This window comes from Acidovorax sp. GW835-FHT14G06, from assembly GCF_058793595.1.
Window position 1 is genome coordinate 1 of the sequence record NZ_JBXAGA010000002.1, and the last position, 57,167, is coordinate 57,167.

Here is a 57,167-nt window from a genome sequence, read left to right on the forward strand (position 1 = left end):
GAGGCGCCGATCTTCAGCGTGGCCGACTACGGGCTGGAGGCGGATCTGTTTGCGGCTGTGCCTGAACTGGTCAAGGCCCTGTAAGAACGCCCCTGTGCACACAAAGGCATCGCTCGCGATGCCTTTTTTTTGACGAAATTTCCCTTGGAGACACCCATGAGCTACACCGCCCCCGTCAAGGACATGCTGTTCGCCATCGAGCACCTGGCCAACATTGAACAGATCGCCCAGATCCCCGGCTTTGAAGACGCCGGCCTCGACACGGCCGCTGCCGTGCTGGAAGAGTGCGCCAAGTTCAACGAGGGCGTGCTGGCCCCGCTCAACTGGGAAGGCGACAAGAACCCGTCGAGCTTCAACGCTGGCGTGGTGATCACGACGCCTGGCTTCAAGGAAGCCTTCCGCCAATACGCTGAAGGCGGCTGGCAGGGCCTGCAGCATCCCGCCGACTTTGGGGGCCAGGGCCTGCCCAAGACCATCGGCGCAGCCTGCATCGAGATGACCAACAGCGCCAACATGAGCTTTGCGCTGTGCCCGCTGCTGACCGATGGCGCCATCGAGGCGCTGCTGACCGCTGGCAGCGATGAGCTCAAGGCCAAGTACCTGGAAAAGCTGGTCACCGGCCAATGGACCGGCACCATGAACCTGACCGAGCCGCAGGCCGGCTCCGATTTGGCTCTGGTGCGCACGCGCGCAGAGCCGCAGCCTGATGGCACTTACAAGATTTTCGGCACCAAGATCTACATCACCTACGGTGAGCACGACATGGCCGAGAACATCATCCACCTGGTGCTGGCCCGCGTGCAGGGCGCGCCCGAGGGCGTCAAGGGCATCAGCCTGTTCGTGGTGCCCAAGTTCATGGTCAACGACGACGGCAGCCTGGGCGCGCGCAACGACGCCCACTGCGTGAGCATCGAGCACAAGCTGGGCATCAAGGCCAGCCCCACGGCTGTGCTGCAGTTTGGCGATCATGGCGGTGCCGTGGGCTATCTGGTAGGCCAGGAAAACCGGGGCCTTGAATACATGTTCATCATGATGAACGCCGCCCGCTACGCTGTGGGCATGCAAGGCATCGCGATCTCCGAGCGCGCCTACCAAAAGGCCGTGCAGTACGCCAAAGACCGTGTGCAGAGCCGCCCGGTGGACGGCAGCATCAACGCCAGCGCCGCCATCATTCACCACCCTGACGTCAAGCGCATGCTCATGACCATGCGCGCCACGGTAGAAGGCTGCCGCGCCATGGCGACCGTTGCGGCCGCCGCGTTTGACGCCGCGCACCATCACCCCGACGCCGACACGCGCAAGCAGAACCAGGCGTTCTATGAATTCATGGTGCCGCTGGTCAAGGGCTACAGCACCGAGACCAGCCTGGAAGTAACCAGCCTGGGCGTGCAGGTGCACGGTGGCATGGGCTTCATCGAAGAGACAGGTGCCGCCCAGTACTACCGCGACGCGAAGATCCTGACCATTTACGAAGGCACCACCGCCATCCAGGCCAACGACCTGGTGGGCCGCAAGACCGCACGCGATGGCGGCCAGGTGGCCAAGGGCATCGCCGCGCAGATCGAGAAGACCGAAGCCGACCTGCTGGCCAGCGGCACATCCGCAGCCCTGGCCGTGGCCAAGCGTCTCACGGCCGCGCGCAAGGCACTGCTCGACGTGATCGACTTTGTGGCTGGCAGCACCAAGGCCCAGCCCAACGCCGTGTTTGCGGGCAGCGTGCCTTACCTCATGCTGGCGGGCAACGTAGTGGCTGGCTGGCAGTTGGCGCGCAGCCTGCTGGTGGCACAAGGCCTGTTGCAAAAGGGACAGGACGAAGCCTTCATGCGCGCAAAAATCACCACGGCCCAGTTCTATGCCGACCACATCCTGGTGAAGGCGCCGGGCTTGCGCGATTCGATTGTGGAGGGCGCGGCCAGCGTGACCGAGTTGGCGCTGGAAGCCTTTTGAAGATTGAGCGTGTTGTGAGGGGACGGCTGCCTGCAGTATGGGTAGCCCATTGATATAAAAATGATAGCTGCTAGCGCTTGATGGAAAAGCGCTGGGGCTCTATTTCATCCTAAAATCTGTTCAGGAAGTTGTTGCCATGTCCAAACTGCCGCCCGTGTTGCAAAACCTCTCGTTGCCTATCATCGGCTCGCCGCTGTTCATCATCAGCAACCCCAAGCTCGTGATTGAGCAGTGCAAGGCCGGTGTGGTGGGCTCCATGCCTGCGCTCAATGCCCGCCCTGCCGAGCTGCTGGACGAATGGCTGGCCGAGATCACCGAGACCCTGGCCGCCTACAACAAGGCCAACCCCGACAGGCCTGCTGCTCCCTTTGCCATCAACCAGATCGTGCACAAGAGCAATGACCGGCTGGAGCACGACATGCAGGTGTGCGCCAAGTACAAGGTGCCGATCATCATCACCAGCCTGGGTGCGCGCGAGGACGTGAACCAGGCCGTACACGCCTGGGGCGGCGTGGTGCTGCACGACATCATCAACAACAAGTTCGCACACAAGGCGATTGAAAAGGGCGCTGACGGCCTGATCGCCGTGGCGGCTGGTGCTGGTGGCCATGCTGGCACCAAGAGCCCGTTTGCGCTGATCCAAGAGATCCGCCAGTGGTTCGACGGCCCGCTGGCGCTCAGCGGCTCTATCGCCAGTGGCGGCGCGGTGCTGGCTGCACAGGCCATGGGGGCGGACTTTGGCTACATCGGTTCGGCCTTCATCGCCACCCATGAGGCGCGCGCCAGTGAGGCCTACAAGCAAGCCATCGTGGATGGCAACTCGGACGACATTGTCTACAGCAACCTGTTCACCGGCGTGCATGGCAACTACCTGGCGCCCTCGATCCGTGCGGCAGGCATGGACCCGGACAACCTGCCCGAGTCCGACCCCAGCAAGATGAACTTCGGCGGTGACGCCAAGAAGGCCTGGAAAGACATCTGGGGCTGCGGCCAAGGCATCGGCTCCATCAACGCCGTGACCAGCACCGCCGAACTGGTCGCCAAACTGCGCAGTGAATACGAGGCAGCCCGCGCCCGCCTCAAGCTCTGACATCGCGCGCGGTGTGAGGAGCGGTGGCTTCGTGCTGCCGGGGCCGGTCGGCCATCCTTCTGCCTCACTCTGTCGTTTGTTTCGCCCGCAATGTGTGCCTACACATTGCGGGCGAAACTTTTGTGGGATGTGTTCAGGCGGTCTGTTTGCGGTGACGCATCCGAGGGGAAACCCGCGTGGGCAGGAGAAGACCCCTGCAGATAATGATGATGAAAAATAATCAATGAATGCCGACGCTGCGCGCGCTGGCCTTGTCACCATGTTGCGAGGGAAATGCCTGATGTTCCGTGCTTTTGTGTGCCTGCTGGCCTTGTGCGCCGCCACCCTGGTTCACGCCCGCAATGAAGGCGTGACCGCCGATGAAATCCGGCTGGGGGCATCGGTGGTGTTGTCGGGGCCGCTGGGGCCGCAGACGGCGCAGTATGGCGAGGGCTCGAGACTGCTGTTCGACGCGGTGAACGCGCAGGGCGGGGTGCATGGCCGCATGATCCGGTACACCACGCTTGATGATGCTTTCGACCCGCAAAAGGCCGTCGAAAACACGCGCCAGCTGCTGGAAAACGACAAGGTGTTCATGATCTTCCACAGCACTGGCACGGCCCAGACGGCGGCCATCCTGCCGTTGGTCAAGGAGCAGCGCACCCTGCTGTTCGGCCCCGTCACGGGCGCCTCGGTGTTTCGCGAGGCGTTCAATCCGTATGTGTTCCATGTGCGTGCGGGTTATGCGAACGAGGCCATCAAGATCGTGTCGCAGTTGCGCCAGCAAGGCATCACCCGTGTGGCGGTGTTCTTCCAGGATGACGGCCTGGGCAAGACACTGATGGCCGAGCTCAAGAAGGCATCGGACGAGGAGAAGCTGCCCTTCCTGGCCGAGATCAAGGTTGACCCTAAGCAGCCTGACTTTGCGGCAGCCGCGCAGGCGACCGAAAAAGCCCAGCCCCAGGCCGTGATCGTGGCCACTGCGGGCACCACCTTCACCAGCTACATCAAAGCCGTACAAGCCACGGCTGCGCGGCCAGCGTACTACGGGTTCTCTGTTGCCAGTATGGACGTGATCCAGCGTGAGCTTAAGGACAAGGCGAGGGGCATCATCCTTGCGCAGATCATGCCTTCACTGCGCAACACCACCATCCCGGTGGTGGCCGAATACCTGAGCCTGCTGCGCGCCAAGTCGCCCGGCGCCCAGCCATCGGCTTCGCAGTTCGAAGGCTTTGTCCATGCGCGTTTGCTGGTGGAGGGGCTACGCCGAACGGGGCGCAACCTGACCACCGAGTCGTTCACCAAAACGATGGAAGACGCGGGCGAAATTGCTTTCGGCCGTTTCAGCGTGAAATATTCGCCGCGCAATCACAATGGCTCCACCTACGTCGAATTGGCCATTGTGGATGCCGAGGGCAGCCTGCGCTATTGAGGGCCCTTGGGCCGAGCAAAGGGGCGGATTTGCGGTCTGCCGACCCGTGCTCTAAGGGGCGACCCAGGCGGGACAGCAAGGCAGTGCACAAAATCCTCTAACCAAGGACAATAGAGGGTTTTGTTGCTCCATCCTTTGTTCCGTTTGTCTCAGTGTTCCGTACTGGAGGCAATGCGTAGGGGATGGATCCGGATGTCTGGCGACGCTCCGTCCGCTGGAATTCACAAACACACCCTATGTCCTCGTTCACATCCCGCACGCCGCTGATCGACATGATCAAGGGCATGGCTTGCGCCACCATCGTATGGCACCACTTGGCCTTCTATGGCCCGATGTCCGACATCGCCCATCCCTTGGCTCCAGCACTTATAGCGTGGCTATATGACTATGGGCGCATGGCGGTGCAGGTGTTTCTGGTTTTGGGGGGATACCTGGCTGCTGCGAGCCTTGCGCCGCTGGGTGTGGCGCGTTTTGATCATGCTGGCTCCGCCATCGCCAAACGCTTTGTGCGGCTGGTGGTGCCCTACGCCGTGGCGTTGATGCTGGCGGTGCTGGTCGCCGCCCTCGTGCGGCCCTGGATGGAGCACCACTCTGTGCCCGATCAACCCACTCTGACCCAACTGTTGGCGAACGCTTTGCTACTGCAGGACATCGTGGGTGAAGGTGCTTTGTCGGCTGGCGTCTGGTACGTGGCCATTGATTTTCAACTCTTTGCGTTCACCGTGCTCATGCTGGCGGGTGTGCGTTCGCTGTCTGGACGCTTTGTGCAGCGCCACGCGGCGGCTCTGTCACAGGGCCTGGTACTGGTGGTGGCGGCTGCTTCGTTGTGGATATTCAACCGCATGGCCGGGTTGGACATGTGGGCGCTGTACTTTTTTGGTGCCTACGGCCTGGGCATGCTGGCCTACTGGGCGACGCGAGCGCCGCATGCCCAGGCATGGATGGCGGTCATGGTGCTGTTGGCGGGCGTGGCACTGGCAGTGGACTTCCGCGCACGCGTTGCCGTGGCTGCGGTCACGGCGCTGTGCCTGGTGGCGGCCATGCGCTCCGCTCGTGTGCGCAGCTTCACAGGTGCATCACCGCTCGTCGCGCTCGGCCAGATGTCGTATTCGGTCTTCCTGGTGCACTTTGCCGTGTGCTTGCTGGTGAACGCGGTGGTGAGCCACCTTTGGCCCACATCACCAGCGCTGAACGCCGTGGGCATGTTGCTGGCATTTGTTCTGTCACTGGCCGCTGGTCGGCTGTTGTATCTGCGAGTGGAGCGCCATGTACCATCGTGGTCCACGGCTGTGCGCTGGCAACTGGGGCTGGTGGGGGCAGGCATGCTGGTTGTTATCACTAGCAACTGGGCCTGACCCCTTCACTGCTTCACGGCGGCCATCTTTGGTCATGCAGTACGCCCTCACTGCGAGCACGGTTACCGCAGCAATTTGCGTTCCCGGCGTTTGCGCTGCTTGTCCAGAAACCAAGCCATGAAGGGCAGCAGCAGCATTGAGCCGGGGATCACCCAGATGAAGAGATAGGGGCTGACCGAAGACGCTGACCGCATCACATCCCGCAGATGCGCGCGCTCCTCCGCACTCCAGGTGCCCTGGCGGCGCTGCTGCACCAGCCAGACCACCGAGCCTTTCATGGTGGCCATCTCTCTTCGCAATCGGCTCTTTTCTCTGCTATTGCCCGCGAGAAAAGAGCAAAACCACTCCGGCGCTCGTTCCATTCGACGCTGGAATGCCAGGGTTGAATCGGGGTCAAATGCGTCGGCAGAGGAGGGATTATCTGAGTGCTGCGGTGTGGTCATTGCTGGCACCATTGTCTCCGCAGAAGCTGACAACACCAAACTTGCTTTGCGCTCGCACCCCGGCAATCTGAGGGATGAGCATAAGGCGGTGAAAATCGCCTGCGCCTTCTCTTTCCGACAAATACAGAATGTCGGGACGAGCACGATCATCACTTTGGTTAGAGCCCAGCCAACACCAGCTTATCGCGGACACGAACAAGCAGAGCAATGCGATGCCACTCGTGCGCAAAGCTCGGTAGACGATCAGCGCTATCGTGTGCGTCACGGGGAACGTGAGTCAGGCAGAACTCCTGGCCTGTCCCACAAAGCGAAAACCGACGTGCGAGTTCATTGTGACACCTGGGGTATTTTCCGGCGCCACGGCATCGGTGTTGTCAAAGTTTGCCCGCAGGACCGCTCTGCCTGCCAAAACGTGGGCCGACATCGCCGCAAAAAGGGCTTGGTTGTTGCGGTCAAGGTCCAAAGACGACGGGATGATCTGGATTTTTTGTTTCATTCAGTAACTTTTCGGAGCCCTGCAACGTGCGGGGGCGTAGACCATCGTGGATTTCGCACTGTGGAGTGCGGACACTAGTGGTACGTTTCAGTTTGGTGCCCGGCGGTCAATTCCAACGCACAAACGGCTTGCCCGCACCTACACCAAAGCAGGCCCACTCCGTAAGATATGCCCATGAAATATAGATCTTCATTCGGCATCGTTTGTGATCATTCATCCGCGCAAAAAGTGGGTCAATGTCGTTCCGAGAGCGGCTTCACCCTGGTGGAGGTCTTGGTTGCGATTGTGGTTTTGGCCTTCGGTATGTTGGGGACTGTAGGGATGCAGGCATTTGCGATTCAGGCTAATCGCGACGCGCGACTTCAAGCTCAAGCCGTGGTTTTCGCCCGCGAGCTTGCTGAAATGATGCGAGGGAACAAGGAAATCGCCGTTAAGACCACGGCTTCTGCCAATCCGTATTTGGTAACTTCTATGACGATGGCGTCGCCAAGCTACTGCATGAGAGTTGCCAATGCTTCGACCGGTTGCACATCCACGCTGGATGTTGCCAGCGCAGAAATGACGGATTGGCTGGCTCGTGTGGCGGCTGAACTGCCTGATGCCCGTGTCACGGTTTGCTTCGATGGAGCGCCTTATGACTCCAATGGCCTACCTCAGTGGACTTGCAGTGCAACGGGTGCTGATGAAATCGTATTCATCAAAATTGGCTGGACACGGACGGGGACTGACAAGAGCCAGACTGGTAGTGCTGCTCTGGAAAGAGCGAGTGATAGCGGCAGCCGCCCTTACGTCGTAGTTCCTGTGACTGGTGGGAACGCAACATGATGAAATACTTAACTTTCCGCTCTTCTGGTGCGGCACAACGCAAAGAGAATCACCAAAAAGGCGTAACGCTTGTTGAGTTGATGGTTGCAATGGCGCTAGGCCTTTTGGTTGCACTTGCCGCCGCTGCTTCTTTACTGATTTCTCGCCAAGGTTTTACTGCTGTGGATGCTGCCTCGCAGTTGCGCGATAACGGGCGTTATCTGCAAAGCCTCACCCAGCGCCTTGGCGTACAGGCGGGTTATAGAGATATTAAGTTTGCAACGGATACGATTGCCAAACCAAACCAAGCGTACGGCGCTAGTGCTCCTCCTCCCAATATCTTTGGTTTGAATAATGCATCTCGTACATCCACCGCTACGTGGGATGCGGGTACTACGCGTACTTCGGGACAGGTCGGCTACGGCAGCGATATCCTAGTGCTCCGCCATCAGACTAGCTCATCGACTCCAGATGCGGCGACCTCTGATGGCACCATGATTGACTGTGCGGGTGTGGCATCTACAGCTGTCCCCACTGGACTTGATGACAAGCTGGTTAGTATTCTCCACGTGGGCGTTGGATCAGACGGTGAACCCTCGCTTCTATGTTCTCGGTCAGACACTGGAGCGGCTCCTTATGATGTGCAGCCGATTATCTCTGGTGTCGAGAATTTTCAAGTCCTCTACGGGGTGGATGGTATTGGGCCAGGTAATACCACTGTCCCTATTCCTGCCACTTCAGCAGATTCTATTCCTGAGCGATATTTACGGGCGGATCAGTTGACGGTTGCTGGCAATGACGCTGCGACTTATGCCAACTGGCAGCGTGTCAGAAGCATCCGAATTGGTGTCGTGCTGCGCGGACCACGCGGGTCCGCTGTTGATAGTGCCAGTCAAACTTTTTATCCACTGGGGATTTCCAAGGGCTCGGGTGGCGGTACCGCAGGGTCTGGTTTTGCTAACAATTCAACAGATCCCGGCACAGAATATACCCCCACGGTGGATAGCCGCTTAAGACAAGTTGTCACCTTTACAGTGCATCTGCGAAATTTTCAGGGTGAGTACTGAAATGGCAAAAAAACATTTTCAACAAAAATATCAAGCGCCAATTAATCAGCGGGGTCTCTCGTTGATTGTTGTAATGCTGATTCTCATTGTGGTTTCGGTGCTCGGGGTGGGGGGGATACAAATTTCAATGATGGGTGAGCGGGGAACTCGAAATGACAGGGATATGCAAATCGCCTGGCAGAGCGCTGAAGCTGGATTGATAGATGCAGAGTTTGATATCGAGGGGCTTCCAGTTGCATCGTCAAACAAGAGAAATACGATATTTAAACGAGGTGACGTTGATCTGGCGAAGTTTATTGATAACTGCGGTGATTCGGGGCAAAGTATTGGATTGTGTGGTCTCAAAGAAACTGGAAAGCCCGCTTGGTTAACAGTTGATTTCACCGCAACAGGTACCGGCGCCAAGGCGGTGGAATTGGGCACCTATACCGGGCGGGATTTTCCATCGGGTGTTAAAGGCATTCAACCAGCCAAACCGCCCCGTTATGTGATTGAGCCGATTCTTGATAGGTTTGGGGTTAAATCGTATAGAACCACCGACCCTACCGCCGGCTCTGGTCCCTCTTATGTGTATCGGGTTACTTCTATGGGTTTTGGGCCTAATGGGGAAACACAGGGAGTGCTCCAGATGATTTATAGAAATTGAGCGGTGAAATCATGATGTTGAATTTTCCCAAAAATCTGAATGTTGCTGTTGTGGAAACGCTTCGAAAAATTCGAGGTGTTATTCCCCACTCGCGTACCGCATACTTTGCGTGGGGTTTGGCTCCACTCGTTATTGCTGTTTCTTTCGTCGCAATTGGGAGTGGAACTCCTCCATCCATCCCTGCCATTGCGCTAGCCAACGAGCCTCTGTACGCTGCAGTTGTGGTGGATAAGCCAGCGATGGCACTTGCCCTTTCGGTTGAGTTCCCCACTGTGGGTGCGCAATACACTCCAGGTGGAAGTACGGATAGCACCTACGACGTCGCTAAAGAGTATCTTGGATACTATGACGCCGAGAGTTGCTATGCATACAATGACGCCCCCACAGAAACACCGTCTGGCACGCAAACAATTGCAGATTTTAAAAGATTTGATCGTGTGGGTGCAGCTACCGGCCGCAAATGTACAAACGCATTCAGTGGCAACTTTCTAAATTGGTCATCGAGTTCAGCCATTGACATGCTCCGTCTGGCGTTGTCTGGTGGTGATCGTTATATAGATACTGCATCTTTGACTATTTTGCAGCGAGCGGTTATTCCCAACGGCGATCCAACTTGCATGTGGAATAGTTCAAACTTCCCGGCAAAACGGTTGTTGAAGGACGGTGGTGGTGCGGGTACCTATTGGGGGGCTGTGCCGACCGCCATGATCACTGCTGCAAACGGCAATGATATATATGTTGCCAATACACTGAATCGCATTTATTTTGGCACATCCCAAACGGGGGGGTGTGGTAACACTGGTGCTTATATTCTGGGTGCTAGCTCCGCTTCTACAGCAATTGGTCCGATTTCCGATCAGGCCGTCAACCGGCCAGGCAGTTCAACACTGTGTGCTGCTGAAAATGGAACGTGTAGTTTCACTGGGGTGAAAGAGGTTTGGTACGGCGCAAAATCCGGGGGAACCAACAAATGGAAAGTTGCACCAGCGTATAACGGGGTCTCTTGCACGAATGCTGTTTTTGGAGACCCGTGGTCTGGAGTGGGAAAGAGTTGCTATATTTCCGATTACACTGGATCTTGGACCCCTCCAACCTCTAGCGCGGCTTTGAATTCCGACGGCTTTTTCTATGCTCGGGTACAGGTCTGTAATGCCTCGTCTGGAACCTTGCAAGACTCTCGCAATTACAATTTTTGCAAGCAATATCCCAATGGAAACTTTAAGCCTACCGGTGTGATTCAGAAGTACAGCGACCAAATTCGTCTTGCCGCGTTCGGTTATCTTTTAGATCAAACGGCAAGTTATGACGCTGGTGGTCGGTATGGTGGTGTTTTGCGGGCTCCCATGAAGTATGTGGGTTCCAAAACCTATAGTGTTACTGGTCAGGATAATACGCCTGCTGGAGGAAATGCTAAGGCTGAGTGGAATGCGAATACCGGAGTTTTCTATGATAATCCAGATTCTAATGTCTCTCCCGCGATCAGTGGGGTCATAAATTATTTGAATAAATTCGGTCGAACCGGGCCCTCGCCTGGTGTTTACAAGAAATATGACCCAGTGGGCGAGTTGCATTATGAAGCGCTTCGTTATCTGCAAGGACTTCAACCTAGTGCAGATGCGATCAGTGGGACTATCACAGCAACTATGGCAGACGGTTTCCCATATTTTACAACTTGGACCGATCCATATGGAGATGGGCGTAGTAATACTAGTGATTACTCGTGTGTGAAGAGTAATATCGTTGTTGTGGGTGATATTAATACTCATGATGGAAATCGACTGCCGACCGCCAGCGCCTCTGGAAATGTTCCAGATATTAATTACTGGCGAGGAATTGTTCAAAAATTCGAAAAGAATACCGTCGGAACTTATCTGGATGGGCAGGGGAATACTCAGAGTATTGCAAATCCGAATACTGCAAATAATAGTGTGCCCTCTGCTACGAGTACAAGTCAAATCATGGGTTCTGCATATTGGGCCAGAACACACGACATCCGGGGAGCCGGTTGGACTGCTGATACAGCCAAACAACGGCCGGGACTCCGGGTGAAGACTTTTGTTTTCGATGTGAATGAGTATGGTGCACAGAATAATGACACCACACGCCGGACGGCTAATCAGTTTTTTATGGCGGCCAAGTATGGCGGTTTTGAGACTGATCCAACTAATCCAGGGCAAAAGCCATATAATGTAAAAGGAAATCCTTTTAAGGATCAAAATAATGTAAATAATAATAATGTCTGGCAAAAAACCGCAGAGCCTGGCGAGGCAAGCACTTACTATGTGTACAACACTGCTAAGACGTCGCCGGCGCGTGAGGTGCTCACTGCATTTGATGAGATTTTCAGCAGGGCATCTACCAGCGCACGAAGTGTTGCCGGTGGTGGTTTGAGTACTGGCAGCAAAGTGACCAGTAATTCGGTTTCCTATTCCGCTAAATTCGACACCAGCAATTGGAGTGGGGATGTGGTTGCCGAACCTATCACTCAAGACGCAAGTAATAACTTGGTTATTGGTACGCAGCTTTGGAGTGCTGCGCAGCGGTTGGACAACATGATTTCACCTGCTGCTAACCGCAAGATTTTTGTGGGGCGTGTGGGCGCTACATCGAGTACTACCGCCACTGCCTTCACATGGGGTGCGATTGATGCAACATTGAAAGCCCAGCTTGACAAGGCGAGCCCGACCGCGGCTTCAGATGGTTTGGCTGCAGACCGTCTTGCCTATCTTCGAGGGGACCGGACGAAGGAGGGTGCGCCGTTCCGGGTGAGGAGTTCTTTGTTAGGCGACATTGTCAACTCTAATATTTCGTACTCTGGGGCTCCTTCCAAGTCATTCACTGGTACGGGATATACCGCGTTTCGTGCTGCCTATGATTCACGCACCGCTGCCGTTTTTGCTGGGGCTAATGATGGTATGTTGCACGCATTCAACGCTACTACGGGCGATGAGTTGTTTGCTTATATTCCAAGTTGGCTTGGGCGTAATTTATCAGCATTGACAGATCCTACTTTCGCTAACAACCATCAAAATTATGTAGATGCTCCCTCCGTAGTCTCAGAAGCGCAGGTAGCCAACAGTGGCGCAAGCACTGATTGGAAGACGGTTCTCGTGTCCGGAACGGGTGGTGGCGGCTCTGGGGTGTTTGCGCTTGATGTATCTAACCCTGCTAACTTCAGTGCGTCCAATGTCATGTGGGAGTTCACTCGTGCCGATGATGAAGACATGGGGCAAGTTGTGGGTGAGCCCAAGATATTAAAAATTAAAACCAGTGGAACAAGTGCAACGGTTACCTATCGCTGGTTTGCTGTAGTCGGTAGTGGGGTAAATAATTATGTCCCTGATGCTGATAACAGGTTTAGCTCTACAGGTAAGCCAGCGCTTTTTCTGCTAGCCCTTGATAAGCCTTCTGGGGCCGCTTGGTCACTTGGCACCAATTACTACAAGATATCGGTACCTACTGATTCATCTTTGGCTTCGGCCAATGCCACTGGTTTGACCAACTTTAGTGCTTTGTATGGTACCCAGGGTGAGATGACAGACATCTATATGGGTGATCTTCATGGGGCTCTATGGAGACTCAAATTCGCCGGAAAGGAGCCCGCAGACTGGAATATGGACAAGCTGTCTTATTTTGATAAAGGTAGCGCGGGTAGCCCGATTCCTTACCCGTTGTATATCGCTCGAACAGGTGATGCGACGCCCAAAGTTCAACCGATTTTCGCAGCGCCAACGCCTTTCGCGGGGCCGATTGTTGGAGGGCTGGAGTCGTTTTATGTGGTGTTTGGAACTGGTAAATACCTTGAGTCCGGCGATAATATATCTACGACCACCCAATCGGTGTATGCGGTATATGATAATGGTGCTACGACAGCTGATAATTCCCCGGCCAGTGCTAGCGTGATCACAGGTCGTGGACGTCTGCAGGCCGGGACGGTAAATACAACCACCAAAGTGATTACGGTGAGCGCATTCAAATGGGGGCGGCCATCAACGAACACCGATATGACGAGCCGTGCAGGGTGGTATTTTGATTTACCTGTTGCAGGGGAAAGAATCGATCAAGCTGCACTTGATTTAGGTACTTTGTATGCTGCTATCAACTCCAAGATTCCTGGCTCTACCTCTGCTGGTGCTGGCTCATGCTCCAATACTCTTGGTAGTGGGAATCAATATTTCTTGAGCATCAACAGTGGCGCTGGATCGTACGTGCCATCTAGCCTTGGCTTGCTTGGCCCTCCGGTATTGTTATCTAGTGATTCGGAAACAGTCGTCACCCCATCGGACAGCACTGGAAGGCGTGTTCGCACAACTACACTGCGCCGCTTCACACAGGCGCAGAGCGGTATCGACACCAGCGCTCCTCCTGTCACAACGAAAGAAACGATTGGGCGTTTGAACTGGCGGCAAATTTTTAATTATCAAGATATGAAGAATGCGCCATGAATAGATCTAAAAAATATTCCGTAGGGTTCACGCTGATCGAGCTCATGATTGTTGTGGCAATTATTGGCATCTTGGCTGCTGTTGCTTATCCCGCTTACACTGACTCGGTTCTTAAGGGGCGTAGAGCGCAAGGCAGGACCGCCGTGGCTCAGTTGCTGCAGCAACAGGAGCGCTATATTACTCAGCAGAATTGCTACCTTGGTTTCACCACGAACACGTCGACAGGTGTCGCGACCGCCTCCTCCCCTGGTTCAGCGTGTGGCGGGGTCACGGCGGCGTCTGTGCCTTTCAAGACTTTTTCGGGAGACACTTTAGCCAATTCTCACTACATATTGAGTGCAGACGCTTGTCCAGCTGGCGCAGGCACCCTTTCAATTGGAGATTGCGTCAGAGTTGTGGCAACGCCCGTCAAGGCTGATCCTAAAGTTGGTGCTTTGCAGATGACCACTACCGGTACGAAGTCCTGCACGGGTACATCCGCATCAACAGACCCTAAACTTTGTTGGCCATGATGATGAAAATTCGTAGTTCTGGCTTTACGCTCATTGAACTGATTGTCACTATAGCTATTGCGGCTGTATTGGCTAGCCTTGCTGTGCCTAGCTTCATTCAATACCAGCGCAACTCAGAGCTTACTTCGCTGACTAACTCGCTTTTGGCTGCAGTGAATGCCGCGAAGGGTGAGGCAATGAAAACTGGCAAAAATGCTTTTGTTGTTCCTAAGGGGACGGGCTGGAATAGCGGTTGGTTAGTATATGTGGATATGAATCGTGATAATTCCTACACAGAAGGAACCGACGTTGCAGTTCAGGCCCAGAATGCCCCGAAGAGCTATTTTGATATCTCTGGCAATAGCATTGCTTCAGGCTCAAGTCCTTATATTAAGTTCGATAATTCTGGGTATTCAATAGACAACAGCGCATCGCCAGTAGCATTAAGTTTAACCATCGCCCGGACAGATACACCAAGTTCAAGTGCTTTAGAGGAAACCCGGCGTGTTGTGGTAGCTCGTACCGGCCGAGTAAGGACATGCAAGCCCAGCACAGATACAAGCTGCACAAGTTCTGCGACTCAGTGATTTAATTTGATTTCGTTGCGACTGGGTAGATTCAGCTGGTTATGTCATAAATGTATTCGGTTTGTTTGACGAAGTAGCACTGTAGTCGATTATTGGTAGCATTGGGTTGCTACAGTCTAAGGGTTCTCTTACTGATTCTCTGAGCGGTCTGATGGCACAGCGCTGAAACCAAGGTGATATCCAAATGAAGCAGTCAGCCTATGCTTGGGCGACACTGCTGAGCCTACGTCTGAGGACAAGTTCACCGACATTATTGAATCGGTGTTCCTGTACTGAAACGATCTGGCAAATAACGTTCAATGCCCTGTAGAGCGGGTGCTGAGGCCGGCCGCCGTTTGCGGTGGGCATTTTTCTGTGTACTTTATTCATGCCGTAGTTGCGCACGCCCAGTGCCTCGGCGCTGGAAGAAGCACTGCGCGACGTGCCAGCTTTTCGGGAGTTTGCCGGTATGATTCAATAGGATGATTAGATCGCCAGCAAGTCGAGAATGCTGCGCTAGGGCAAGTGTCTGAAGTGCCTCAAGCTGCCCAATCAGAACTCGAACACTTCAAATGTTCTGCTGCAGGCCAGGGAAGTGCAACTACAAGCGGGCGCGATGTCGGATGTCATGCCCATTGCAGTTCCCAGCTCGACCAATATCCAAATCAGCGTGCGAGATTGAGATGTCTTGATGCGGGAAGATCCGTCAGTGATACCTCGGTATCAAGGCGCATATTGCTGGGGATTCGGAACCGACGCGCATAGTGCGATGCACCGCTGGAAGAGTGCGCGACTTGGTGGAGGCAAATACACCGTTCCACGGGCAGGGGGCTGGTGTCTGTGAGGATGAGAATTGCTAAAGGCTGGGCACCCGACCCAATACAAACCAGCACTTACCATTGCAAGTACCCGTGGGTCGCGGTAAGTGCCAGGCGCTGGACAGGGCACGCAATGGGGATGCTTTGCTGGAGTAGTACGAGAAGACCTAAGCCATATCCGAGCTTAGTTTGAGCATCCCTTTAGATTGCCCAAGCAAGAGTTCGAGCACCTGAATCTGCGCCACAGGAGGTTCAAGAAGAACACAGTGCAGATCGTGACGCTGTTCCATCTAGGCAATCCCTGGATGGCGCGGCATCAGCAAATGGCCTGTCTGAGGTCGGTGCGCGTGAAAGGGGCGCGAAGCCCGACATAGCGGCAATGTCCCCTGCGCTGCGCACGATTGGATGCTGGGCGCGCGCTTCGGTCGCCAATACTGAGGCAGTATTAGTTCGTGCAGCGCTACGGAGTGATCACAACCAATCTGTGAAGAGAGTCGTTTGTGTGATCTCTGTCGGCAGTGATTCGCAGCCAATCGCTGACTTAGGTCAATCGCCTGTCACGGCACTGTCTTGAAATCAGGCACTCCCTGCCTCAAGTTCAGTGCAATTCGGAGGATATAGACCATGCGTCTCGACAAATTCACCACCAAGTTCCAGGAAGCCCTGAGCGATGCACAGAGCATTGCCTTGGGCAACGACCACGCCTACATCGAGCCCGTGCACATGCTGGTGGCCATGCTCAAGCAGGACGATGGCCCTAAGGCGCTGCTGCAGCGTGCAGGTGCCAATGTGCCGGGGCTTTTGGCGGCGGCCGAGGCGGCCGTCAAGCGCCTGCCCCAGGTGCAGGGCAACGACCAAGTCCAAGGTGGCCCCGAGCTGGGCCGCGTGCTGCAGGCCACTGAGAAAGAGGCCATCAAGCGCGGCGACCAGTTCATTGCCAGCGAGCTGTTCTTGCTGGCCGTGATCGATAGCAAGGGCGAGGCCGCCAAGATCGCCAAGGACAACGGCCTCACCCGCAAGAGCCTGGAGGCCGCCATTGAAGCCGTGCGCGGCGGCCAGAAGATGGACAGCGCCGAGGCCGAAGGCCAGCGCGGTGCCCTGGCCAAATACTGCATGGACCTGACCGAGCGCGCCCGGCTGGGCAAGCTTGACCCCGTGATCGGTCGCGACGATGAAATCCGCCGCGCCATCCAGGTGCTGCAGCGCCGCACCAAGAACAACCCCGTGCTCATTGGCGAACCCGGTGTGGGCAAGACTGCCATCGTCGAGGGCCTGGCCCAGCGCATCGTGGCCGGTGAGGTGCCCGAAAGCCTCAAGGGCAAGCGTGTGCTCAGCCTCGACATGGCGGCGTTACTGGCGGGCGCCAAGTTCCGGGGCGAGTTTGAAGAGCGCCTGAAAAGCGTGCTGAATGAGCTGGCCAAGGACGAAGGCCAGACCATTGTCTTCATCGACGAGCTGCACACCATGGTGGGCGCAGGCAAGGGCGAGGGTGCGATGGACGCGGGCAACATGCTCAAGCCCGCTTTGGCGCGCGGCGAGCTGCACTGCGTGGGCGCGACGACGCTCGACGAATACCGCAAGTACATTGAGAAGGATGCGGCGCTGGAGCGGCGCTTTCAGAAGATTCTGGTGGGCGAGCCCACTGTGGAGGCCACCATCGCCATCCTGCGTGGCCTGCAAGAAAAATACGAAGTGCACCATGGCGTGGACATCACCGACCCCGCCATCGTGGCCGCGGCCGAGCTGAGCCACCGCTACATCACCGATCGCTTTCTGCCCGACAAGGCGATTGACCTGATTGACGAGGCGGCGTCCAAGATCAAGATCGAAATGGACTCCAAGCCCGAGGTGATGGACAAGCTCGACCGCCGCCTGATCCAGCTGCAGATTGAGCGCGAAGCGGTGCGCCGCGAGAAGGACGAGTCTTCGGTCAAACGCTTCGGTTTGATCGAAGAAGAGATCACCAAGCTGCAAAAGGAAATCGCCGACTACGACGAGATCTGGCAGTCCGAGAAAGCCCAGGCGCAGGGCAGCGCGCATGTGCGCGAAGCCATCGACAAGCTCAAGTTCCAGATCGAAGAGTTCACCCGCAAGGGCGACTTCAACAAGGTGGCCGAGCTGCAATACGGCAAGCTGCCTGAGCTGGAAAAGCAACTCAAAGAGGCGCAGGCGCAAGAGGCCGGCAAAGACGGCGCTCCCGCCACACGCCGCCTGTTGCGCACGCAGGTGGGCGCCGAAGAAATCGCCGAGGTGGTGAGCCGCGCCACGGGCATCCCTGTGGCCAAGATGATGCAGGGCGAAAGGGACAAGCTCTTGCAGATGGAGACCAAGCTGCACGAGCGCGTGGTGGGCCAGCAAGAGGCGATTGCTGCGGTGGCCAACGCCATCCGCCGCTCGCGCTCGGGCCTGTCCGATCCCAACCGCCCCACGGGCTCGTTCCTGTTTTTGGGCCCCACGGGCGTGGGCAAGACCGAGTTGTGCAAGGCGCTGGCAGGCTTTTTGTTCGACAGCGAAGACCATCTGATCCGCATCGACATGAGCGAGTTCATGGAGAAGCACTCCGTGGCCCGCTTGATCGGCGCGCCGCCCGGCTATGTGGGCTATGAAGAGGGCGGCTACCTCACCGAAGCCGTGCGCCGCAAGCCCTACAGCGTGCTGCTGCTCGATGAGGTGGAAAAGGCCCACCCCGATGTGTTCAACGTCCTGCTGCAGGTGCTGGACGATGGTCGCCTAACGGATGGCCAGGGCCGCACCGTGGACTTCAAGAACACCGTGATCGTGATGACCAGCAACATCGGCTCGCATCTGATCCAGGCCATGGTGGGACAGGACTCGGACGACATCAAGGAAGCGGTGTGGGGTGAGCTCAAAAACCACTTCCGTCCCGAATTTCTGAATCGCATTGATGAGACCGTGGTGTTCCACGCGCTCGACGCGCAGCACATCGCATCGATCGCCAAGATCCAGCTGCAATTGCTGCAATCCCGGCTAGCCAAGATGGATTTGGAGTTGCAGGTGTCGGATGCGGCGTTGGCAGAATTGGCCAAGGTAGGGTTCGATCCGGTGTTTGGTGCGCGGCCGCTCAAGCGGGCGATCCAGCAACGCATTGAGAACCCGCTGTCCAAACTGTTGCTGGAAGGGCGTTTTCCGCCCAAGAGCGTGATTCCAGTCACCGTGAACCCCGTGCTCGAGCCAGGTGTGTTTCAGTTCGGTGTCGCCCCGCAAGAGTGAGGCGGTCTCGGGAAGGGATTGCGGCGCCATTCTGGGTTGCAATGCTCTTCCTAAGTTGTGAAGGAGAGGTGTTGTTTGAATGATTTTGTTGCAGGCGTTGTGAGCCTGCTGCTTCGGGTGTTGTTCATTGCCATGGGGCTGGTTCTGTTTGCCAGCTTTCTTGTTGCGGCCATGTTGCTTGCACTGGTGTGGGCGCTGCGTGCAGGCTGGGCGCGCCTTACAGGGCGGCCGGTGACACCGTGGGTCATGCGCGTGGACCCGCGCACGGGCTTCAGTGCCATGTTTCGTTCCACAGAGCGGTGGTCGGCTGGGCGACGTGGTGCAGCGCCTGCGGATGTCAGTGAGGAGGCTACTGCGCAGCGCCGTGGTGGCATCCTGCCAGGTGCGACCCAGGTCACCGACGTGGAAGCGCGCGAAGTCCGATGATGCGGAGGTGACGGCCACCGCGCCACAGCCATAGTCAGCCTATGCGGGCGCACGGTCCCTGCCGCACAGGGAATGCCAACGGTTTTCAACCTTGGTACCCCCCATTTTTTTGTGACGCGCCGATCGGGGTGTCTCCTATCATCCGACCATGACACCAGCCGATATCCACGCCCATTTTGATCTTCAACGCCAGGCCAGCCGCGTGCATGTGGATGTGCCGCTGCTTGTGCGCCGTGAGCGGCTGCTGCGCCTTCGCAAGATGCTCGATGAGAATGGCCCGGTGCTGGCGGCTGCCGTCCACGCTGACTTTGGCATGCGTTCACCCCGCCTGACCGAGGTGGCCGACTTCTTCGTGCTGCGCACCCTGCTGTCGCACACGCTGCGTCACCTGGCGAAGTGGACGAAACCCCGCAGGGTGCACACGCCCGTCTACCTGCAGCCAGCCCATGCCTTCATCCAGCGGCAGCCACTGGGGGTAGTGGGTGTGATTGCCCCGTGGAACTACCCGGTGCAGCTGGCTCTGGCACCTGCTATCACGGCCTTGGCGGCGGGCAACCGCGTGATGCTCAAGCCCAGCGAGCTGACACCCCACACCTCGGCCCAATTGGCGCTGCTGGTGGCGCAGTTCTTCTCCCCCGACGAGTTCTGTGTGGTGCAGGGCGATGCCAACCTGTCGGCCTTGTTTGCCTCGTTGCCTTTCGATCACTTGGTGTTCACCGGTTCCACCGCCGTAGGGCGCAAGGTGGCGCAGGCGGCCGCGCAGAACCTGACGCCGACCACGCTGGAGTTGGGTGGCAAGTCGCCCTGCATCATCGACGGCCATTGCGACATGTCGGATGCGGCTCTCAAGATTGCACACGGCAAGCTGCTCAACGCGGGGCAAACCTGTATTGCCCCCGACTATGTGCTGCTGCCGCGCGGCCGTGAGGGCGAGTTTGCACAGGCTTACCGGGCCGCAGTGGCGCGCCTGTTCCCCACCATCGAGGGCAACGCCGACTACGCCTCCATCATCACGCCCCGCCACCATGCCCGCCTGCGCACGATGCTGCAGCAGGCGCAAACGCAAGGGGCTGAGGTGCACACTATCGACCCTACCGATGGCAAGCCCGTGGTGCCCACGGTGGGTACGCTGGGCGATGGTGCTAGCCGTCAAATGCTGCCCACGCTGGTGTTTGGCGCCACGTCACAGATGCAGCTCATGCAGGAGGAGATATTTGGCCCCATCCTGCCGGTGATCTCCTACGAGCGGCTGGATGATGCCATTGCCCACATCAACGCCGGGCCGCGCCCGCTGGCGCTGTACTGGTTTGGCCAGAGCGAAGCCGTGCGCGATGATGTGCTGCGGCGCACCGTGAGCGGTGGCGTGACGGTGAACGACACACTGATGCACATTGCCCACGACAACCTGCCGTTTGGTGGGGTGGGCGACAGCGGCTGGGGGGCCTACCACGGTGAGCAGGGCTTTCTGCGCTTTTGTCACCAGAAATCGGTGCTGGTGCAATCGCGCTGGGCCATGGGGTCGCTTTTTTACCCTCCCTATGGCGCCAAGTTCGACCAGGTCATGGGGCTGCTGCGCCGCTGGTTGTAGTGCTTTGCGGGGGCTGCGCGCGCACTTCCAGAACGCCGTCGTGCTCGCCGTCGGCCAGGATGGCGAGGAGGGGTGGTTGGGTGATGAGCTGCACCATCGCATCGCGCAGCTGACCGGTGGAGACCGGCTTGTGCAGCAGCAGGGCGGATGTGGATTGCGCATCCCGCAGGCGTTGGGGCGAGGTGTCGCCCGTCATGATGATTGCGGGCACGTTGGTGCCTAGATAGGCGCGCAGCGCCTGCAGCACCTGCTTGCCGGTTTCTTCGTGCCGAAGTCGGAAGTCGGTAATGATGATGTCGGGTGTCACGTCTTCCAGCGCTTCCAGGGCATCGGCGCTGGACTCTGCCGTCATGCAATGGCAGCCCCAGCTTTGCAGCAGTGACTGCATCCCAAGGCGCACGGCCTCGTCATCGTCGATGGCCAGAACCTTCAGTCCCCGCAGGCTGCGGGCGTCCTGAGGCGCGGTGGCATCATCCTCCAGCGCACCCTGCCAGCGGTCCAGCCACAGCCTGAAGACAGAGCCCCGGCCTGATTGCGAACGCAGCTCCACGGATGTGCGCATTTCGCGTGCCAGGCGTTGCACGATGGCCAAGCCCAGGCCCAGGCCTTTGCGACGGTCACGCTCCGGATTGCCGAGCTGATGGAACTCCTTGAAGATGTTTTCCCACTGGTGTTCGGGAATGCCCGCCCCGGTGTCCCACACCTCCAGCGCCAGCCTTTTGCCGCGCGTACGGCAGGCAATCAACACCCCGCCTTTGGCTGTGTAGCGCAAAGCGTTGGAGATGAAGTTATGCATCACCAAGCCGACCAGGGAGCGGTCGGCAAATGCGGCGGCAGAGGTTTCGCGCGTGCGGTACACCAGCCCGGCCGTGTCCGCCTGTACGCCAAACTCCTGCTCCAATGCGGTGAGCAAGGGCTGCACAGCAAAAGCAGCGGGCCGTACCTTGACCACACCGGCGTCCAGCCGGGAGTAGTCGAGCAGGGTAGTAAGCATCTCGGCAGCAGCGCCGGATGCGGCATGTGCGTGTTTTAGTACGGTGCGCTGGTGGTCGTTGAGCGGGCTGCGGTGCAGGGATTCCAGAAACAGGCCCATGGCATGCAAAGGCTGGCGCAGGTCGTGGCTGGCTGCGGCCAGAAAGCGTGATTTGTCGCGGTCGGCCTGCTCGGCGGCCTCTTGTGCAGCCAGAGCCCGCTGCGACTCGGCACGCAGTTGGTTGACCAGGCGTTCGTTTTCCAGCTTGAGCGCAATGCTGCGCCGCGTGGCGCGGTCGGCTGTGCCTGCCTGCAGGCAGGTCAGCGCGTAGTACACCGCGGTCAGGAACAGCGCAGGCCACATCACGGGCCCGCCCGCCAAGGCCACCGACAGCATCACGCCGCCAATGGCGCTGGTGAGGTAGGTGACGTAGGCTCGGTACAGCGGCGCGCCCAGCCCGAGCGCTCCCGACGACACGGTGCTGATGATGCCGATGGCGTAGATGACGCTGTCGGACGTACCCCAGTACAGCACCACATAGCCCAGACTGCCCCAGCTCAGCCCCATCGCCGCCATGCAGGCGATGAGCTTGCGAGCCGCCTGCGGTGCGGGGTCCACAAAGGGGGCAATGCTGCGCAGCGTGAGGTACACCCCGGCCACTACCAGCGTATGCGACACCAGCCACACCGTGGTGGCCTGCGTGTCCGCCACGCGGGCCATGACCCAGAGGGTGCCCAGGGCCGTGGCCAGCGATGCCAGCAGCGTCATCGGAAAGTTCTGCCGCAGCAGGGCCACCTGTTCGCGCAGCACCTCGTCGCGCTCCCACACCGGCCAGCCCCAGCGCGTGGGTGGAATCACCGGTTCGAGGGGCAGCGGACTGCTCTCAGAGGGGGTCATGGAGCTGCGGGGTGGACAGGCCCAGGCGCTGGGCCGCCAGCAGCGCAGCGCTGCGGCTGTTGACGCCCAGTTGCGCAAAGATGGCAGCCACATGCACACGCACCGTGTTCTCGCTCAGCCCCAGGTCGCGGGCGATCACCTTGTTGGGTCTGCCGGTGCACAGCAGCGACAGCACATCAAGCTGCCGCGCCGTGAGCGACGGCGTGTCGGGCCCCCGCACCGTGGCGCTGTTGCCGCTGTTGATCGGAAAACACGGCTGGCCCGACAGCGCGCAGCTAATGGCCTCCAGAATGTCTTCGGCGCTGGCGGACTTGGGCAAAAAGCCATCAGCCCCGCGCGCTCGCGCTTCGTGGATGGCATCGGGCGCCACACTGGCCGACACGAGCACGATGCGCGCCCGGGGGCAGGCCTGCCGCAGCAGTCGCAGGCCGTCCAGCCCGCTCATGCCGGGCAACTGGATGTCCAGCAGGACCAGGTCGGTCTCGGCTTGCTGCAGTGCGCAGGCATCGGCTATCGACCCGGCCTCGGCAATGCTGCCCACGCTGGGATGGTCCTGCACGATCAGGCGCAGCCCCGTGCGGAACAAGGTGTGGTCATCCACAAGCAAAAGACGGGCAGTCATACAGGCAAGTATTGCGCACAACCGGGTGTTGCGGGCTAGTCCATTTGTGCGATGGACGCACGGATGTGCACTTTCTAGACTTTCCGTCAAGCATTGAAAAGCACTTGGGGTGCGCACCAATGCGCAAACCTTCGTAACCACATTCCGTTTTCAAAGGGTTCCCATGACGATCAATGCACACACCCATGGCGCAAGCACCTCCGAAGCAGGCCTGCACCACAGCCAACGACGACCGGCGGTCGCCCCAGCCTCCGCCCATGCGGGCACGGGCCTGGGGGGCAACAGCGTGGCGCATATCGTGCAGGAGCATTGCCCCGACATGCTGGCAGCAGCGGGCGTGGTGATCGAGCACCTGGACGCCCAGGCCGGCACCTGGCAGTTCTCGGCCGACGCTGGGCAGACCTGGCGTGCCATCCGCACCGACCTCATCAACCGGCCGGGCAACATGGGCCTGGCGCTGGACCGCGATGCACGCCTGCGGGTGCTGCCCTTCGGCGGCCACCGGGTGACGGGTGCACGGGTGGCGTTTCATACGGTGCAGCGCAGCCACGGCCAGGGCAACGGCAGCTACCGTGCCTATGCCAGCGAAGACCGCGACGGCGGTTCGCGCACCGTCACCCTGGTGCTCAGCCTCGCGGCTGTCAATGGCGCGCCACCAGCGGTGCATGTGCCCCGCCCACGCAACAAGCGCGCGATGGTGCAGCGCGCAGCAGTAGCGGCCACAGCAGCTGCGGGCAGCGCCTTGTCGGGCGCCATGGCCATGGCCTGAGGGAGCGGCTTGGAGGCCTGCGTGAGCAGGGGCTCGATGGGGCGAAAAGCGAGGCCCGGAGGCGTGACCTAAAGGGCCGCGCTACCCGCCTGTCAGGGAGGAAAAACCGTTTGCGGCGACAATGCCGGTCCTTTTGTTTTTTCATTCCCCGTTTTCGTTCGGTTTTTTCATGTCAAGTATCCAGGTTCGTCCCGCTACGCTTCGCGATGCCAAAGCCATTGCCCAGATCCACACTGTCTCTGCCCAAGAGGCTTACAAAGGACTGGTGCCAGACGAGCAGTTGAAATCCATGTCGGTCGAAAAGCGCCAGGCCTACTGGCGCGAGGCCATTGAATATTGCGAGCCCCAGGTCCAGGTGGCGGTCGATGGCGAGAAGATCGTCGGCTTTGTCGGCTACGACCGCTCGCGCGATGAAAAGTCCCGCCCCACCACCGGTGAAATCTGGGCCATCTACGCCGCCCCCACCCATTGGAACCAGGGCGTAGGCCTGGCCCTGTGGGACGCCGCCCGTGACGGCCTGCAAGAAGAAGGCTGCACCAACGTCACGGCCTGGGTACCGCTGCGCAACGAGCGCGCGCTGCGCTTTCACGAGCTGGCCGGCTTCAAGCGCGAGCTGTCCACTGCCAAGACGGCCGTGATCGGCGGCGTGAAGATCGAAGAAGTGCGCCTGAAGCGCCCGATCAACGCATAAAGTGCGACGACACCCCCCTGCGTCGCTGCGCTCGTTCCCTCCGCTCTTGCTTCGCTGCGCTGCGCGGGCAGGGGGGCGATGCCTTCGCTGCGGGGCGGCCCTTGCTCGGCATCCCCGGCCTGCCGCGCGCCTGTTTCCCACACTACGGACTGTGCGCGGCACTGTCAGACTCTGATGCCAACAAATCCTTCCACCATCCACTGGACCCACCAGGGCCAGCCCCAGCAAGCCCTGTGGCGCTCCGAGAGTGGCGTCTCGGCACCGCGCCGGTTAGAGGGGGCTGACGACACGCTGGCCGCCGACACGGCTTACCGCATGGCCTGCGAGGGCACGGGCTTGCTGTGGCAGGGTGATTTCCAGAACGCGCGGCACCTGCTGCAAGCGCTGATGCGCCGGGCCGACAAGAAGCCCCGCAAGGCGGCTGCAAAGGCGTCCCAGAAACTGGCGGCGGCCACTGCGGCCGAAGCGTTTCACCTGCACCGCCAGGCGCAAGCGCAGCGCGCACGGGTGCTGGCGTCGGTGCTGATTCCGCTGGAGGGCGACTACAGCATCGCGCTGCGCCGCGCGCCCGACTGGCGCCAGGCCTGCACCGAGGCCTGGGGGCCAGCGACTGGCGAGCGCTCGGTGGCCACGCTGCGCGAGCTACTGGGGCTGGTGGGCGCGCACGAGTGGCGCAAGAAAGGGGTTGAAATCCCTGCGCTGGGTGCCCCGCCGCTCAACCGCATTCATCCGCACTATGGCGTGTTCTCGCCGGTGCGTGGCGAATATGTGGGGCTGGTGGTTGCTGCACCTTTGCCCAGCAAGGCCCTGGCGTTTGATATTGGCGTGGGCACAGGGGTGTTGTCGGCCGTGCTGGCACGCCGAGGTGTGCAGCGTGTGGTGGCCACCGACCAGGACCCCCGGGCGCTGGCCTGCGCACGCGAGAACCTGCAGCGCCTGCAGCTGCTCGACCGTGTCGAGTTGCAGCAAGCGGACCTGTTTCCACCGGGCCGGGCGCCGCTGGTGGTGTGCAATCCACCGTGGGTGCCGGCGCGCGCCAACTCGCCCATCGAACACGCCGTGTACGACGAAGGCAGTCGCATGCTCAAGGGTTTTCTGGCGGGGCTGCCTGAGCACCTGGAGCCCGGCGGCGAGGGCTGGCTGATCCTGTCGGACCTGGCCGAGCACCTGGGCCTGCGCCCGCGCGAACAGTTGCTGGCCTGGATTGCCGAAGCGGGCCTCGAGGTGCGCGGTCGCCACGATGTGAAGCCGGTGCATGCCAAGGCTGCCGATGGACAGGACGCACTGCACGCCGCGCGCGCCGCAGAGGTCACCTCCCTGTGGCGGCTTGCTGCTGCCTGAACCTGCGTCGAACTGCTCAACCCAGCAGTGCAGGCTGTGTAACGACAAAGGCTTCAGTAGTCGGGCTAGCGGGCAGCAGCTGGTCCAGCCGCTCGCGCAGGCTGGCAGCACGCTCGGCACCTGCAGCGAGTGCCACTTCTTCAAACATGGCTTCGCCCACGTCCAGCATGCTCGTACGGTCCTTGGCAGCGCGCAGCGCCTCGCGGAAATGCTGAGCCAGCACGGGGTCGCGGCGCGCAAACAGGCGCTCGCAGGTGTCAAACAGGTACATGCGCGCACCGGCCAGCGACCGCAGGGATTCGCCGGGTGCCGGGCGTTCGATGGAGGGCGCGGCGGGTTCTGGCGTGGGTGGCAGGTCTGCCGGCCCGGTCAGGTAGCCCTGGCGCATCAGGTTCTCGACAATCTGCGCGCCAATGCCGTTGTACATGGCCTGCAGGTCTGACAGCGGTTTGCCGTCTGCCAGCAGGAGCAGGGAGCGTTCGCGCAGGCTCAGGGTGCGCACACCGGGCGAGAGTTCCAGGCGGGCTTTGTCGGTTTTTTGCAGCAGCATGGGGTATCTCCGTGGCAGTCTGAGGCGGGCATTGCACCAGTCGGGCGTGACGCCGTGATGACCCCTTGCCGCACAATCGAGGGCTTGCCGGCGCTGCCCCAGGCGCCAGGTATCCGTTTCATTGCTCCTTGTTTGATAGCTGCTGGCGAATATTGCACTAGCGCTTGGAGCTGTTTTTGTTTTATTTTTGCTGCTGAGTGCCTGTGCAAGCCCATTTTTCGGAGCGGGCTCATTGAGCCGGCCCCCCTGAGATGACCTTGCTGCTCGCCCCGATGGAGGGGCTTCTGGATTTTGTGTTGCGCGATGTGCTGACCCGCGTGGGCGGGGTGGACCGCTGCGTGTCCGAGTTCATCCGCATCACCGGCACCCTGTTGCCCGACAAGGTGTTTCTGCGATACGTGCCCGAGCTGCGCAATGGCAGCCGTACCTTGGCCGGTGTGCCCGTGCGGGCGCAGTTGCTGGGGTCCGACCCGGTCAGCATGGCCGAGAACGCTGCACGCCTGGCTGCGCTGGGCCCCGAGGGGATTGATCTGAACTTCGGTTGCCCGGCCAAGGTGGTCAACCGCCACGGCGGCGGCGCGGCCCTGCTGCAAGAGCCCGAGCGCATTGCTACGGTGGTGGCAGCGGTACGCCGCGCCGTGCCAGCGCACCTGCCGGTATCGGCCAAGATGCGCCTGGGGTTCAACGACACCCACCTGATGCGCGAATGCGCCCAGGCCATGCAGGCAGGGGGCGCTGTCGAGCTGGTGGTGCACGCACGCACCAAGGCCGACGGCTACCGCCCCCCCGCTTACTGGGAGCACATCCCCACCATCCGCGCGGCGGTCTCCATCCCGGTGGTGGCCAATGGCGAGATCTGGACAGTGGCCGACGCGCAGCGCTGCCGGGAAGTGTCGGGCTGCGACGCGCTGATGCTGGGGCGAGGCATTGTCGCGGACCCCGGCCTTGCGCGCGCCATTCGTGCTGCCGATGCAGGGCAGCCTGATACGGACACTGTGGTGTGGGCCGATCTCGTGCCACACCTGGCCGCGTTCTGGCAGCTGGTGTGCAACGACCTGGAGCCGCGCCAGCGCGCGGGTCGCCTCAAGCAATGGCTCAACCTGCTGCGCCGCCGGTTTGCCGAGGCCGAAGTGGCGTACCAGCATGTGCGTACCATGACGGACCAGCGGGCGATCACCGTTTGGGTGGCGGACTTGCAGGCGCAAGCCCATTGCGCCAAAGGCGCTTAGGCCACCGCTACAGCAAGTGGTCGGGCGCCAGGGGCCCCAGCAGCTGCAGCATCAGCCGCAGCGGGGCGCTGGCATCGGGCTCGGTGGTGGCATCGGGCAGCCCGCTGCCCTCGGGGGCGCGCCAGCGCAAGCCCTGATCAGTGGCCTGCACCTGCCAGGCGGCTTCTTTCAGCGCTGTCTCAATCTGTGCGGTGGCGCGGCGCGACAGTTCGGTACTGCGAATCAGCAGCGCCACCTCGGTGTTCTGCCGCTGAGAGCGCATGTCCAGGTTCATCGACCCCACCGCCAGCAGGCGGCCGTCCACGATCAGCAGCTTGGAATGCAGCATGGCGCGCGAGCTGCCTTGTGAACCCATGGCACCCGCGCTGCCGCCCATGCTGCCCGATGCTCCCAAGGCGCCGCGCAGCACACCCGGCAGTTCGCTGTGCATCTCGTACAACTCCACTCCCATGCCGAGCAGCAGCGGCCGGTGGCGCGCGTAGCCCGCATGGGCAATGGGCGCGTCGTTGGAGGCCAGCGAGTTGGTCAGCACCCGCACCCGCACGCCGCGAGCCCGTGCTGCGGCAAAGGCGGCCTCCATATCCGGCCCCGGCACAAAGTAGGGCGAAATGATGAGCAGGTCGCGCCGCGCCTGGCCCATCAGCTGCAGCAGCCCGTCCACCACGGTGTCGGTTTGGGCCTCGCTGGCTTCGGGGCTTGCGCGGGGGCTGTCTGGTGGTGCGCCGTTGGCGGCTGTGGCGGTGCTGTCAGCCACCGGCAGCACGCGGGGTAGGGCGCCAGCGGCGCTGTCGGCCGCTGGTACCGTGCGGGAGCCCGATACCAAGGCTGCGGCAGCGGCCTTTGGGCCACTGCTCGCCCCTGCAGCGGCGCCGGTGCCTGGACCAGGCGACGGAGGTGCCAAGGCCGGCGCGGCCCCGTTGCCTGCGCCAGCGCTGTCGGCCGGGATCTTGGCAGGCTGGTCCACCAGCACCGCCGCTGCAGCCCAGACGAACGGGGTGCGCTCCAGGTCCATGGGCTCGTAGTTCCAGATCCGTGCGCGCTGCGCTGCGGTAGTGCCTGGCCCCATGTCGGGCGGCAGGCGGTCGGGGGCCGTGGTGCCGCCCTGGCCGACAACGCGGCTTCGCCGCCCCGCGTCTGCCGCGCGGATGCTGTCGCGCAGGTGGTCAAGCTCGCTTTGGGTGATGAGCGACTGCACGGGGTAGGCGCGCTCGTTGTTCCAGTAGTTGTCAAAGCTGCGCGACAGGTCCCGCACGATGGGACCTGCAGCCAGCACGTCCAGGTCCACAAAGTTGCCCGAGTCGGCATTGCCGAAATAGGCGTCGCCCAGGTTGCGGCCCCCCGTCACGGCCATGGCGTTGTCGGCAATGAAAAGCTTGTTGTGCATGCGCTGCTGCACGCGCGAGAAGTCGCCCAGCAGGCCCAGCATGCGGCCGATGGGCGACCCCCTTGCGCCCGTGAGGGGGTTGAACATGCGCATTTCGATGTTGGGCACAAACGCCAGCCTCATCACCTGCGCATCACGCCCGGTGCTGTGGAAGTCGTCCAGCAGCACGCGCACGCGCACGCCGCGCTGGGCTGCTGTCACTACGCTGAGCAGCAGGCGTTCGCTGCTGGCGTCTGCGTGGATTGCGTAGTACTGCAGGTCCAGGGTTTTCTGGGCGGCATCCACCAGTGCCAGTCGGCTGCTGTAGGCGGCTTGCGGGCCACTGAGCAGAGCAAACCCCGAAGCGTGCCGCGCCCCATCGGCGGCCCTGCGTGCTGCCACCAGCTGGCCCAGGGGGGTATCGCCAGGGGCCGCCCAGGCTGCCGACACCGGGCGGTCCACATCCTTGGGCAGGCCCGCGCAGCCTGCAAGGGCCATGGCAATCACCACCAGTGCCATGCCCAGCCAGCCGGGGCTGGCCCGCTGGGGCAGGGTGGGAAGCGGGGAGGGCAAAGAAAGCATGGCGCGATTGTGACCGTGGAGCCGTTGGGGCGCAGGGCTAAGGTATAGCCGCGCTCCAGCCAATGCGATGTCGGACAGCGCGCCAAGGCGATGGCCTAGGCCCGGTCCTGGGCCCAGGCCATCGCCGGTTTGGCTGGCTACCAGCTCACTTCGCGGTCAGGCGTGGCACTGATCTTGTGAATGCTCAGGTCAGCACCGTCAAACTCTTCTTCCTGTGTCAGCCGGATGCCCACCGTCTGCTTGAGGATGCCGTACACCACCACACCCCCCACCAGGGCCCACACCACGCCCAGGCCTGTGCCGATGAGCTGGGCCGACAGGCTGACCCCGCCCAGCCCCCCCAGTGCCTTGCTGCCAAAGATGCCCGCAGCCAGGCCGCCCCAGGTGCCGCACAGCCCGTGCAGCGGCCACACGCCCAGCACATCGTCGATCTTCCATTTGTTCTGCGTCAGGGTGAACATCAGCACAAAGATGGTTCCGGCCACTGCGCCCACCACCAGCGCACCCATTGGGTGCATGAGGTCCGATCCCGCACACACCGCCACCAGGCCCGCCAGCGGGCCGTTGTGAACAAAGCCTGGGTCGTTCTTGCCCAGCACCAGGGCGGCCAGCGTGCCGCCCACCATGGCCATCAGCGAGTTCACAGCGACCAGGCCCGAGAGCTTGTCCACGGTCTGCGCGCTCATCACATTGAAGCCGAACCAGCCCACCACCAGCACCCAGGCGCCCAGCGCCAGAAACGGGATGTTCGACGGGGGGTGGGCCGAGATTGCACCGTCCTTCCGGTAGCGGTTGGCGCGCGAGCCCAGCAGTACCACGGCCGGCAACGCAATCCAGCCACCCATGGCATGCACCACCACCGAACCCGCAAAGTCGTGGAACTCTTCGCCCGTCAGCGCCTTGATCCAGGCCTGCACGCCAAAATGCTGGTTCCAGGCAATACCCTCAAAAAACGGGTACACAAAGCCCACAATGACTGCCGTTGCGATCAGTTGCGGCCAAAACTTGGCGCGCTCCGCAATGCCGCCCGACACAATGGCCGGAATGGCTGCCGCGAACGTGAGCAAGAAGAAGAACTTGACCAGCGCATAGCCGCTTTGTTGCACCAGCGACTCAGCCCCGATGAAGAAATGCGTGCCGTAGGCCACGGTGTAACCGACCACAAAATACACCACGGTGGACACCGAGAAGTCCACCAGGATCTTGACCAGTGCATTTACCTGGTTCTTTTTGCGGACTGTGCCTAGCTCTAAAAACGCAAACCCGGCGTGCATGGCCAACACCATGATCGCCCCGAGCAAGATGAACAAGGCATCTGTGCCCTGTTTGAGTGCTTCCATAACGTCCTCGCGATAGTGATTGATCGACTCTGGTGCGTTTTCATGAGACGCCACAGATTTGCACCAAGATGAAGCAAGAAGCGCGCCAAGAGTTGGTGCAATGTTTTGCACCGAGTTGGGGCTTGGTAGGAGGGACGGTTTGTCGGCGGTGGATAAATACTGTATAAATAAACAGTTTTACTGCACATCCCACTCCATCTCCTGCTCGCCATGAGCCCACCTCCCGCCCCCGACGATGATTTGCCCGTACAGCCGCAGGATATCCGCGTCCCGCTGCAGGCCATCCGTGGGCGCGGTGCCGCCACGGCCATGGCGCACCGGTTTGCCAAAGACCAGCGCGAACGTGCGGATGATGGGTGGAGTCACCCGCAGCGCCTTGGCAGGGCAGAGGGCCTGGGGCATGGCGGCACGGGGACGGCGTGGGATGACGGCCCGAACGTCATGGGTGCTGGAGAGGGCGATGGATGGGGCGAGAACGACGAAGGCGCCTGCGTCAGCCCCTCGCCCGCCACCCGCGTGCATTTTGAGACGGCGCACAGCGCCCTGTGTGCTAACGACTCGCCAGACATCTTTTTTGAACTCTCGGTCAACCCCTACCGGGGTTGCGAGCACGGCTGCATCTACTGCTATGCGCGGCCCACGCACAGCTACCTCAATTTTTCGCCCGGGCTCGACTTTGAGACGCAGATCGTGGCCAAGCACAATATTGCGCAGGTTTTGCGTCAAGAGCTTGCGCAGCCGCGTTACGTGCCGCGCTTGCTCAACATCGGCTCCGCCACCGACTGCTACCAACCCGTAGAGCGCGACCTGAAACTCACGCGCAGCGTGATCGAGGTGATGCGGGAGGCTCGCCACCCGTTTTCGCTGATCACCAAATCCAGTGGCGTGGAGCGCGACCTCGACCTGCTCACTCCGCTGGCGGAGCAGCGTCTGGCGGCTGTATACGTCACGATCACTACGCTTGATGCAGTGTTGGCCCGCCGCATGGAGCCGCGCGCTGCAGCACCCCACCGGCGGCTGCGGACCATCCGCGCATTGGCCGACGCCGGCGTGCCTGTGGGCGTGAGCGTGGCGCCCCAGATCCCGTTCATCACCGAAGATATGGAGCACGTGCTGGAGGCCGCACGCGACGCCGGTGCGCGCACCGCGTTCTACACCGTGCTGCGCCTGCCGTGGGAGCTGGATGCGTTGTTTCGAGAGTGGCTCGCCGTGCACTACCCGCAGCGCGCGTCACGCGTCATGGCCCGGGTGCAAGACCTGCACCACCTGACCGGGGCCCAGCGCGCGGCAGGCAAGACCTATGACAGCGACTTCGCCACCCGCATGAAGGGCAGCGGGCTCTGGGCAGATTTGCTGCGCCAGCGCTTTGCCAACACCTGCCGCCGCCTGGGGCTCAACCGGGAGCGCGAGGGGCTGGACCTTGGGCAGTTCAGGCCGGGGCTGCTGAAAGGGCAGGGCAGCCTCTTCTAGATCCCGTTCCCGTTCCCGTTCCCGTTCCCGTACCCGTGCACCGTGCACCGCGCACCGCGCACCGAGCGCCCCTACCCGTAGTGCGTTGCCTCGTCAGCCCCCCCACACCCGCTGCACCACCTGCGTGTACAGCGGAATGCCCACCAGGATGTTCAACGGAAACGTCACCCCCAGCGAGAGGCTAACGTACAGCGACGGGTCGGCTTCGGGGATGGCATAGCGCACTACAGCAGGCACCGCGATGTACGACGCGCTGGCAGCCAGCACCATGAGCAGCACTGCATCCCCCGTGGGCACCTGCAGCAGCCAGGCCAGCGCCAGGGCCAGGCTGGCATGCGTCAGCGGCCCCAGCACCGCATAGGCCAGCAGCCACGGCGATTGCTTGCGCACTGCAGGCAGGTTGCGCGCGGTGGACAGGCCCATGTCCAGCAAGAACAGGCACAGCATGCCCTTGAACAGATCGCCCGAGAACGGTTGCATCGCCGCCTTGCCGGCATCGCCAGTCACCATGCCGATCACCATGGCGCCCAGCAGCAGCAACTGGGTGCCGTCGGTGAACGACTCGTGCAGGATCTTGCCCACCGACAGGTGGGGCCCTGGCTTGCCAGGTGCGCCGCCTGTGCTGCCTCCATCCAGTGAGGGCCCACCTGCCGACGCCATGGCCACCACGGGTTGCACGCGCAGGAGGGTGCTTGATGTGGTGACTGCCACCGACTGCCGCTGCCGCATCGCATTGGCCAGCATCACCGCCAGGATGATGGCGGGCGACTCCATCAGCGCCATGGCTGCCGCCATGTAGCCGCCGTAGGCAATGTGCTGTGACTCCAGGTACTGTGTGGCCGTCACAAAGGTCACCGCGCTGACCGACCCGTAGGTGGCTGCGACCGCCGCTGCGTTAAAGCCCGACAGCACCCGCCGTAGCAGCGCATAGCCCACCAGCGGCACCACCACGGCCAGGAGCACCGCCAGCCCCAGACTGCTGGCCACACTGGGTGTCAGGCCTGAAGCCGCCAAGGCAAACCCGCCCTTGAGGCCCAGCGCCATCAGCAGGTAGATGGACAAGAACTTCGAGATCGCCGCCGGCATCTCCAGATTGGATCGGACCAGGCCCGCAAACACCCCCAGGGCAAAAAACAAAATCGCAGGGTCCAGCAAGCTTTGCATCATTCAACTCCTTGTTGGGGGCTGATGCTAGGGAGGTGTGGCTGCAAAGTAAAATCGATTCGAACACAGTTATCTATAGATAAAAATCTATGAACATCACCTTTCGCCAGATGCGCCTGTTCGTGGCGCTGGCCGAGACGGGTAGCGTCAGTGCCGCCGCCAAGGTCATGCACGTCACCCAACCCACCGCGTCCATGCAGCTGCGCGAGGTGACCCAGGCCGTGGGCCTGCCGCTGTACGAAGTCATCTCGCGCCGTGTGCACCTCACCGAGGCAGGGCACGCCCTGGCCCGCACTGCGCGCGCCATTGCGGGCGAGTGGGACGCGTTCGAACAGCGTGTTTCGGGCGCCAAGGGCCTCACCAGCGGGCGCCTCAAGGTGGCCGTAGTCAGCACTGCCAAATACTTTGTGCCCCGCCTGCTGGGCAGCTTCTGCAAGCTGCACCCGCAGATCGATATCTCGCTGGAGGTGCTCAACCGCGACCACGTCATCACCCGCCTGCGCAGCAACCTGGACGACCTCTATGTCATGTCCATGCCGCCTGCGGATTTGCCGCTGGAGGACCAGATCCTCATGCCCAACCCGCTGGTTGTGATCGCTCCCGCAGGTCACCCCCTGGCCGCCAAAAAGCGCGTCAAGCTCGCGCAATTGCAGACCGAGCGTTTCATCCTGCGCGAAAAAGGTTCAGGCACTCGCATGGCCACCGACGCCCACCTGCGCCAGCTGGGCTTTGCGCCCAGCGCCGTGCTGGAGCTGGGTAGCAACGAAGCGATCAAGGAGTCGGTGGAGGGCCAGCTGGGCGTTTCCATCGTCTCCCACCACGCCCTGGGGCCGCACCACGAGGGGCTTGCCGTGCTCAAGGTGCAGGGCTTTCCCATCCAGTCGCAGTGGCACCTGGTCTGGCCCAAGGGCAAGCAGCTTTCACCGATTGCCGAGGTGTTCCGGGCGCATTTGGTGGGAGAGGTGGAGGGCTGGATGGCACTGCGGTGATCGCGCACCCTGCAGGCTTGCCGACGGCGGGGGCCTTGGTGATGACTGTGGGGGAGGGCGCTTAACGCCGAATGCCGTGCTGCCTGCAAAGGGACGGCCCCGCCACAAGCGGGTGTTCGGTCTCAATGCACATGCCGATGGTGGATGTCCGGGTAGTGCGGGTGCGCGTGCTTCAGTGGCAGGTGCGTGTGTCGGTGGCTGTGTTTGCCGCTGCCGCGATGCTCTACGCCATGCGCGTGCTGGTGGTGCTCGTCATGTTCGTGTTCGTGCTCGTGTTCCAGCGCTTCGTGTTGGTGCTCGTGGCTGTGGTGTTCCGTGAGGTGCAACCACACCCCCAGGCCCATCAGCGCAGCGGCCATCCAAAACACCCATGACGTTGGTTCCGAGAACACCAACAAGGACACAACCACCCCGATGAAGGGCGCGGTGGAGAAGTAGGCTCCCGTGCGGGCTGTGCCGAGCCCGCGCAACGCCAGCACAAACAGCACAAGGCTCAGGCCGTACCCCAAAAGGCCGACAGCCATCGTTGCAGACAGTGTGGCCCACGAAGGCCAGGCGGCGCCCATGCTGATGGCCAGCGTGGTGTTGACCGACCCCGCGATCAGGCCCTTGATGCTGGCAACAAAGAGCGCGTCGGAGGCAGAAACCTTGCGTGTGAGGTTGTTGTCGATGGCCCAGCACAAGCAGGCCAAGCCCACCAGCCAGGAGCCCGTGCCGCCGGGTTGCCACGGAGAGCCGGTCTGCCAGCCCAGGGCAATGCCTCCCGCCACGATGGCAAGCATGCCCCCCACGATGCGCCGGTCGGCGTTTTCTTTGAACACCCACCAGGCAATGACTGCGGTCAGCACCGCTTCCAGATTCAACAGCAGCGAAGCCGTGGCGCCGCTGGTGGAGTGCAGTCCCAGCATCAGCGCCACAGGCCCCATCACGCCTCCAAACAGCACGGCGCCCAGGAGCCAGGGCCATTCATTCAAGGGAATGCCAGAGGGCTTGAGCCCGCTATCGCGGACCACACGCACCAGGGCCAGTCCCAGGCCGCTGCCCAGATACAGAAGGCCTGCCAGCAGCACCGGTGGCAGGTCGCCCGTCAGCAGCTTGGCAAATGGGGTGCTGGCGCCGAAGAGCACCGCTGCGCCCAGGGCGTAAATGACGCTTTGATTCATGACGGGATTTTCTACCTGAAGGCGCTTGGTGTCTTCAGCGGCTTGGGCTGTCCCGGTAGGAGCAACTCCACCACCAATACCCGCGGTTTGTGCTGGCCATCCATGGCGAATAGCGTTCTTTGCCATCGCCAGAAACTGATCGCCCCTGGCGGGCACCGCTGTCAGCGGGCCTGTTTACACCAGTACGTCCCGCAAAGACCCGTCCTTGTCGAACTGCGCCTTGGCAAACGGGCACAGCGGGACCACCTTGGTGTTTGTGGTCCTGGCCCATTGCACCAGCGCGCTGAGCAGCGCGCGCCCTACGCCCTGGCCGCTGAGCGAAGTGTCCACTTCGGTGTGGTCCACGATGACCATTGTGGCGTTGGTGCGGCTGTAGGTCATTTCGGCCAGGCGCTGGCCGTTGTGTTCGATGTAGAACGCGCCTTTCGCGTCCAGTTCCCGGTGGTGGATGGTGTGTGGCATGGTGGTGCGCAAGGGTGGATAGGTCTGCGTCAGAGTATGGTGCATGAGGTGCTTCGGCCAGGTGGTGCAGCCAGGTGGCTCGGCCCGTTGGGTAGGACACCATGGGCTGGTGGCGCCTACTGGACTTGGAATGCCTCGGACAAAAACTCTGCCGTGGCGCGCACCCGTGCCGTGCGCTGCAGGTCGGGGTGCATGACCTGCCAGACTTCGTAGTCGGTCGCCCGACGGCGTTCGGGCCAGATGCGCACCAGGCCCTCGCGCTCACCCATCCACACCGGCATTTCACCCAGGCCAATGCCCGCCGCCACGCCCTTGCGCACCAGCAGGCTCGAGCGCACGGCCAGCGCGATCTTGCCCTGGCGGGCGGGCACTCCCGCCATGGTCAGAACCGGGCTTTGCTCCAGGTAGGGTGCGTAGGCCACCAGGTGGTGGCCGCGCAGTTCGTCATCGGGCACGGGCACGCCAAAGCGCTCGATGTAGCCCGCACTGGCGAACAGGCCCACAGGCCACGACACCACGCGGCGCACCACGAGGTCGGGCGTCTCGGGCCGGACGTTGCGGAAAGCGATGTCCACCTGGCGGCGGCTGAGGCTGAGCAACTGGGTGGACACCTCCAGGTCCACGCGAATGTGGGGCCAGTGCTGTTGCAGGCGCTCAATGGCGGGCATGAGCAGGTCGATGGCGATCGAGTCGGTGCTGGTCACGCGCACCAGGCCGCCGGGGCTGGTGTCCTGGCCCTCGATGCGGGTGCGCAGGTCCAGGGCCGCGCTTTCCATGCGGCGGGCGGCGCCCAGCGCCGTCTCGCCTGCGGCGGTGAGCAGGTAGCCGTCCTTGGCACGCAGAAACAGCTTGGCGCCCAGCTCTGCCTCCAGCGCGTTCAGCCGCCGCCCGACGGTGGCCTGGTCCACGCCCAGGCTGCGCGCGGCGGCGCGCAAGGAGGGGGCTCTCGTCAGAGCAAGAAAAATGCGGGTGTCGTCCCAGTTCATGGTGGTCGAGAGGGGGCGGGGGAGAACCAAGTGTGATGCAAATTTACATCGCCATGGAGCGAAATTGCTGCGTTTAAAACACTGCGATGCGCCCTATCCTCAGAGGCATTGAAAGCCATGCTTGAGGAGCAACACCCATGTCCACGCCTGTGAATGAACCGCCCGCAACCACCCAACGCACCATGCAAGCCATCGTGTTCGATGACTTCGGCGGGCCCGAAGTGCTGGTGGCGCGCGAGATGCCTACCCCCGAGGTGCGTCCGCACGACCTGCTGGTCCGCAACGCCTCCATTGGCGTCAACCGTGCCGACCTGTCGCACCGCAAGGGGGCCTACGGCCGCGCCTACTTTGGCGATGCCGACACCATGGGGCTGGAGATTGCGGGCACGGTGGTCGCCATGGGGCCCGAGTTGCAAGGCTTTGCCGTGGGCGACCGCGTGATGGGCATCGTGGGCGGCGGTGCCTACGCCGAGCTGTCGCGCATCGACCACCGCATGGCCATGCAGGTGCCGGATGACATCGACCTGGTGGCCGCAGGCGCCGTGGCCGAGGTGTTCGTGACCGCGCACGAGGCGCTTTTCCACCTGGCTCGCCTGCACGCTGGCGAGTCGGTACTGATCCATGCAGCGGCGGGCGGCGTGGGATCAGCCGCCGTGCAGCTGGCCCATGCGGCGGGTGCGCGCGTGTTTGCCACGGCGGGGGGCGACAAGCGCGGCGCCGTGCTGGGTTGCGGGGCCGATGTGTTCATCGACTACCGCAGCGAAGACTTTCAGGCGGTGGTGGACCAGGCCACGCAGGGCCGGGGCGTGGATGTGGTGATCGACTTCATCGGGGCTCCGTACCTGCAGCGCAACGTGCGGTCTCTGGCCGACGGCGGACGCCTGGTGTCGGTGGGGCTGCTGGGCGGTGCGCAGGGTGCGGAGCTGCCCATGGATGTGCTGCTGTACCGACACCTGCAGATTTTTGGCACCGTGATGAAGTCCCGCCCGCCCGAGGTCAAGCAGGCCATGGTGCAGCGGTTTGCCCAGCAGTGGCTGCCAGCCTTGGCCGCTGGAGTGATCCGGCCGGTGATCGACAGCACGTTTGCACTGGCCGATGCTGCACAGGCCCATCGGCGCATGGAGTCTGGCGCCAGCATCGGCAAGATTCTGTTGTTGCCCCAAGGGAGCTGAGCTGGCTGCGCCCTGCGCCACACCTTTGTGGCACAGGGCTGCCGGGGCCGTCCGCCTGGCCCCGCCTCGGTCCGCCTCAGCCCGCCGCGGCGGGCTTGCGGCACGCGGCAAACATGTCCAGCTCGGTGTTGTACGCCTCGGTCTTCACATCCATCAGGCCCAGTACCGAGTGGAAGTAGTGGTCGTGCGTAATGCGTCGCTCGCCCAGGTCTTGCTGCAGGCAGCCGGTGGCCAGGTGGGTGCGGGCCTGCATGGCGGGTGACAGCCAGGTGATCCAGGGCACGTGTTTTTGCACGTCGGGCGCAATGGAGTAGGGCAGGCCGTGCAGGTAGATGTTGTTCTCACCCAGCGACTCGCCATGGTCTGCTACGTAAATCATAGCTGTCTGGGCATGTTTCTCTTGCGCTCCCAGCCACTGGAGCACTGAATCGAGGAAATGGTCCGTCTCGACGATGCTGTTGTCGTAGGCGTTGACCACCTGCTCGCGCTGGCATTCCTGCAGCGAGGTGGAGGTGCACTCGGGGCCAAACTTCTTGTTCTCGGGCGCGGAGCGCTTGTAGTACGCGGGGCCGTGGCTGCCCATCTGGTGCATCACCACCACGGTGCCACGCTGGCGCTGCTCGGCGGGCAGGGCGGCGATCTGGGCGCCCAGGTCCTTGAGCATCACGCGGTCCAGGCATTCGCCGCCAGCACACAGCACGGGGTCTTTCTGGGTGCTGGTGATGGTCTCGCCGACGCGGTCGCACACGCCCTTGCAGCCTGACTGGTTGTCCACCCACAGCACCGCGAGGCCTGCATGGTGCAGCACGTCGATCAGGCTTTCGTAGTTGGCCGAGCGGCCCTCGTAGCCCGTGCGGCCCAGGTGCGAATACATGCAGGGCACCGACGCGGCGGTGCTGGTGCCGCAGGACCAGGCGTTGCGAGCGCTCACCAGGTCCTTGCGGGCCGAGAGGCGGGGGGTGGTGTCGCGCGCATAGCCGTTGAGGCCAAAGTTGCCGCTGCGGCCCGTCTCGCCCAGCACCAGCACCAGCAGCGGGGGCTTGGCCTGGCCGGCATAGCTGGCGCCCAGCTGGGCGTCACGGCCCAGCGGCAGGATCTTGCTGGTGTCCATGCGCAGGGGCTTGGTGGCGATGTTGCCCAGCGCGTACACGCTGTTGAGGGGGTTGATCAGGTAGCGCAGCTTGGTGTGGTTGCGCATGGTGGACGCAAAGTCCTGGAACACCAGCAGCAGGCACACCACGATGACCGCAATGGATCCCGCCAGCAGCAGCCCGTTGTGCGCCAGGTGGCGCAGCGCGGTCAGGCGCTGCACGGGGCGGCGGTACAGCCACAGCAGCGGCGGCACCGCCAGGATGAGCACGGTGCCCAGCATGCGCAGGTTGAGCAGGTCGCCGGCTTCCTTCACGTCGGTCTGCATCACGTTGACCAGCATGCTGGCGTCGATGGCGATGCCGTAGGCGAGCATGAAGTACGCACCGAACGCGGCCATCAGCACCAGCACCAGCACTGCGGGCTTGAGCGTCCAGCGCCAGGCCAGCAGGCTCAGCAGCGCCGCGTTGCCCGCCGCGACGATGAGTGCAAACGCCAGCGCAAAACCCCAGCCGCGCAGGCTGCCCTGGCCGGGAAGCTGGGCCACCTCTTGCCACAGCGGCACGTTGCAGGCCGTGGCCAGCCAGGTGCTGACCAGCACCACTACCCAGGCGGGGTGCAGTGGGCGGGGAGCGGAGGGCGTGGCGGGTGGCTTCGCAAGCGGAGCCGAGTAAAAAGGCAGATATTGCCGTAGAGACGGATACATGGGGTGTAGTTTGCCCGTGGAGGCTTAAGAGTGCGTTAATGCGGGGGGCAATACCTACGGACCGATGGGGATCAGAGTCCCTGTGAGCTGTCTTCGCAACGCTCCCGACCTGGTTGCCCCCGTGATAGTGGACAGATCAAAGCGGTTTGTGCCGGTTCACATGCCCTGTGTTGGCGTCTCTGAAGGTCGCCAGGGCGCAAAGCCTGAGAGCCTGTTTACGATCTCGCAGGGGGCTGCGCTCCAACCCTTCGGGCAGCGGTCTTTGCGGGCGGTCTGCGGCGTTGCGGCGCTTGCCAATAGTCTGGCTGTTGGCTGCACCCCGCGCCTTGCACACCATCCCGCAAAGACGGCTGCGCGACCCCTGGGAGATCGTAAACAGGTTCTCAGAGGCAGGACGCTATGTTCGCGGTGAAATCATCACGGCTTCATCCCGGGGCGGATACCGCCTACGTTGGAGCGTCGGGGCGTATGTCCAGCTTGAGTGCCAGGCCTTCGACCTTTGCATAGCGCTTGATGCGTCCGATCAATTCAGCCGTCAGCACATGCCCTGCCGACAGCAGCAGGACGCCTTCCTGGGAAAAAAGGTCCTTGCCCAGTGCCATGCCCGGCTCTAACTGGGCCGCAGCCAACGAGAGAAGTCGCTCTGGAGGGCGGGGGGGCTCTTTTTGCATGATGTGCAAAAACAGATCGATCACTTCGGCATCAAACTGCGTGGCACGACCTCTTTGCAGGAGGGTTCGTGCTTCGGTGTCGGTCAGCGGCGTACCTGTCAGGTGCCCGTGCGTGAGATCGTCAAAGGTGTCAACGACGGCCAGAATCCGGGCGCCTATCGGAATCTGCGCGCCCTCCAACCGGTCCGGAAAGCCGCTGCCGTCCCAGCGCTCATGGTGAGAGCGGATGATGGCCGCTACGGGTTGGTGTTCATCCAGCGCCATGAACGCCTGGGCGCCAAGCACCGGATGGCGCTGGTAGCTGATCATCTCCTCGGCAGTGAGCCGGCCAACCGGCTTATTCAGGATGCTGTCGGGCAGTGCCATGAGTCCCATGTCGTGTAGCAGTCCTGCTACGAACACATCTTGCAGGGCGCTGTCCGTGAGCCCCATCATTTGTGCGACCTTGCGCGCCAGGCTGGCGGTGCGCTTGCCGTGTCCAACGAGCAAGCCACTGCGGAGCTCCATGAGGTTGGAGAAAATTTTGATGCTGGTCAGGTAGTTGCGGCGCAGTTGGTCGTTGGCATGCTGAAGTTCGGTTGTTCGTTCCTGGACGCGGTCCTCCAGCCCAGCATTGAGGTCCCGCAGCTCTTCGTTCTGTGCTGCGGTCAGGGCTTGCAGGCGTGCCCGATCACGCTGTAGCAACCGGTGCTCCGCAGCCTGGCGCACCGTCAGGCGTAGCTCGGTTTCGTCCCAGGGCTTGTGGATGTACCGGTAAATCTGCCCATCGTTGATGGCCGCGATGGTGGCGTTCATGTCGGCATAGCCGGTCAGCAGAATGCGGGCAGTTTCCGGCCAGCGCACTCTCACGTGGCCCAGGAATGCAGCTCCGTCCATGCCAGGCATGCGCATGTCGCTCACCACCACATCGACTGCATGCGTTTCCATCAGCTGCAAGGCTTCGGTGCCGCCCGTTGCTTGCAGGACCTTGCAGTCTTCGGCTCGCAACACGCGCTTGAGCGCAGACAGAATGCCTGGCTCATCGTCGACGCACAGTACTGTCCAAGGCTGCTCGGAGGCGTCCAGAGGGGGTTGTGACGGGTCTGGCCCTTGTGCTGGGGCCAGGCTGCCGTTAGGACTGGGCAGCATGGTGGAAAGGTCCGTCGGGGTCATCTTGCGTCAAGCTCCATCGCGGTGGGTGAGTCGGTGGCCGCTGGGTCATGCCTGCGGTTGCGCCGTATCGTTGCGCTGCACCGGGACGGTGACGCGGAAGGTGGTCCCGTGGCCTATTTCGCTGCTCACTTCGAGGCGGCCCCCGTGCTTCTGCACGATGCCGTATGACAACGAAAGCCCGAGGCCCGTACCCTGGCCCACCGGTTTGGTGGTGAAGAAGGGGTCGAAGATCCTTTGCAGATTTTCTGGGGCGATGCCCGCGCCGTCATCGGAGACTTCCACCCACGCGTCGCCGCCAAATGTTCCCGTGCGGATGGTGATCGTTCCGCGTTCCTTGGTGATGGCGTGGGCGGCATTGACCAGCAGGTTCATGAACACTTGGTTCAGTTCGGATGGCAGGCACTGAACGTCTGGCACGTCGCCATAGAGCTTCACCACATCGGCCTTGTACTTGATCTCGTTGTTCACGATGTTCAGCGTTGAGTCGATGCCGTGGTGCAAGTTGACGCTCTCCCACTCCTGGCGAGCGTCCACCCGTGAGAAGTCCTTGAGGTCTTGCACTATCTTGCGCACGCGCTGGATGCCGTCGCGCGATTCGCGCATCAGGTTGGGAATATCTTCCTTGAGGTAGTCAATGTCCAGGTCTTCACGCAATTGCCGCACTTGTGTGAGAGCCTCGGAATCGTGCAGGCTGGCCTCTGTGTCCTCGTAGGCGGATAGCATTCGGAACAGGTCCTGCAGGTATTGCTCCAGGGTCCCGAAGTTGGAGAAGATGAAACCGATGGGGTTGTTGATCTCGTGGGCCACGCCTGCGGCAAGCTGCCCGATGGACGCCAGTTTTTCCGACTGGATCAGCTTGTTCCTGGCGTCTGAGAGTTTGGAGTTCAGAACCTTCAGTTCCTTGTTGGCTTGAAGCAACTCGCCAACGATCGCCCGGATTTGTTCGTCGGACATCTCTGCAAGCGTCAACTCCGTAGGCTGAACGATGGTGCTCAGGGGGCCGCTGTCATCGTGCAACTCTGTTTGCGCAGCCGCGTTGCCGTCTTGGATCGGTGAAATCATGGTGTTTCCTTTCTGGGGCGAAGCACGGACTCCAGTTGCTGAAACTCTTCTTCAATGCCACGCAGTAGTGCCGCTGTGCGCTGCTCTGTCAGTGCGAGTCGCTGCCACACGCTGCTGTTGATGGCCGGCACGGCTTCACTCGCCAGTTCTGCCAGGTCCAGCGCGTGCGCCAGAGCGTCGGCCACATGCACCACGTCGGCCAACATGGCCTTTGACGCGCTGCCCGGCTGGTGGTGACCTGCAATGGCCTCGGTGATCTCGGGGGCAAAGTGCCAGTGCTGGCACACCCACTGTCCCAGTTCTGCGTGGTGGATACCGGTGAGCGCCTGTTCAGCCTCGAAATACGGCAGGTCCTGTGAGTCCGCCCATGCCATGATGACGGCGGCCTCTTCGGGATAGTGGCTATCCACAACGAGCCGACCTACGTCGTGCAGAAGACCGGCTGTGAAAGCCGCTGGCTCGTTCATGCCGTGCAGCCTGGCTATTTGCCTTGCTGCCACGGCGCACCCGATGGAGTGACGCCAGAACGCCTCGATATGCAGTGCCTTGCCATGCAGTTTTTCGAATTGCACCGTGAGCGCTGCCGCCAGCACCAACGTGCCTAGCTGTCGCAAGCCCAGGACGTTGATGGCATCACGCACCGAGCCTATGCGATTGGAAAGACCGTAGAACGGAGAATTGGCCAGTTGCAGCACCTTGACCGACAGGGCTTGGTCAAGCTGCAGGGTGTTGGAAAAACTGTCTATCGATGTGTCGTTCTGCGCCATGAGGGCTTGCAGCTGCACAACCACTGTGGGAAGGGACGGCAGCGAGCGGATGTCGTCTGCCAGGGCCTGTCGGTCCAGCGTGATGCGAGGGGGCGGCATCGATGCGACGGGCAGAACATTCATAGAGGCACCCCGCGATATTGGTACAGCGCGCGCCGCAGTTCCAGAGGCACATCGTCGGCAGAAAGCCGCCGGAAAAGGTATCCGAGCCGAACAGCAGCAGTGGAGGCGGGAAGGGGGAGGGAGACCGACGGGCCGGCTGCGGGCCGGGGCTGTTCCAGCGGACCGCATACGACAGCACTGGCATTTTGCTCGGGTGGCGGAATGGCGGTGGGTGAAGTCATGATTGCGCCTGTTGGGAAACGTTATGGATGAGTGTCAGAACCAGGCCGCGTGACGCGGCGTGGTCCAGCGCACGCACCCACGCCTGCCAGCTGCGGCCGCGTAGCGATAGCGTGACCATGCGTGCGGGCTGGCCGCCAGACATGCCGGCTGCTGCACTCAGCGCCTCATAGTCCCGCCCCAGCGCCTGGGCTGCTGATTCACCCAGCATCGGTGTGTCTGCACCCAGCACACGCTGCAGTTCGAGGTTGGTCAACACGATGGTGCCGTGGGAGTCAACCCCCAGCAGTGCAACAGGCAGTGCGTCGAGCAGATCGCGTGCGGTGTTGGCGCGTGCAGCCTCCAGATCAATCTGCCGCTGTTGGTTGCCCAGCACCTGCTCCAGGCGTTCATTGGCGCGCGTGAGGGCCTCGCTTGCGGTGACCACCTCGGTCGCCAGTCGCTTGTTTTCGTCAGCCATTTCCTTGTGGGCAAACGCCTCGCGTACATGCTCCAGCAGGCGCTCGTCGTCCCAGGGCTTGGTCAAGAAGCGGTAGATGGCGCCTTCGTTGACCGCATCGGTAATGGACTGGAGTTCGGTATAGCCCGAGAGCACAAGCCGGACTGTGTCAGGGTAGAGGTCCTTGGCGCGGCGCAGGAATTCGACGCCTGTCATGCCCGGCATGCGCTGGTCCGAGAGAACTACGTCAACTTCATACTCCGTCATGCGCTGTAGTCCCTCAGCCCCGCCGCTTGCGGTGACGATGCGATAGCCGTCGCGGCGGAACAGGCGTTTGAGCGACGAAACGATGCTGGGCTCGTCATCCACCAGCAGCAGCGTGCGTTCGCGACGGCGGGAGAGCATGCTGTCGGGCAGGCGCTTGCGTTGCGACAGCATCTGGATGAACGTTTCTCCATCTACCGGCGAGGCCAGCACCGGGCCTTGCATCCGGTCACATCCGCTGGCGATCAGCAATGTGAGTTGGCCTGTGGTTTCCACACCCTCGGCCATGACCTGCATCTGCAGGCTATGGCCCATGTTGATGATGGCCCGTGTGAGGGATACCGCACCCACGGCTGCCGTCACATCGGGTACGCAAGAGCGGTCGACCTTGATCACATCAACGGGAAGGCTGCGAAGCAGTGCCAGATTGGTGAAGTTCGCGCCGAAGTCACCCAGGGTGATTTCGACACCCAGCGCCTTGAGTTGCGTCAGCGTGGGGGCCAGACCGTCTCCGCCGTCAACCAGCGCACGCTCGCTGATCTCCACCCCCAGGCTTTGCGGTGAAAGCCCGTAGTGTTTCATGGTGTGCCGCATTTTTTCGAACACGTCGTGCTGCTGAAGCTCCAGCGTGCTGATCCTCGTGCTCATGCGGGGCACCCTCACCTTTGTTTGCTCCCAGGACTGCAACTGGGCGCACAATGCATTGCGTTTCCAGTCGCCAAGGCTCACCACCAGGCCCGACTGCAGCGCCACCGGCATGAACTCCTTGAACGGCACCGGGCCCAGTTCGGCACTCGTCCATTCGAGCATTGCCTGAGCGCCAATGACTTCCCCGCTCCCCAGATCCGCCTGCAGCTGATAGGAGAGCGTTAACTCTCCGCGTTCGGCTGCGTGACGCAAGCCTGACTCGATGGCCAGACGGCGCAAGGCCATCGCGCGTGTTTCTGGTGTGAACACCGCCACTTGCTCACCTTGTGCATCGATGCGCATGCGCGCCATCTGCGCTGCCTCCAGCAGATCGCCAGCGGTCTCGGCATCCTGTGGAAAGCGGGCAACGCCCACACAGGCGCTGGGCACGATTTCAGACGCGCCCACCCGCTCGGCGTGCGACAGTGCTTGCACCACGGCCCTGGCGTGGATGTGGCCCGTTGCATCCAGGCGGCTGCTTTGTGGCGACACCATGATGGCGAACTCGCCACCGTCAATGCGCGCAACGACATCGCCCGGCTCGGCCAGGGCTGTTAGCCGCTCGGCCACGGCCCGCGCCATGCTGTCTCCCGCGCCATAACCCATGGCCTGCTTGAGCTGATCGACCTTGTCGACCTGCACCGACAAAACGAGGAAGGTGCCAGGATCCCACCGTGCATTGTTCACCGCTGCATCGATCTGATCCAGCAAGAAGGTTCGGTTGCTCAGACCAGTGACCTCATCCTGGTGGGCCAGCTGTTGAATGCGTTGCTCCGCCTGACGCTGGGCCGTGATGTCCTGCACGATCAGGTACCCGTGCAAGCGTCCGGCGGCGTCTGCCTCGACCATGCCACGCTGGAGCACCTCCATGCGGGTGCCGTCCTGTGCGACCAGTCGGTGCTGGAACTCGAAAGGTTCGTCGGTGATGGCGCCTTGCCATATCGCAGCGACGTAGCCACGTTCCCCGGCGGGTACCCATCGCAGGAAGCTTGCGCCGCGCCGGGGCTGCGGACTGAAAGGTGTGCCCAGAAGCTGGTGCAGCCCTTTGGAGGCGACCATCTTGCCCGTGGCCATGTCAATTTCAGCCGAGCCGCTGCGGCCGATGGTTTCGGCCTGTTCCAGCATGCGTGCGCGCCAGGTGGCTGAAAAACCGGGGCCTTCACGACGTGTGTCGTCCACCAGGGTCACCACCTCCGTGCCGCCCATCAGCTTGTCGAGCGACCGGGTATAGGCCCTGCCCACCAGCAGGCTGCCGTCTGCCCGCTTGCAATGCACCACGCGTGTTTCGCCACCGATGTGCTGCAGCTGGGGCCACAGGTCAGGCCAGCGCTGCTCCAGGTCCGGCGCGGCTGCGTTGCAATCGCTGTCATCGCCACCCAGCGTGCGAGCCATGTGCCGATTGATGAACAAAGGCCGCCCGTGCTGCATGACACACAGGCCCATCGGGGTGGAGTCAAATAGCTGGGCTTTCAGCCATTCCTCGGCTGTCCAGTCGGCCAGTTGTCGCGGCGCTGCGGCTTGTGATCCCGTTGGATCGTCATCCGCAGAAGGGAGGGGCGATGGGGCTGTTTCTGTGGAAATCATGCTGTCCTCTACAGGCAGGCCGCGATCGAATCGGCAGCCTGGGGGACATTATCATTTCAAAATATGATAAATAAAAGCATATTTATCAAATATTTTAAATTTGGAGCACATGACCTTCCTCCCAGACCTTTCCACGGGCCTGGGTGATCCAATCTTTCCCCCGTCATCCGGGGGCTTGGCATCACAGTCGCGCAGCGTGGTGCGTCAAATGATCCCCGACAAAGCTCTGCACGAAGTAGTAGCCGTGGTCGTAGCCCGCGTGACGGCGCAGCGTCAGCGGCTGGCCGATGGCCTGGCACGCAGCCTCGAACAGGTGGGGGTGCAGCTGGTCTGCCAGGAATTTGTCGTCCATCCCCTGGTCGACGAGGATGCCCGCCGGGTAGGGCGCAATGGGCTGGTGCTGCATCAGCACCGTGGCGTCATGCTCCAGCCAGGTGGTGCGGTCGGGGCCCAGGTAGCCGGTGAAGGCCTTTTCGCCCCACGGGCACTGGGTGGGCGCGCAGATGGGCGCAAAGGCCGACACTGTCTTGAACCGGCCTGGGTGGCGCAGGGCCAGCGTGAGCGCCCCATGGCCGCCCATGCTGTGGCCGAAGATGCCCAGGCGCTGCAGGTCGATGGGCAGATGCTGGCCCACCAGGGGCAGCAGCTCTTGCAGCAGGTAGCTCTCCATGCGCCAGTGGGTGTTCCAGGGGCTCTGCGTGGCGTCCAGGTAAAAGCCTGCGCCCACGCCAAAGTCCCAGCTGGCCGTGGCGCCGGGCAGGGACTGCACTGCCTCACCGCGCGGGCTGGTGTCGGGTGCGATCAGGGCCAGGCCCAGCTCGGCGGCCAGGCGCTGGGCGCCGGCCTTGATCGCAAAGGTCTCTTCTGTGCAGGTCAGCCCGGCCAGGTACAGCACGGCGGGCACGGGGCCCTGTTGGGCCTGGGGCGGCAGGTACACTGAGAACTTCATCGGCAGGCCGATGGTGGTGGATGTGTGCTGGTAAAAGCGCTGCTCGCCGCCAAAGCAGGCATGCTGGCTGAGCAGGTCCAGGGGAGTGGTCATGGTGATTGCTCTTGAATTGATAGCTACTCAGGCAATATCTTGTAGCGCTTGAGGCATTCGGGGCTTGTAGTGGGCCGAAAACTCGGCTCCAGGCCGTTTGTCATGGCCGGCCAGGGCCAGCACCCAGAATGCCCTGTAGTGTCAGGGGCCGTGGGCGCTGGCGGCCTACGGAGTTACGCGGCGTACTTGACGACCGAGCGGATGGACTTGCCTTCGTGCATAAGGTCAAATGCCTCATTGATGTCCTTCAGGCCCATGGTGTGCGTGACGAACGGCGCGAGCTGGATCTTGCCTGCCATCGCGTCTTCAACCATGCCGGGCAGCTCGCTGCGGCCCTTGACGCCGCCAAACGCCGTGCCCAGCCACTTGCGGCCGGTGACGAGCTGGAAGGGGCGGGTGCTGATCTCTTGCCCCGCGCCCGCTACGCCGATGATGACCGACTGGCCCCAGCCCCGGTGCGCGCATTCGAGTGCGGCGCGCATCACGTTCACGTTGCCGATGCACTCAAAGCTGTGGTCCACGCCCCAGGTCGTCATCTCCACGATGACCTGCTGGATCGGCTTGTCGTGGTCCTTGGGGTTCACGCAGTCGGTCGCGCCAAAGGTGCGGGCCAGGTCGAACTTGGAGGGGTTGGTATCGATGGCGATGATGCGCCCGGCCTTGGCCAGCTTGGCGCCCTGGATCACGGCCAGGCCAATGCCGCCCAGGCCAAACACGGCCACGGTGTCGCCCTCTTGCACCTTGGCGGTGTTCTTGACGGCGCCCAGGCCCGTGGTCACGCCGCAGCCTAGCAGGCAGACCTGCTCGGGGTTGGCGTCGGGGTTGACCTTGGCGAGCGACACCTCGGCCACCACGGTGTATTCGCTGAACGTGCTGCAACCCATGTAGTGGTATATCGGTTGGCCGTTGTAGCTGAAGCGGGTGGTGCCATCGGGCATCACGCCCTTGCCCTGCGTGGCACGCACCGCGACGCACAGGTTGGTCTTGCCGCTCTTGCAGAACAGGCACTCGCCACATTCGGCGGTGTACAGCGGGATCACGTGGTCGCCGGGCTTCAGGCTGGTCACGCCTTCGCCAACTTCCACGACGATGCCGGCACCTTCGTGGCCCAGCACGACGGGGAATAGGCCCTCGGGGTCTTCACCGCTCAGGGTGAACGCATCGGTGTGGCAGACGCCGGTGTCGGTGATGCGGATGAGCACTTCGCCCTTCTTGGGCGGTGCCACGTCGATCTCGACGATCTGCAGGGGTTCTCCAGCTTTGAAGGCTACGGCGGCACGGGATTTCATGGGGTGGTCCTTTCAGTCAATCGGGTGGGGTGTGGGGCGGTTTATTTGAGGTACGAGCGAAGCAGGGCCAGTGTTTCGTCAATGGCTTGCTGCGAGGGAGCCGGCTTTTCTGCCAGCGTCTCGCGCACATGGCTGTCGAGCAGGTCGGCCATCAGCCCGTGCACTGCGCCACGCATGGCAGCCAGCTGCTGCAGGATGGGGGCGCAGTCGCTGCCTGCCTCCACCGCGCGTTCCAGCGCCTCAGCCTGGCCTTTGATGCGGCGCAGCCGGGTGATGGCACGTTGTTTGTCTTCGGCAGTGTGGGGCATGAGCAGGCGGCGGCTGACCGTTAACTGGGGTGTACTGGGTGGCAGTATAAAAGACAAGCGCATATGCTGATTGCGCTACGGACATTAAAAGACCTATTACTCAGGGGGAGTATTGAGAGGTTTTTCATAAAACCCATGCCGATGAGCCATGAAAAAAGCCCGCAGGCACTGCCTGCGGGCTTGATGGTGGGGAGCAGACGGCGCGGGCGCCGTACCGATCAGCGGTTGGCCAGGGGAGGCACGTCGCGGCGCACGGAGCCGGTGAACAGCTGGCGTGGGCGGCCGATCTTGTACTCGGGGTCGCCGATCATTTCGTTCAGCTGGGCGATCCAGCCCACGGTGCGGGCCAGGCTGAAGATGCCGGTGAACAGGTTCACGGGGATGCCGATGGCGCGCTGCACGATGCCGGAGTAGAAGTCCACGTTCGGGTAGAGCTTGCGCTGCACGAAGTAGTCGTCTTCCAGGGCGATCTTTTCCAGTTCCTTGGCCAGCTTGAACAGCGGGTCGTTTTCGAGGCCCAGTTCGGCCAGCACTTCATTGCAAGTCTCTTGCATGAGCTTGGCGCGGGGGTCGTAGTTCTTGTACACGCGGTGGCCAAAGCCCATCAGCTTGACGCCGGAGTTCTTGTCCTTGACCTGCTTGATGAAGTCGCCGATCTTTTCCACGCCGCCTTGGGCCTGGATGTCGTACAGCATGTTCAGGGCAGCTTCGTTGGCGCCGCCGTGGGCAGGGCCCCACAGGCAGGCCACACCAGCGGCGATGGCCGCAAACGGGTTGGTGCCCGACGAGCCGCACAGGCGCACGGTGGAGGTCGAGGCGTTCTGCTCGTGGTCAGCGTGCAGGATGAAGATGCGGTCCAGTGCGCGTTCCAGCACGGGGTTGACCTTGTACTCTTCGCAGGGCGTACCGAACATCATGCGCAGGAAGTTGCCTGCGTACGAGAGGTGGTTCTGTGGGTACATGTAGGGCTGGCCCATGCCGTACTTGTAGGCCATGGCAACCAGCGTGGGCATCTTGGCGATCAGGCGGATCGCGGCGATCTCACGGTGCTGCGGGTTGTTGATGTCCGTGCTGTCGTGGTAGAAGGCCGACAGGGCGCCCACCAGACCGGTCAGCACAGCCATGGGGTGCGCGTCGCGGCGGAAGCCACGCAGGAAGAACTGCATCTGCTCGTTGACCATGGTGTGGTTGGTCACGCGGCTGGTGAAGTCGGTCTTTTGTGCTGCGTTGGGCAGATCGCCGTACAGCAGCAGGTGGCAGGTTTCCAGGAAGTCGCAGTTCTCAGCCAACTGCTCAATGGGGTAGCCGCGGTACAGCAACTCGCCCTTGTCGCCATCGATGTAGGTGATGGCCGACTGGGTGGCTGCTGTGGACAGGAAGCCCGGGTCATAGGTGAACATGCCCGTCTGTGCATACAGCTTGCGGATGTCGATGACGTCCGGGCCGATGCTGCCCTGATAGACCGGCAGGTCCACGCTGGGGCTGCCGTTACTGAACGACAGGGTGGCTTTGTTGTCAGCTAGCTTCATTGTTACTTTCCTTGGGTAGGTTGCCGATACGAATCCGGTCTTGGTGCGAGGGCTGGGTGTCAGGCATGCACTGCCGTGGCGCCACCGCTTTGTCTCAGCATGCCGAGCACTTCACGCGCTTCTTGTGTGTCTTGTTCGCCCGAGGGCTCGCGCCGCCGCAGCAGCAGGTCCAGCAGGTCGTTGTCCGCCAGATCCATCAGCGCGTTGAGGCCTTGCGCATGGCGCTGCGTCAGCGTTGATTCGAAGCGGTTGAAGAACTTCTCGATGAACAAGTCGTTCTCCAGCAGGCCGCGCCGGCATCGCCAGTGCAGCTTGCTCAGCTCGCGTTCGTCCAGCAGCGGCGAAGCCGCCTCTGGCGCGATGGAAGGGGTGGACAGCGTTTGCATGGACCGGTGTGTGGCAGGGCTGCGCTCAGATGGCGCGGCGCACCATCAGTTCCTTGATCTTGCCGATGGCCCGGGTGGGGTTCAGGCCCTTGGGGCACACGTCCACGCAGTTCATGATGGTGTGGCAACGGAACAGGCGATACGGGTCTTCCAGGTTGTCCAGGCGCTCCGTGGTGGCCTCGTCGCGGCTGTCGGCGATGAAGCGGTAGGCCTGCAGCAGACCAGCGGGGCCCACGAACTTGTCGGGGTTCCACCAGAAGCTGGGGCAGCTGGTGGAGCAGCTGGCGCACAGAATGCACTCGTACAGGCCGTTCAGCTCTTCACGCTCCTCGGGCGACTGCAGGCGCTCGGTTTCGGGCGGCACGTTGTCGTTGACGAGGTAGGGCTTGATGGAGTTGTACTGCTTGAAGAACTGCGTCATGTCCACGATCAGGTCGCGGATCACGGGCAGGCCGGGCAGGGGCTTCAGAACCACGGTGCCGGGCAGCGTGTTCATGTTGGTCAGGCAGGCCAGGCCATTCTTGCCGTTGATGTTCATGGCGTCCGAGCCGCAAACACCTTCACGGCACGAGCGACGGAACGACAGGGTGGGGTCTTGTGCCTTGAGCTTCATCAGGGCGTCCAGCAGCATGCGTTCGCTGCCGTCGAGTTCAACTTCGACGGTCTGCATGTAGGGCTTGGCGTCCTTGTCAGGATCGTAGCGGTAGATTTGGAAGGTGCGTTTTGCCATGGTGGGTGCTCCTGTATCCGTTTAGAACGTGCGAACCTTGGGCGGAACTGAGTCCACGGTCAGGGGTTTGAGTTTGACGGGCTTGTAGGTCAGGCTGTTGCTCTCGCTGTGCCACAGGGAGTGCTTCATCCAGTTGGCATCGTCGCGGCCCAGTGGTGCCACCGGGTCGTCTGCGGGGCGCTCGTAGTCGCTCACGGTGTGGGCGCCGCGGCATTCCTTGCGGGCAGCAGCGGACACCATCGTGGCTTGAGCAGCTTCGATCAGGTTCTCGACTTCCAGTGCTTCGATGCGGGCGGTGTTGAACACCTTGGAGTGGTCCTTCAGGCCCACGCTGTTGACGCGGTTGCGCAGCTCGGCGATCTTCTTGACGCCTTCGTCCATGCTCGCTTGCGTACGGAACACACCGGCGTGCAGTTGCATGCTGGCGCGGATGTCGTTGGCCACATCCTGGGCGTATTCGCCGCTGCTGGCGCCTTGCAGGCGGTTGAGGCGCTCCAGGGTGCGGTCGGCCGCATCCTTGGGCAGGGGCTTGTGGTTCTTGTTCTTGTCGTTGAACTCGACAATGTGGTTGCCAGCTGCGCGGCCGAACACCAGCAGGTCCAGCAGCGAATTGGTGCCCAGGCGGTTAGCGCCGTGCACCGATACGCAAGAGCATTCGCCCACCGCGTACAGGCCGTTGACCACGAGGTTGTCGTTGCCGCCTTGCTGCACTACCACCTGGCCATTGATGTTGGTGGGAATGCCACCCATCTGGTAGTGGATGGTGGGCACCACAGGGATCGGCTCCTTGGTGATGTCCACGTTGGCGAAGTTGACACCAATTTCGTACACCGAGGGCAGGCGCTTGTGGATGGTTTCTGCGCCCAGGTGGTCCAGCTTGAGCAGCACGTAGTCCTTGTTGGGACCGCAGCCACGGCCTTCCTTGATTTCCTGGTCCATCGAGCGCGATACGAAGTCGCGAGGTGCCAGGTCCTTCAAGGTGGGCGCATAGCGCTCCATGAAGCGTTCGCCGTTGCTGTTGAGCAAGATGGCGCCTTCACCACGGCAACCTTCGGTCAGCAGTACGCCCGCGCCGGCCACGCCGGTGGGGTGGAACTGCCAGAACTCCATGTCTTCCAGCGGAATGCCTGCGCGTGCAGCCATGCCCAGGCCGTCACCGGTGTTGATGAAGGCGTTGGTCGAGGCGGCAAAAATGCGGCCTGCGCCACCGGTGGCCAGCAGCGTGGTCTTGGCTTCGAGGATGTGCAGGTCGCCGGTTTCCATTTCCAGCGCCGTCACGCCCACCACGTCGCCATCGGCGTCGCGGATCAGGTCCAGGGCCATCCACTCCACGAAGAAGTTGGTGCGGGCCTTGACGTTTTGCTGGTACAGCGTGTGCAGCATGGCGTGGCCCGTGCGGTCGGCTGCAGCGCAAGCGCGTTGTACAGGCTTTTCGCCGTAGTTGGCGGTGTGGCCGCCGAAGGGGCGCTGGTAGATCGTGCCGTCGGTGTTGCGATCAAACGGCATGCCCATGTGTTCCAGGTCGTACACGACCTTGGGGGCTTCGCGGCACATGAACTCGATCGCATCCTGGTCGCCGAGCCAGTCGGAGCCCTTGATGGTGTCGTAGAAGTGATAGTGCCAGTTGTCCTCGGACATGTTGCCCAGCGACGCACCGATGCCGCCCTGGGCAGCCACGGTGTGCGAACGAGTGGGGAATACCTTGGAGAGAACCGCAACGTTCAGGCCCGCGCGGGCCAGTTGCAGGGATGCCCGCATGCCGGAGCCACCGGCTCCGATGATGATGACGTCAAACTTGCGCTTGGTGATGTTGGCTTGTGTGTAGCTCATTGTGTACCTTCAATCGCGGGAATCAGAGACGCCACAGAACCTGGATGCCCCAGCCGGCGCAGCTGACCAGCCAGACAATGCTGAACACTTGCAGTGCCAGACGCAGGCCCACGGGCTTGATGTAGTCCATCAGGACTTCGCGCAGGCCGACCCACGCGTGCCAGGCAATCGCGACGATCACGGAGAAGGTCAGCACCTTCATCCATTGGGCCGAGAAGATTCCGGCCCATTTGTCGTAGCCGATGGGGCCTTTGGAGAAAATCACCTGGGCCAGCAGGGCCAGGGTGAAGAGCGCCATCAGGACTGCCGTGACGCGCTGGCTGAGCCAGTCGCGCAGGCCATAGTGGGCGCCGACGACGACGCGCTTGGAACCGTAATTGACGGACATGGAAATTTCCTCTCGTGCTTCAGCGGGCGCTGGCTGGCAGCAACCGCCGTATTTGTGGATTGATCAGTACAGACCGAAAAGCTTGGCACCCAGCACCAGCGCCAGCGAAATGCTGATGACCAGCACTGCCAGCGCAGAGGTTTTGCCAAATTGCTTGTTCACGGCGCTGTGGCTCACGTCCATCCACAGGTGGCGCAGACCGGCAGTGAAGTGGTGCAGGTAGGCCCAGATCAGAGCCAGTGCGACCAGCTTGATGAACCAGCCTGGTACAAAACCGATGCCGATGTTGAAGGCCGCCGAGAATTTGGCGAACGAGATTTCGGAAGACACCGAGGTGTCGAACATCCAGATGATGAAAGGCAGCAGCAGGAACATGATCAGTCCGCTGGCGCGGTGCAAGATCGAAACCCACGCGGCAGGCGTCATGCGGTAGGTTGTCAAGTCCTTGAAGGCATTGATGTTGCGGAATTCAGGCCGTTTTTTGGCTAGTTCTGTCATTTCTGGTGCTTTCGTGGATGTAACTGCTTTGTAATTTGAAGATGCAAAGAACACAAAATTCTATTGCAACGCAACACAAGGGTTTAGCCGGGCTTGAAATTTTCGACGTTAATGCTCGGGTGCCAGCCTGCTGTCAGCTCAATTCATTACGGTAGTGATGGGTATCGGTGCGATACAGGCCCCGGCGTAACTCCATGGGAACATCGTTGTAGGTATAGGCAATGCGTTCGACGCTCAATAGCGGTGTCACGGGTGTGATCTGTAGCAGTTCTGCCTGTTCCTCATCGGGCAACACGGCGCGGATTTTTTCTTCGGCCCGTACCATGCGCACGCCAAAGTCGAGTTCGAACATGGCGTAGGTTGGCCCCTGGTAGTTGGCGAGCTGCTCGGCCGTGAGGCCCTTGAAGGCCTGCCCTGGCAGCCAGATGTCTTCCAAAATGGTGGGCACCCCTGCAAACGACAGGATGCGCCTGGCCTGCATGACGGCATCGCCGCTGCGCAGTGCGAGTGCGCGGGCCACGTCGGCGCTGGCTCGCACACGGCGGCAGTCGATCACGCGGCGCTGCGCGGGGCCCTCCACGCGAGCGTCTCCGGTGTCGGGTAGCAGCTTCAGAAAGCGGTACTGCACATGCTGCTCGGCGTGGGTGGCGACAAAAGTGCCTTTGCCCTGCCGGCGCATCACCAGGTTCTCTGCGGCCAGTTCGTCAATCGCCTTGCGTACGGTGCCCTGGCTGACGCGAAAACGTGCTGCCAGCTCCATTTCGCTCGGGATGGCCTCGCCAGGCTTCCATTCGCCCTGCTGCAGGCTTTGCAGGATCAGTCCCTTGATCTGTTGGTACAGCGGGCTGAACGCTGGCGTGGCGGCTCCCGCTGCGCTCTGAGGGGGCGCGGGGCTGTCTGCTGCGAACGGAAGCGATGACATGGTTTGAGATCTGTAAGTTGTGCGTGTGTTGTGTGCGGCAGTGCGGTTGCCGCATGACAATCGGACGACAAACGGGTTGCAATCATATCTTATATAAGACATAAGACAAATTGACCGAGGTGTCCAATCAGGGGTAAACTCCAATGCTGTTTTGCGGGGCACGGGCTACTGGTGACAGGCGCTGGTGCTTGCGTTGCACTCACACCTGTTTTCCTCACTTCCTGGAGTTTTCACCATGAGCAAGAAGCCCGTTCGCGTCGCTGTCACCGGCGCCGCCGGTCAAATCGGTTACGCACTGCTGTTCCGTATCGCCTCCGGCGAGATGTTGGGCAAGGACCAGCCGGTCATCCTGCAATTGCTCGAAGTCCCTGTCGAAGGCCCTCAAAAAGCGCTCAAGGGCGTGATGATGGAGCTGGACGACTGCGCCTTCCCGCTGCTCGTCGAGATGACCGCACACAGCGACCCCATGACCGCCTTCAAGGACGCGGACTACGCACTGCTGGTCGGCTCCCGCCCACGTGGCCCTGGCATGGAGCGTGCCGAGCTGCTGGCCGTCAACGGCGCTATCTTCACGGCTCAAGGCAAGGCTCTGAACGCCGTGGCCTCGCGTGACGTGAAGGTGCTGGTGGTGGGCAACCCTGCCAACACCAATGCCTACATCGCCATGAAGTCGGCCCCTGATCTGCCACGCAAGAACTTCACCGCCATGCTGCGCCTGGACCACAACCGCGCTGCCAGCCAAGTCGCTGCCAAGACCGGCAAGGCCGTGGCCGACATCGAAAAGCTGACTGTGTGGGGCAACCACTCGCCCACGATGTACGCTGACTACCGCTTCGCCACCATCAAGGGCGAAAGCGTTGCCAAGATGATCAACGACCAAGAGTGGAACGCCAAC

47 protein-coding genes and 1 pseudogene (1 of these 48 running past the window's edge) are annotated in these 57,167 nt (G+C 61.7%); 22 read left to right on the forward strand and 26 right to left on the reverse strand.

Annotation, left to right across the window (positions count from 1 at the left end; translation table 11 throughout):
- Positions 1–156 precede the first annotated feature (156 nt).
- From AC1Q64_RS02455 to AC1Q64_RS02470, 4 genes are all read left to right on the forward strand, one after another.
- Positions 157–1,947, forward strand: a complete 1,791-nt coding sequence (locus AC1Q64_RS02455) for an acyl-CoA dehydrogenase (RefSeq protein ID WP_492250330.1) — start codon at positions 157–159, stop codon at positions 1,945–1,947.
- Between the two features lie 136 nt (positions 1,948–2,083).
- On the forward strand, positions 2,084–3,037 hold the full coding sequence (locus AC1Q64_RS02460) for an NAD(P)H-dependent flavin oxidoreductase (protein ID WP_291439925.1): 954 nt from the start codon (positions 2,084–2,086) through the stop codon (positions 3,035–3,037).
- Positions 3,038–3,317: 280 nt separating this feature from the next.
- Complete coding sequence (locus AC1Q64_RS02465) at positions 3,318–4,448, forward strand: ABC transporter substrate-binding protein (protein WP_492250331.1); 1,131 nt, start codon at positions 3,318–3,320, stop codon at positions 4,446–4,448.
- Between the two features lie 236 nt (positions 4,449–4,684).
- Positions 4,685–5,803, forward strand: a complete 1,119-nt coding sequence (locus tag AC1Q64_RS02470; protein WP_492250332.1) for an acyltransferase family protein — start codon at positions 4,685–4,687, stop codon at positions 5,801–5,803.
- Positions 5,804–5,865: 62 nt separating this feature from the next.
- Here the strand turns inward: AC1Q64_RS02470 and AC1Q64_RS02475 are convergent, their stop codons facing one another.
- A complete protein-coding gene (locus AC1Q64_RS02475; RefSeq protein ID WP_492250333.1) occupies positions 5,866–6,396 on the reverse strand; it encodes a hypothetical protein in 531 nt (176 codons plus the stop codon).
- Between the two features lie 127 nt (positions 6,397–6,523).
- Positions 6,524–6,742 (reverse strand): GreA/GreB family elongation factor, encoded by a 219-nt coding sequence (locus AC1Q64_RS02480; RefSeq protein ID WP_430458587.1) that lies wholly within the window; start codon positions 6,740–6,742, stop codon positions 6,524–6,526.
- 174 nt (positions 6,743–6,916) lie between these two features.
- Here AC1Q64_RS02480 and pilV point away from each other — a divergent pair, with 174 nt between their 5' ends.
- From pilV to AC1Q64_RS02530, 10 genes and pseudogenes are all read left to right on the forward strand, one after another.
- On the forward strand, positions 6,917–7,567 hold the full coding sequence (pilV, locus tag AC1Q64_RS02485) for a type IV pilus modification protein PilV (RefSeq protein WP_430458586.1): 651 nt from the start codon (positions 6,917–6,919) through the stop codon (positions 7,565–7,567).
- Positions 7,567–8,613 (forward strand): PilW family protein, encoded by a 1,047-nt coding sequence (locus AC1Q64_RS02490; protein WP_492250676.1) that lies wholly within the window; start codon positions 7,567–7,569, stop codon positions 8,611–8,613. The genes pilV and AC1Q64_RS02490 overlap by 1 nt, the downstream gene beginning before the upstream one ends.
- Position 8,614: 1 nt before the next feature.
- Positions 8,615–9,259 (forward strand): pilus assembly PilX family protein, encoded by a 645-nt coding sequence (locus AC1Q64_RS02495; RefSeq protein WP_492250334.1) that lies wholly within the window; start codon positions 8,615–8,617, stop codon positions 9,257–9,259.
- An 11-nt stretch (positions 9,260–9,270) separates the two neighbouring features.
- Positions 9,271–13,704, forward strand: a complete 4,434-nt coding sequence (locus tag AC1Q64_RS02500) for a pilus assembly protein (RefSeq protein WP_492250335.1) — start codon at positions 9,271–9,273, stop codon at positions 13,702–13,704.
- The gene (locus tag AC1Q64_RS02505; RefSeq protein WP_492250336.1) at positions 13,701–14,216 is read left to right on the forward strand and encodes a type IV pilin protein; all 516 of its coding nucleotides are present in this window, start codon (positions 13,701–13,703) and stop codon (positions 14,214–14,216) included. The genes AC1Q64_RS02500 and AC1Q64_RS02505 overlap by 4 nt, the downstream gene beginning before the upstream one ends.
- A complete protein-coding gene (locus AC1Q64_RS02510) occupies positions 14,213–14,782 on the forward strand; it encodes a GspH/FimT family pseudopilin (RefSeq protein ID WP_430458581.1) in 570 nt (189 codons plus the stop codon). Before AC1Q64_RS02505 ends, AC1Q64_RS02510 begins: the two co-directional genes overlap by 4 nt.
- 988 nt (positions 14,783–15,770) lie before the next feature.
- A pseudogene (locus tag AC1Q64_RS02515) lies at positions 15,771–15,953 on the forward strand (IS5/IS1182 family transposase); the annotation flags it as partial.
- A gap of 250 nt (positions 15,954–16,203) precedes the next feature.
- Complete coding sequence (gene clpB / locus AC1Q64_RS02520) at positions 16,204–18,810, forward strand: ATP-dependent chaperone ClpB (protein WP_492250337.1); 2,607 nt, start codon at positions 16,204–16,206, stop codon at positions 18,808–18,810.
- Between the two features lie 75 nt (positions 18,811–18,885).
- Complete coding sequence (locus AC1Q64_RS02525) at positions 18,886–19,236, forward strand: hypothetical protein (protein WP_492250338.1); 351 nt, start codon at positions 18,886–18,888, stop codon at positions 19,234–19,236.
- A 148-nt stretch (positions 19,237–19,384) separates the two neighbouring features.
- A complete protein-coding gene (locus AC1Q64_RS02530) occupies positions 19,385–20,824 on the forward strand; it encodes a coniferyl aldehyde dehydrogenase (RefSeq protein ID WP_492250339.1) in 1,440 nt (479 codons plus the stop codon).
- Here the strand turns inward: AC1Q64_RS02530 and AC1Q64_RS02535 are convergent.
- Both AC1Q64_RS02535 and AC1Q64_RS02540 read right to left on the reverse strand, forming a co-directional pair.
- Positions 20,796–22,694, reverse strand: coding sequence for a hybrid sensor histidine kinase/response regulator (locus AC1Q64_RS02535; RefSeq protein WP_492250340.1), 1,899 nt, complete (start codon positions 22,692–22,694; stop codon positions 20,796–20,798). The genes AC1Q64_RS02530 and AC1Q64_RS02535 overlap by 29 nt on opposite strands.
- Positions 22,681–23,316: a response regulator gene (locus AC1Q64_RS02540; RefSeq protein WP_492250341.1), complete on the reverse strand. Its 636-nt coding sequence runs from the start codon at positions 23,314–23,316 to the stop codon at positions 22,681–22,683. The genes AC1Q64_RS02535 and AC1Q64_RS02540 overlap by 14 nt, the downstream gene beginning before the upstream one ends.
- A 163-nt stretch (positions 23,317–23,479) precedes the next feature.
- Between AC1Q64_RS02540 and AC1Q64_RS02545 the strand changes: the two genes are divergently transcribed.
- The 3 genes from AC1Q64_RS02545 (at position 23,480) to AC1Q64_RS02555 (ending at position 26,117) form a co-directional block, all read left to right on the forward strand.
- Positions 23,480–24,085, forward strand: coding sequence for a hypothetical protein (locus AC1Q64_RS02545; RefSeq protein WP_492250342.1), 606 nt, complete (start codon positions 23,480–23,482; stop codon positions 24,083–24,085).
- A 169-nt stretch (positions 24,086–24,254) separates the two neighbouring features.
- Complete coding sequence (locus tag AC1Q64_RS02550; protein WP_056065189.1) at positions 24,255–24,776, forward strand: GNAT family N-acetyltransferase; 522 nt, start codon at positions 24,255–24,257, stop codon at positions 24,774–24,776.
- 174 nt (positions 24,777–24,950) lie between these two features.
- Entirely contained in the window at positions 24,951–26,117 is a 1,167-nt protein-coding gene (locus AC1Q64_RS02555) for a methyltransferase (RefSeq protein WP_492250343.1), read from the forward strand.
- Between the two features lie 16 nt (positions 26,118–26,133).
- On the opposite strand, the gene AC1Q64_RS02560 is transcribed toward AC1Q64_RS02555, so the two are convergent.
- Complete coding sequence (locus tag AC1Q64_RS02560; protein WP_492250344.1) at positions 26,134–26,667, reverse strand: hypothetical protein; 534 nt, start codon at positions 26,665–26,667, stop codon at positions 26,134–26,136.
- A 251-nt stretch (positions 26,668–26,918) separates the two neighbouring features.
- Between AC1Q64_RS02560 and AC1Q64_RS02565 the strand changes: the two genes are divergently transcribed.
- Complete coding sequence (locus AC1Q64_RS02565) at positions 26,919–27,896, forward strand: tRNA dihydrouridine synthase (protein ID WP_492250345.1); 978 nt, start codon at positions 26,919–26,921, stop codon at positions 27,894–27,896.
- Between the two features lie 7 nt (positions 27,897–27,903).
- Here AC1Q64_RS02565 and AC1Q64_RS02570 read toward each other — a convergent pair whose 3' ends face one another.
- The gene (locus tag AC1Q64_RS02570) at positions 27,904–29,841 is read right to left on the reverse strand and encodes a phospholipase D family protein (protein ID WP_492250346.1); all 1,938 of its coding nucleotides are present in this window, start codon (positions 29,839–29,841) and stop codon (positions 27,904–27,906) included.
- A 137-nt stretch (positions 29,842–29,978) separates the two neighbouring features.
- Positions 29,979–31,181 carry an ammonium transporter gene (locus AC1Q64_RS02575; RefSeq protein WP_492250347.1) on the reverse strand — a complete coding sequence of 401 codons (1,203 nt, stop codon included), beginning with the start codon at positions 31,179–31,181 and terminating at the stop codon, positions 29,979–29,981.
- Positions 31,182–31,391: 210 nt separating this feature from the next.
- On the opposite strand from AC1Q64_RS02575, the gene AC1Q64_RS02580 reads away from it, so the two are divergent.
- Positions 31,392–32,651: a PA0069 family radical SAM protein gene (locus AC1Q64_RS02580; protein ID WP_492250348.1), complete on the forward strand. Its 1,260-nt coding sequence runs from the start codon at positions 31,392–31,394 to the stop codon at positions 32,649–32,651.
- Between the two features lie 93 nt (positions 32,652–32,744).
- Here the strand turns inward: AC1Q64_RS02580 and AC1Q64_RS02585 are convergent, their stop codons facing one another.
- Positions 32,745–33,815: a sodium-dependent bicarbonate transport family permease gene (locus AC1Q64_RS02585; protein WP_492250349.1), complete on the reverse strand. Its 1,071-nt coding sequence runs from the start codon at positions 33,813–33,815 to the stop codon at positions 32,745–32,747.
- 89 nt (positions 33,816–33,904) lie between these two features.
- Here AC1Q64_RS02585 and AC1Q64_RS02590 point away from each other — a divergent pair, with 89 nt between their 5' ends.
- On the forward strand, positions 33,905–34,804 hold the full coding sequence (locus AC1Q64_RS02590) for a LysR family transcriptional regulator (protein ID WP_492250350.1): 900 nt from the start codon (positions 33,905–33,907) through the stop codon (positions 34,802–34,804).
- A 122-nt stretch (positions 34,805–34,926) separates the two neighbouring features.
- Here AC1Q64_RS02590 and AC1Q64_RS02595 read toward each other — a convergent pair whose 3' ends face one another.
- The 3 genes from AC1Q64_RS02595 to AC1Q64_RS02605 all read right to left on the reverse strand — a co-directional run bounded on the left by AC1Q64_RS02595 (position 34,927) and on the right by AC1Q64_RS02605 (position 37,415).
- Entirely contained in the window at positions 34,927–35,967 is a 1,041-nt protein-coding gene (locus AC1Q64_RS02595) for a DMT family transporter (RefSeq protein ID WP_492250351.1), read from the reverse strand.
- Positions 35,968–36,141: 174 nt separating this feature from the next.
- On the reverse strand, positions 36,142–36,474 hold the full coding sequence (locus AC1Q64_RS02600; RefSeq protein ID WP_492250352.1) for a GNAT family N-acetyltransferase: 333 nt from the start codon (positions 36,472–36,474) through the stop codon (positions 36,142–36,144).
- A 71-nt stretch (positions 36,475–36,545) separates the two neighbouring features.
- Positions 36,546–37,415: a LysR family transcriptional regulator gene (locus AC1Q64_RS02605; protein ID WP_492250353.1), complete on the reverse strand. Its 870-nt coding sequence runs from the start codon at positions 37,413–37,415 to the stop codon at positions 36,546–36,548.
- Positions 37,416–37,552: 137 nt separating this feature from the next.
- On the opposite strand from AC1Q64_RS02605, the gene AC1Q64_RS02610 reads away from it, so the two are divergent.
- The gene (locus tag AC1Q64_RS02610; protein WP_492250354.1) at positions 37,553–38,587 is read left to right on the forward strand and encodes an NAD(P)H-quinone oxidoreductase; all 1,035 of its coding nucleotides are present in this window, start codon (positions 37,553–37,555) and stop codon (positions 38,585–38,587) included.
- Positions 38,588–38,663: 76 nt separating this feature from the next.
- Here AC1Q64_RS02610 and AC1Q64_RS02615 read toward each other — a convergent pair whose 3' ends face one another.
- The 15 genes from AC1Q64_RS02615 to AC1Q64_RS02685 form a co-directional block, all read right to left on the reverse strand.
- Positions 38,664–40,382 (reverse strand): phosphoethanolamine transferase, encoded by a 1,719-nt coding sequence (locus AC1Q64_RS02615; protein ID WP_492250355.1) that lies wholly within the window; start codon positions 40,380–40,382, stop codon positions 38,664–38,666.
- Positions 40,383–40,828: 446 nt separating this feature from the next.
- Positions 40,829–42,181: a response regulator c-di-GMP phosphodiesterase, NosR family gene (nosR, locus tag AC1Q64_RS02620; protein ID WP_492250356.1), complete on the reverse strand. Its 1,353-nt coding sequence runs from the start codon at positions 42,179–42,181 to the stop codon at positions 40,829–40,831.
- A gap of 69 nt (positions 42,182–42,250) precedes the next feature.
- On the reverse strand, positions 42,251–43,267 hold the full coding sequence (locus AC1Q64_RS02625) for an ATP-binding protein (protein ID WP_492250357.1): 1,017 nt from the start codon (positions 43,265–43,267) through the stop codon (positions 42,251–42,253).
- Positions 43,264–44,157 carry an HDOD domain-containing protein gene (locus tag AC1Q64_RS02630; protein WP_492250358.1) on the reverse strand — a complete coding sequence of 298 codons (894 nt, stop codon included), beginning with the start codon at positions 44,155–44,157 and terminating at the stop codon, positions 43,264–43,266. The genes AC1Q64_RS02625 and AC1Q64_RS02630 overlap by 4 nt, the downstream gene beginning before the upstream one ends.
- Positions 44,158–44,374: 217 nt before the next feature.
- Positions 44,375–47,350, reverse strand: coding sequence for an EAL domain-containing protein (locus AC1Q64_RS02635; protein WP_492250359.1), 2,976 nt, complete (start codon positions 47,348–47,350; stop codon positions 44,375–44,377).
- A gap of 181 nt (positions 47,351–47,531) precedes the next feature.
- Positions 47,532–48,392 carry an S-formylglutathione hydrolase gene (fghA, locus tag AC1Q64_RS02640; RefSeq protein ID WP_492250360.1) on the reverse strand — a complete coding sequence of 287 codons (861 nt, stop codon included), beginning with the start codon at positions 48,390–48,392 and terminating at the stop codon, positions 47,532–47,534.
- A 173-nt stretch (positions 48,393–48,565) separates the two neighbouring features.
- Positions 48,566–49,681 carry an S-(hydroxymethyl)glutathione dehydrogenase/class III alcohol dehydrogenase gene (locus AC1Q64_RS02645; RefSeq protein ID WP_492250361.1) on the reverse strand — a complete coding sequence of 372 codons (1,116 nt, stop codon included), beginning with the start codon at positions 49,679–49,681 and terminating at the stop codon, positions 48,566–48,568.
- 41 nt (positions 49,682–49,722) lie between these two features.
- Positions 49,723–49,989 (reverse strand): metal/formaldehyde-sensitive transcriptional repressor, encoded by a 267-nt coding sequence (locus tag AC1Q64_RS02650; protein ID WP_056064906.1) that lies wholly within the window; start codon positions 49,987–49,989, stop codon positions 49,723–49,725.
- Positions 49,990–50,207: 218 nt separating this feature from the next.
- On the reverse strand, positions 50,208–51,518 hold the full coding sequence (locus tag AC1Q64_RS02655; protein WP_291435940.1) for a citrate synthase: 1,311 nt from the start codon (positions 51,516–51,518) through the stop codon (positions 50,208–50,210).
- Between the two features lie 59 nt (positions 51,519–51,577).
- The gene (locus AC1Q64_RS02660) at positions 51,578–51,904 is read right to left on the reverse strand and encodes an FAD assembly factor SdhE (RefSeq protein ID WP_492250362.1); all 327 of its coding nucleotides are present in this window, start codon (positions 51,902–51,904) and stop codon (positions 51,578–51,580) included.
- Positions 51,905–51,929: 25 nt separating this feature from the next.
- The gene (locus tag AC1Q64_RS02665) at positions 51,930–52,634 is read right to left on the reverse strand and encodes a succinate dehydrogenase iron-sulfur subunit (RefSeq protein WP_015015057.1); all 705 of its coding nucleotides are present in this window, start codon (positions 52,632–52,634) and stop codon (positions 51,930–51,932) included.
- A gap of 21 nt (positions 52,635–52,655) precedes the next feature.
- Positions 52,656–54,464, reverse strand: a complete 1,809-nt coding sequence (gene sdhA, locus AC1Q64_RS02670; protein WP_291435945.1) for a succinate dehydrogenase flavoprotein subunit — start codon at positions 54,462–54,464, stop codon at positions 52,656–52,658.
- 22 nt (positions 54,465–54,486) lie between these two features.
- Entirely contained in the window at positions 54,487–54,852 is a 366-nt protein-coding gene (gene sdhD / locus AC1Q64_RS02675) for a succinate dehydrogenase, hydrophobic membrane anchor protein (RefSeq protein WP_015015055.1), read from the reverse strand.
- A 63-nt stretch (positions 54,853–54,915) separates the two neighbouring features.
- On the reverse strand, positions 54,916–55,350 hold the full coding sequence (gene sdhC, locus AC1Q64_RS02680; protein WP_291435947.1) for a succinate dehydrogenase, cytochrome b556 subunit: 435 nt from the start codon (positions 55,348–55,350) through the stop codon (positions 54,916–54,918).
- 133 nt (positions 55,351–55,483) lie between these two features.
- Positions 55,484–56,272, reverse strand: a complete 789-nt coding sequence (locus tag AC1Q64_RS02685) for a GntR family transcriptional regulator (protein WP_291435948.1) — start codon at positions 56,270–56,272, stop codon at positions 55,484–55,486.
- A gap of 235 nt (positions 56,273–56,507) precedes the next feature.
- Here AC1Q64_RS02685 and AC1Q64_RS02690 point away from each other — a divergent pair, with 235 nt between their 5' ends.
- Positions 56,508–57,167, forward strand: partial view of a malate dehydrogenase gene (locus AC1Q64_RS02690; protein ID WP_291435950.1) — the 5' portion only. Its footprint extends 327 nt past the window's final position; the window shows 660 of its 987 coding nt (coding positions 1–660); its start codon is at positions 56,508–56,510; the stop codon falls past the right edge of the window.

Bases quoted from the DNA above. Each gene is read 5' to 3' on its own strand.
- AC1Q64_RS02665 (WP_015015057.1), bottom strand. From the start codon at position 52,634: ATGGCAAAACGCACCTTCCAAATCTACCGCTACGATCCTGACAAGGAC.
- AC1Q64_RS02475 (WP_492250333.1), bottom strand. From the start codon at position 6,396: ATGATCGTGCTCGTCCCGACATTCTGTATTTGTCGGAAAGAGAAGGCG.
- fghA (WP_492250360.1), bottom strand. From the start codon at position 48,392: ATGACCACTCCCCTGGACCTGCTCAGCCAGCATGCCTGCTTTGGCGGC.
- AC1Q64_RS02590 (WP_492250350.1), top strand. From the start codon at position 33,905: ATGAACATCACCTTTCGCCAGATGCGCCTGTTCGTGGCGCTGGCCGAG.
- clpB (WP_492250337.1), top strand. From the start codon at position 16,204: ATGCGTCTCGACAAATTCACCACCAAGTTCCAGGAAGCCCTGAGCGAT.
- AC1Q64_RS02535 (WP_492250340.1), bottom strand. From the start codon at position 22,694: ATGACCCCCTCTGAGAGCAGTCCGCTGCCCCTCGAACCGGTGATTCCA.
- AC1Q64_RS02495 (WP_492250334.1), top strand. From the start codon at position 8,615: ATGGCAAAAAAACATTTTCAACAAAAATATCAAGCGCCAATTAATCAG.
- sdhA (WP_291435945.1), bottom strand. From the start codon at position 54,464: ATGAGCTACACACAAGCCAACATCACCAAGCGCAAGTTTGACGTCATC.
- AC1Q64_RS02500 (WP_492250335.1), top strand. From the start codon at position 9,271: ATGATGTTGAATTTTCCCAAAAATCTGAATGTTGCTGTTGTGGAAACG.
- AC1Q64_RS02575 (WP_492250347.1), bottom strand. From the start codon at position 31,181: ATGGAAGCACTCAAACAGGGCACAGATGCCTTGTTCATCTTGCTCGGG.
- AC1Q64_RS02650 (WP_056064906.1), bottom strand. From the start codon at position 49,989: ATGCCCCACACTGCCGAAGACAAACAACGTGCCATCACCCGGCTGCGC.
- AC1Q64_RS02595 (WP_492250351.1), bottom strand. From the start codon at position 35,967: ATGAATCAAAGCGTCATTTACGCCCTGGGCGCAGCGGTGCTCTTCGGC.
- AC1Q64_RS02555 (WP_492250343.1), top strand. From the start codon at position 24,951: ATGCCAACAAATCCTTCCACCATCCACTGGACCCACCAGGGCCAGCCC.
- AC1Q64_RS02510 (WP_430458581.1), top strand. From the start codon at position 14,213: ATGATGATGAAAATTCGTAGTTCTGGCTTTACGCTCATTGAACTGATT.
- AC1Q64_RS02545 (WP_492250342.1), top strand. From the start codon at position 23,480: ATGACGATCAATGCACACACCCATGGCGCAAGCACCTCCGAAGCAGGC.
- AC1Q64_RS02480 (WP_430458587.1), bottom strand. From the start codon at position 6,742: ATGAAACAAAAAATCCAGATCATCCCGTCGTCTTTGGACCTTGACCGC.
- nosR (WP_492250356.1), bottom strand. From the start codon at position 42,181: ATGCTGCCCAGTCCTAACGGCAGCCTGGCCCCAGCACAAGGGCCAGAC.
- AC1Q64_RS02530 (WP_492250339.1), top strand. From the start codon at position 19,385: ATGACACCAGCCGATATCCACGCCCATTTTGATCTTCAACGCCAGGCC.
- AC1Q64_RS02560 (WP_492250344.1), bottom strand. From the start codon at position 26,667: ATGCTGCTGCAAAAAACCGACAAAGCCCGCCTGGAACTCTCGCCCGGT.
- AC1Q64_RS02455 (WP_492250330.1), top strand. From the start codon at position 157: ATGAGCTACACCGCCCCCGTCAAGGACATGCTGTTCGCCATCGAGCAC.
- AC1Q64_RS02540 (WP_492250341.1), bottom strand. From the start codon at position 23,316: ATGACTGCCCGTCTTTTGCTTGTGGATGACCACACCTTGTTCCGCACG.
- AC1Q64_RS02570 (WP_492250346.1), bottom strand. From the start codon at position 29,841: ATGCTTTCTTTGCCCTCCCCGCTTCCCACCCTGCCCCAGCGGGCCAGC.
- AC1Q64_RS02645 (WP_492250361.1), bottom strand. From the start codon at position 49,681: ATGAAATCCCGTGCCGCCGTAGCCTTCAAAGCTGGAGAACCCCTGCAG.
- AC1Q64_RS02600 (WP_492250352.1), bottom strand. From the start codon at position 36,474: ATGCACCATACTCTGACGCAGACCTATCCACCCTTGCGCACCACCATG.
- AC1Q64_RS02685 (WP_291435948.1), bottom strand. From the start codon at position 56,272: ATGTCATCGCTTCCGTTCGCAGCAGACAGCCCCGCGCCCCCTCAGAGC.
- AC1Q64_RS02465 (WP_492250331.1), top strand. From the start codon at position 3,318: ATGTTCCGTGCTTTTGTGTGCCTGCTGGCCTTGTGCGCCGCCACCCTG.
- AC1Q64_RS02635 (WP_492250359.1), bottom strand. From the start codon at position 47,350: ATGATTTCCACAGAAACAGCCCCATCGCCCCTCCCTTCTGCGGATGAC.
- sdhC (WP_291435947.1), bottom strand. From the start codon at position 55,350: ATGACAGAACTAGCCAAAAAACGGCCTGAATTCCGCAACATCAATGCC.
- AC1Q64_RS02610 (WP_492250354.1), top strand. From the start codon at position 37,553: ATGTCCACGCCTGTGAATGAACCGCCCGCAACCACCCAACGCACCATG.
- AC1Q64_RS02490 (WP_492250676.1), top strand. From the start codon at position 7,567: ATGAAATACTTAACTTTCCGCTCTTCTGGTGCGGCACAACGCAAAGAG.
- pilV (WP_430458586.1), top strand. From the start codon at position 6,917: ATGAAATATAGATCTTCATTCGGCATCGTTTGTGATCATTCATCCGCG.
- AC1Q64_RS02630 (WP_492250358.1), bottom strand. From the start codon at position 44,157: ATGAATGTTCTGCCCGTCGCATCGATGCCGCCCCCTCGCATCACGCTG.
- AC1Q64_RS02550 (WP_056065189.1), top strand. From the start codon at position 24,255: ATGTCAAGTATCCAGGTTCGTCCCGCTACGCTTCGCGATGCCAAAGCC.
- AC1Q64_RS02605 (WP_492250353.1), bottom strand. From the start codon at position 37,415: ATGAACTGGGACGACACCCGCATTTTTCTTGCTCTGACGAGAGCCCCC.
- AC1Q64_RS02660 (WP_492250362.1), bottom strand. From the start codon at position 51,904: ATGCAAACGCTGTCCACCCCTTCCATCGCGCCAGAGGCGGCTTCGCCG.
- AC1Q64_RS02565 (WP_492250345.1), top strand. From the start codon at position 26,919: ATGACCTTGCTGCTCGCCCCGATGGAGGGGCTTCTGGATTTTGTGTTG.
- AC1Q64_RS02580 (WP_492250348.1), top strand. From the start codon at position 31,392: ATGAGCCCACCTCCCGCCCCCGACGATGATTTGCCCGTACAGCCGCAG.
- AC1Q64_RS02615 (WP_492250355.1), bottom strand. From the start codon at position 40,382: ATGTATCCGTCTCTACGGCAATATCTGCCTTTTTACTCGGCTCCGCTT.
- AC1Q64_RS02460 (WP_291439925.1), top strand. From the start codon at position 2,084: ATGTCCAAACTGCCGCCCGTGTTGCAAAACCTCTCGTTGCCTATCATC.
- AC1Q64_RS02625 (WP_492250357.1), bottom strand. From the start codon at position 43,267: ATGATTTCACCGATCCAAGACGGCAACGCGGCTGCGCAAACAGAGTTG.
- AC1Q64_RS02505 (WP_492250336.1), top strand. From the start codon at position 13,701: ATGAATAGATCTAAAAAATATTCCGTAGGGTTCACGCTGATCGAGCTC.
- AC1Q64_RS02655 (WP_291435940.1), bottom strand. From the start codon at position 51,518: ATGAAGCTAGCTGACAACAAAGCCACCCTGTCGTTCAGTAACGGCAGC.
- sdhD (WP_015015055.1), bottom strand. From the start codon at position 54,852: ATGTCCGTCAATTACGGTTCCAAGCGCGTCGTCGTCGGCGCCCACTAT.
- AC1Q64_RS02470 (WP_492250332.1), top strand. From the start codon at position 4,685: ATGTCCTCGTTCACATCCCGCACGCCGCTGATCGACATGATCAAGGGC.
- AC1Q64_RS02585 (WP_492250349.1), bottom strand. From the start codon at position 33,815: ATGCAAAGCTTGCTGGACCCTGCGATTTTGTTTTTTGCCCTGGGGGTG.